The organism is Deltaproteobacteria bacterium (genome assembly GCA_016180845.1).
GTDB lineage: Bacteria > UBA10199 > UBA10199 > JACPAL01 > JACPAL01 > JACPAK01.
On sequence record JACPAK010000003.1, the window covers coordinates 229,893 to 275,185 of the forward strand.

Here is a 45,293-nt window from a genome sequence, read left to right on the forward strand (position 1 = left end):
ATACGCGGATATCGTTGCCGGCGCCGGCGACATTGACCCTGCCCCTCACTACGGAGATGTGGATGACGACAGGGCGGTAGATATCAACGACATCATCGCAACAAACTTCGCCGCGGCAACCGATACCACGAGAGACACAATCGTCCCTGAAGGGGGTTCGCGACATGGAGACCTCCCCTACTTCGATATCTACACCGATGGCGCGCTAAACTCCTACGACGGTCGTTACACCAGCCTGATGGCGAGTGAGGCGCTCCACGCAGTCACCGGATATGACGACGGCACGAATCCTCCACAACCGATCGTCCGCTATCCATACAATAGTGATAATACAAGGGCACTGTTTGTCGCTCAACTCTGGTCCAAGGTCTTTACCGGGAGTACCCAGCGGCATCCGGATCCTGCCAAGACAAAGGTCTTCTTTGAGATTGATCATCCTGCTGCAGCGAGCTGGACCTACCGTTCGGCGACAGGCACATCGCTCACTCCAAACTTTGAGGGAGGGGGAGCAAGGACAAGGATTCGAGCGGTTAATGGTAGCGCGGGAACTTGGGCGATCGATATTACCGGCATGACCGGAAGCGGTAGCAACATCCCGGTCGCGGTGATTGTAGAGACATACAGAGATTCGGCTCGCACCCAGCTGATCCGCAAGTCATCGTTCCTCGAAACCCCGTATGTTTCGGGAACAACCTTCCGCGGAATCACGAGCTTCAGTTACAGCCCAACCGGCGCTGGTGGGCCTGTCTCCTGTGATTCAGACTCTGAATGCACCGGCGGAGAGCGTTGCATCGGAGGTTATTGTGGTAGTGGACAGGATTGCGAGGACAATGGCGGTTGTCCGGCTGATGAGAGGTGTGACCTGTCGAGACATGGCGTCAGCATGGGTGGCACCTGTATCAGCGTCTGTGGTGATGTGACCTGCAGCGCTGCAGACACATGTGCCCGGACAGCGGATCATCAAGCCTCCTGCGTAATCAACGCGACCTGCAGTAGTGGAAGTTTATGCACCTCAGGGTTCAGGGCCGGCCGTTGTTGTGCGAGTTGCTCATCAAGCCCCCTCAGCAGCTGCTCCAGTCCCTCCTGCCCTGTCGGACACTCGTTCAACGCAACATTCAATCTCTGTGCAGAGCTCCGGTGTCAGTTCAACTCAGAATGTTCCGGAGAACAGATCTGTGCCTCTGGAACCTGCCAAGGAGGGGAAAGTTGCACCAGCACCGGAACCTGCAGTGCTGCCGGACAGATCTGTGGCCCGACCGGTGTCTGCACCGGTGGCGGAAGCTGTTTTGAACCGATTGATTGTGGCAATTTTTCGCAATGCAATACAACAACACAAGCCTGTGATTCCTGTGGTGAAAATCAATGTCGCCGCGCCGATGGCTTTTCAGCCTGTGGGACCGGAAGCAGCTGCATGCCTTGTGATCCCGCGACGCAAGACTGCGTCGGTGAATGTCCCGCCGGTCTTGTCTTCGATCCGAACAGCCGTTCCTGTGTCGAACTCACTGCATGCGCATCGGACAACCCGATCGATTGGGATCCGCGACCCGATGTCACATTTGACTTCGACGATCTGAGGCCGATGCTCGATGACGATATTTCACAATCCCATCTCTACTTTGTCTCTCGGGAAAACGGTACCGATGGGACCTCGGATACCCCTGCCACCTGGTCAATCAACCGACCGGGGAGGACAATTGCTGAGGCAATCGATGCGGTCAAGGCAAGACAACGCGAGATCTGTGGAACAAGCTCTGCAAGCACCTGTCGTACCACATTGCATTCAAGCTCACAAAATATGTTCCGGATCTTCGTGATGGATGGAAATTATGAAGAGAATGAGCTCAATCTCCCTTACCGCACCCACATCCTGGGCGGCTTTAAGATTATGACGGAAGACTCAGACGGTGATCCGATCGTCCCATGCCTGAGGAGAGAAATCACGCACGAGGTATTTGATCACAACGTCACTATTGGTGGTATGGAATTCCCTGTGAATCGTACCGAGTACCGATCTGTTATCAAGAGCACCGATCCGACAGAGGCTGTCTTTGATATCTCGGATAGCTCGGCTGGTCCTGCGCAACGGACCGGGACGGTCCCGGCTTATTCGAGTAGCCCATACGATATCGCCGTCATTAACTACGATAGACGCTCTTATATTGACGGTTTTGATATCCGTGTTGAACCGGAGGATGGCGCCGAACGAAGTTACGCGATCCAGATCGATACCTCCTCCCCAAATATCACGAATAACCGGATTATCGGTCAGGTCTCTCCGATCCATGTAATCCGTTTCGACTTCTTCTCTTGGGATTCCTGGATCTCACCGCTTTATGCCCAAGCTGGTCTTGGTGGCGTTGGCGGCGTTGGTGGGGGAGTTGACTTCACGGTCATCCCCGAACCGGAGTCTGTCATTGGAATCTATGTGAAAGGGACCTCGTCGCCTCTGATTGAGAATAATACGATCTATGGAAACTGGATTGAGGTTCAACCTGGCATGATGCAGACCGCCTTCCGACCAAATCACAGCGAGGCGATCCGAATCCATGCCAATACGAAGAATGAGGCGATCCCGATCATCCGACACAATACAATGATCGATGGAGGGGATGCCGATACCAGCTCGACCGCAATCAAGATCCGCTATTGTTCGACAGCCCGACAGAGCTTCCGGATCGAAGACAACTACCAACCGGCCGCTTCAGGGGCGGTGGTCCTGTTTGGAGGTGGTAGCTCTTTGGGAGGGATTTTTGGAGGGCGCGCTCCGGAGACCGCCGGAATCGATCTCGATTCACGACTCACGAACGCCACAAATCCGGAGGTCTGCTCTGCTTCTCTGAGCGGCAGCGGTGGCACCGCTGAATTCGTCATCGATCGTAACTGGATCCAAGGGAATGGGACCTCAACACAGACCTTCCGCGGAATTATCTGGTGGGGAACAAACCTGGCCAATCTCGACAGCGGCTCCTCGTCAGCACAATTAACCTGTGATGGGAAACAAAGAGGTTGGCCGATTTCCAACAACGTGATCCGTGGAAAGGATATGTACTACTGTGAGGGAATCAAATACGGTGGTGGAGAGCTCGATGTGATTCACAACACAATCGATGCACGCGACTGTGACTTTGATTTAAGTACCGCTATCTACGGGGCAATGCGAAGCAATAACAATGCCGGTAGTGGCGATATCCTGATGCCCTATCTCTCGGACAATATCCTGATGGGGAATGACTGCCCGATCGGACATGTCGATCGACAGGTCCCTGGCGCCAGTTATACAAACTACGACAATTACCTGACCTATAATATGACCTATCCGGTAAGTACCTCCATCGACTTAGGTCACTGCCTGATCTTGAGCACGCAATACGAATCACCCGGACCATCCGGTGACGGTGGAGGCAACTATTATTACTCCGGGCACAACGGCAATGATCCGATGGTTGATCCTGATGATTATATGGTCAATCCTGATTCGGGAGACTACCATCTCAAAGTTTATGACGGCGACTTGTATCAGGATGCGATTGACAACTCGACAACCCGAATCCACTGCTATTCCAATCTCCTCATCAACCCAACCGATGCTACGAGTGAAAACCTCGATCTGATCCTGGATCTTGACGATCAATCCCGAAATCCGACGCGAAACGACCGCGGCGCCTACAAATACATCGCCCCTTAAAGCAAATCACTGACGGTCGGGAGTTCCTTGGGATGGTAGATTGATTCGCGAAGCGCCACCTTCACCTCTTTTAAGAACTCCTCCGAATCCTCGACGTCGATAATTTTCTTTTGGGTTAGACGTTTGAGTTCGCGACGCATCTCGCTCGCATAAAGCAATTTGTCGGCGCCGGTTGGATCGACCTTCGTGCAGGGGGCATGCTCCGGATCCTTGAGAAAGGCATGAACCGATTCGAGGGCTAATTTTCGGTAATCTTCGATATCATCATCTCGCAGGCGAAAACGGGAAATCCCATGCACCTTTTCCATCATTGTCTTCCAATGACGAAACTTGTGGAGGGTCAGCACACTGTTAAAAATCCGCTTGTTTGTCCGAAAGGAAAAAAGGGTCCTCCTCAAAACCCTCTGAAAAAGTTCATCATTATAAGGAAACTTCATCCCTGCCAGTTTTTTCGCGAGATGCCATGAAGACTTCGGCCTCTTCGCATCAAAACGCATCTCCCAATAGACATGACCGATCGTGCGCGCCGGGTAGCTTAAGATCGTTTTGTACGGGACGAAGAAGTTATGGGAGATGATATCGACCGCAAGATGGGAGAGATACCCATAGGCGCATGCCCGTTGCCTGTCCTCCTGGGCCTCGTTCAGGATCAGAAACCCAACACGCCAGCTGTGACAATTATAGACATAGTCCACATAGTCCTTCCCCACAGTAATATCTGCAGCTAACGCGCCATAGAGGAAGTCATTCGGGAATTTTGTGAGAAGCATCTTGACCACCGGGGTAAAGGCGCTTACGTGTTGAAGGCAATTCGCGGCGTAGTCAATGTGGGTGATGGGACCCCAGGCAAATGCATTATCAGGGATGAGAAAAAAAACAGAAAAAGTAAGAAACAAAACCATAACTCCCCTCCAGAATGTTCTTTTGTATCACGAACCCCCTCTTAATGTAAGAGGGGGCTATCGGCAAGAAAAGAAGGTCCCGGAGGGGGCGTTATGAGTGAGATCCTGAGTCAGGTCAAGGCCCACCTCAGGGACGCTCTCGATAAAGGGATCGAGGAGTTGCCGATGCGGTCGGCACCAAAACTCCCAGCGGAAGATCAGCTCAAAAAAATCCGTGAAGAGATTGGCGATTGTACCCGTTGTAAACTTTGCAAAGGGCGAACTCATATTGTCTTCGGTACCGGGAATCCTCATGCCGAATTGATGTTCGTCGGAGAGGGACCAGGTCGGGACGAGGATTTACAAGGTGAACCATTTGTTGGTCGTGCCGGACAACTTCTCACGAAGATGATCGAGGCGATGGGATATAAGCGATCCGATGTCTATATTGCGAATGTCGTAAAATGCCGCCCCCCCGACAACCGGCTGCCCGAACTGGACGAGGTCGCCACCTGTTCTCCGTTTCTACTTCAACAGATTGAGGCGATTCAGCCCAAGATCATCGTGACCTTGGGAAATCTTGCAGCACAAACGTTATTAGGAACAAAGACAGGGATCACGCAATTACGAGGGAAGTTTTATGAGCTTGGCGGGATAGCGATTATGCCGACGTACCACCCTGCTTATCTCTTACGTAATCCCGCAATGAAAAAACCTTGTTGGCAGGATCTGCAGATGGTGATGTCCAAACTCCGTTAAAGACAACAACCTGATCCCGCCCATTCCATTTCGCCTGATACAGCGCCTTGTCGGCCGCTTCGAGGACCGCCTCCAAGGTCGTGGCATCCACAGGATAGGAAGCGATGCCCATACTCACCGTCAAATTTTGCTGGGGATCCGAGGCAAGTTTTCGTCTCAATTTTTCGGCAACAACCACCGCATCTTCTTTTTTGGTATTGGGAAGGACCACAACAAACTCCTCCCCCCCATAGCGGGCGATATAGTCCACCTGCCGGATACTGGTAAGTAAGAGTTTTGAGAACTCCCTGAGTCTCTTGTCCCCCTCCAGATGTCCGAAGGTGTCGTTGTATTTCTTGAAGTGATCAATGTCGATCATCAAGAGAGAAAGTGATTGCCCAAAACGCTCGGCCCTCTTGATCTCCAACGGAAGAATTTCTCTGAAATGCCGGCGATTATGAAGACCGGTCAGTTCGTCGCGCACCGCCAATTCACGTGTCTTCGAATAAAGACCAGCATTGATAAGCGCAATGGCGATCTGGACCGCGATCGTATTTAAAAACTGAATCTCCTGCGCGGCAAAGGCCCCAGTCCCTGATCGTGTAAAATTAAGAATCCCGACAATTTCGTTTTTGAAAAGAAGCGGAATCGAGAGGAACGACCCATCCTCGCTCTTCTCCCCCTTATAATAAAGGTAGCGTCCTTCAAGTCGCGTATCCGGGATATAATAAGGTTGGCGGCTCTGGAAAACGAGACCGGTCACCCCTTCTCCTGTCTTGAAACTCATCCCACGCACCTTCGAGCTGTCGGCAAAACCGCGTGCCACCTGAACCACAACCTCTTCCTCTCCCTCACGCAGCAAAAGGGCGAATTCATGAAAACCAAGCTTTTCACCCAAAAAGTGATCGAGGATATTATAGAGTTTGGGGAGTTCTAACGTGGAAACGATCAGTTGAGAGAACTCATTGATGAGGGCCAACTCCTTGATCCGGATCTCCAGCTCCTGATTAATTTTTTCCAGATCTGGGGAGCTCATAAAGTTGACGGATATTCTCTTAATTGACACATTTTGTCAAATAGGCAAAGTTGGTGCCAAACATGCCAAAAAATCTCTTCCTCGTTTTTTTTCTCATGATGAGCTGCGCCACGACTCCCCCTGCCTCTCAAACAAGTCCGACGATCCGTGTGGCGATTCAGAAAGAACCGCTCGTCATCAAGGAAATTCCTCTCGAGGCCTACCTCATGGGGGTCCTGGCCAAAGAGGTCCTTCCGGACTGGCCATTGGAAACACTCAAGGCACAGGCGGTTGCCAGTCGTACCTATACCCTTTATCGAAAAGAGCATCCTCGCTCACCCGAAGAAAATTTCGATATCGAAGTGACGGTACAAGACCAGGTCTTTGCCCTGCAGGAGGAATACCCTCCGCTCATCACCCAAGCTGTCCAGGAAACGGCGGGGCAAATCTTGCAGTATGACGGAAAGGTTTTTGCTGCCTTTTATCACAGCACCTGCGGTGGGATCAGTGAGCCCGCTGAATCAGTCTGGTCAGGAGAGGCCCCTTTTCCTGTCAATCAGATCCATCCCGATCCTTTTTGTGAAGATTCCCCTCACTCCCATTGGAGCTATGAACTGGATAAGGAGAATGAAGGGAGAATCGAGATACTCAAGAGGAATGAAACGGGACGCGTTGCGCTGCTTGACTTTCAGTCGCATGAGGTCTCGGGCAACAGCTTTCGAGAAATGATCGGGTATCAAAAAATTCGAAGCACCCTCTTCGAAGTGGAAGAAGAGAAAGACCGGATCTTGCTCTCGGGACGTGGCTCCGGACACGGGGTTGGTCTTTGTCAATGGGGGGCGAAGGGGATGGGGGATCTTGGCTACACGTATCAGGAGATTTTGGAATTTTATTATCCGGGAGCTACTTTAAAAAATCCCCCCCTCAATCCCCCTCTTTGACAAAGAGGGGGAAGGGGGAGATTTTAATTCATGCAAACCTCTCTGTTTCATTACGAATTCCCCAAAGAGTTGGTCGCCCAACACCCGCTGCCACGTCGTGACGAGTCACGCATGATGGTGGTCGATCGAAGAAGTGGCCAATGGGAACATAAAAATTTTTATGAGATCTCTTCTTATCTGAGGGAAGGAGATCTCCTTGTCCTCAATAATGCCGAGGCGGATCTCATTGAATTGAATGGTCGCAAGGTTCCTGCTCTGCCACCTTATATAAAGAGAAAGAAGCCGGAGGATTTCACCGAACAGGATTATCAGAGGTATCGAACCGTCTATGCAAAAATCCCGGGCTCCAAGGCAGCTCCAACCGCCGGGTTTCATTTCACGACGGAAATTCTTGATCAGTTAAAAACCAAAGGAGTTCAGACACAGACACTGACCCTCCATGTCAGTTATGACACCTACAAACCGATCCGGTCGGAACGGATCGAAGACCATCCGATGCATGGGGAGGAGTTTGTCATTCCTGAAGAGACAGCAGATGCCGTTAGACAGGCCAAAAAAGAGAAGCGAAGGGTCGTGGCGGTAGGGACAACCGTCGTACGTGCCTTGGAATCGTCAACATCCCCGACAACACTATTTATTCAACCCGGTTTCCAATTCCAGATCGTCGACGCCCTTCTGACGAACTTTCACCGCCCCCGCTCGACAGTCCTCGTGATGGTCTCGGCATTTGCGGATCGGGAATTGATCCTGTCCGCCTATGAAGAGGCAATCAGAGAGCGTTATCGGTTATTTTCGTATGGGGATTGTATGTTGATCATTTAAAAAACCACAGGATGTCGAGAAAGGCTCAGATGCAAGGCGTCCGACGAAATCGAACGAGGCGTACTTGAGTGGTACGTCGAGTGAAGATTGAGGAGGACAACGCAGCAGATGGGCTTTTATCGACATCCTTTAGCGGAACGACAACACACGCTCGATGACATCCCCCATCACCTGATTCGGTGTCGAGGCGCCAGAGGTGATTCCAATCTGGATCTTACCGGGAGGAAGCCAGTTTTCTTCGACAGAAGCCTCAAATTTTCCAACCGGCTTGTGACGAATTTCTGTTGCCGAGATCAGACAATCCTTGTCTTCAATATGATAGGTTTTCGCACGGGAGGCGGCGATTTTGGCCAATTGATTCGTATTGCTTGAGTTATACCCTCCGATCACGAGCATCAGATCGAGATCTTTCTGGATCAAATCCTTCATCGCATTCTGTCGGTCCTCAGTCGCACTGCAGATCGTATCAAAATTCCGAAAGTGCTGGCTCAGATGATCCTCTCCATACCTTACTGCGAGCGCCTGTTTGATCCTCTCGGAAATCGCCAACGATTCACTCATGAGCATCGTTGTCTGATTGGCAACACCAACTTTCTTGAGATCTACTTCTGGATTGAAACCGGGTGAAACCTGTTTCCTGAATTTGGCCAAAAATTCCTCGGGATCTCCACCTTGTTGGATATAATGGCAGAGAAACTCCGTCTCCTCCATATCTAGCACAATCAGATAGCGTCCTTGGGGATATGCCAAGACCCGAGAGCTCGTCGCCTGGGTCTCTTCATGATAATACTTCCCATGAATCACAGCGGTAAAACCTTCTGTCGCATAGCTTTCGACCCGCTTCCAGACATTCAAGACTGAACCACAAGTGGTATCTACGAGGACAGAACCTTTTTCCTGAAGTGTCTGAATCTGACTCGCCGTCGCCCCGAAGGCAGGGAGAACCACCACATCCTCTTTCTGAACCCGCGAATAATCCTCCAGGAATTGAATCCCCATTTCGCTCAGATTCTTGTTTACGCGGGGGTTATGGATAATCTGTGCCGTAAGAAAAATTCTCCGGTCGGGGAATCGCTTTCGGGTCTCATAGGCAAGATCAACCGCCCGATCCACGCCGTAGCAAAACCCGAAGGAACCAGCGAGATGAAACGTGACCCCCTTTGCCGAATAAACATTCCCCCCCTCAACAATCCTCGAGACAATATCACTGTGATAATCACGAATCAGATCCTTTTGGACCACCTGCTTGAGGCCAAAACTTTTTCGGATCAGTTGATGAGCTTCTTCCATAAACGCCGGGATAGACCTTAACCCGAAAAACGTCAACTTTTCGATGCCATCTGGGTTAAAGATCACCCTTTTTCTTGCCAATCAGATTAAAAAATGATAGCGATTCCAGTCAGTTGTCCAAAGTTGGGTTTTGGAACAATCTTTGCAGAATTAACCGTCACATCGGGTCCCTTTTAGGGGGGGCTATAAACAAAGGGAGGGGGATATATGAAAAACAAAATCGCCTTTAGAGGATTGATCGTCGGTCTGACCGCCAGCCTCTTCTTGTGGGGTGCCATCTCAGTCGGTGGATTGGGGGGTTGCGGCTCTTCAAAGAAAGCGAGCACGACAACGACCGATAGCGACGATGAAGATGGAAGCACCGACGCCGGCGAGGCCTCAGTCGGGGCACTTCGAACCACCCCGAGCGCCGACATCTCCAGTCTGGATAAAAGCTTGAGTTCTTCATCGGCTTCAGCTCTCACGGTCCAAGCGGCAACAGTTGTCGTCGATAACGGACTCCAGGCGTTTGAAAATGTTCGAGCTGAAGGAAAGGGATCCCGGGCCGGTTGTGAGTCGAATATGCACAAGCAGGAGATCTTCCGGATGGGTGTTCAGGTGGAACTCGAAAAATGTTACCCGATGGCGATGGAGGCGGGTGGTCTGATTGAAATCCCGGATGGTTCGGTAGTCCTTTATAGCATTAAACCTCCGGACCCAGATGAGATGGGGGATTTTGAAGAACAAGAAGCAGCAAAAAAAGAACCTGCTGCTCAGCCGCCTGCTGGTGGACAACCTCCTAGTGGCGGCGGACAGCCCCCGAGTGGTGAACAGCCTCCGAGTGGTGGGCAACCCCCCAGTGGTGGACAACCTCCAAGTGGCGGCCAACCCCCCAGTGGTGGACAACCTCCAACCCTCGCCAAACATGCCGAAGTTGATGATAAAGAGGCCTTCTGTGGTGATATCCCCGATGAATTTGAAGATCAGAAAAAGGCCTGTGAAGAAGGCGGAGGAGGCATGGCAGAAAGCATCAAGATGCGGATTGGGAAAAACCTGGGTGCCAATAAAGATGAATTACAGATCGATCTCTGTTTTGGCCCTGATGGATCCGAGGCTCTCGAATCCGAAGGGACTTATACCGCCAGCGACTCGGTTTACACGGCGAACATGGTTCGTATCGGAAAATTCCTCGGTACAGAGGAAAAAACGTCATTTGATTTAACAGTCGATCTTGGAACCGACGGGAAGGTGACTGACGGGGATGTGAGCTTAGGAACAGACGGTTCCGCTACCGCCACCGCCAAGATGGTCGGAAAATGGGGAAGTGGCCAGATGACCTTTACCGCGACACCGACAGAAAATACCTTGAAGGGTGGCTTCGGTGGTGGTTTTAAGGATCCGATCACAAAAATTCTGACTACTTTTGTCGGAAAGACCTACGCTGTCTTTAGCGCCACCGAGGGGTGTGCGAAATTCAGCTTCACCGGTTCCCCACCTCCAATGCGTTTGCAAGACATGGTCCCGTTCGATATTGACGCCAACCGACTGGGTGGCTTCTTGTCGACGATCAGCCTCGATATCTGTGGGGTCGGCGCCCTCACCACCTCAAACTACAAGACAGTCAACGTCTGCCCCAATCCGAATTTCGATCCGGCCGCCAGTGCAGACAATGACTGTCCGATGATCGCCGCTAAAGCGGATGGAACCTGTGAAGAGGTCACGCATATCGGCACGGAATGTTTTGCGATCTCGAATGGATCCTCCTCAGGAGATTTTGCGAAACAGGTCACGCAGACCTTCAAGCGGATCGCCGATTCGGCATCGACTTACTTCAGCGTGGTCAAGGATATTGACATGACCACTATCGCTGCCGACAAGCCGACTATAGAGTTCCCAAGGTCTTGGGACTGTACTGGCAGCTTTACAGCAATTGACTTCACTGATGACTCGAAGGTCGACTTCGAGGCGATGGGGAAGGCAATGGATAAGTGCTTTTCCCTGCAGGAGAAGGGGAATTCGAACCAAGGAATGGGTGGCTACAACTGTCATCAGGAAGAAAATATGAATGGTGTGAACGCAATCGCGGATGCCGGTCCTCGCGATATGGGTAAGTATGGTGGGGAATACCAGCGTGTTGCCGACGCTGGTACCTGTTCCACCACACAAGCCTCAAATCTGATCCGTATCGACCCTGTGGATGTGAAAACCAATAAATACTGCATCCCGACAGACACGAAGTGTGAGGAGTTTACGATTAGAACCCTGTCAGGGTTCGTAATAGCAGCCAAGGAAGATTCAAACACCGGTCTCGGGATCACGATGCCAGGTCATCTGCCAATCGCTGGAATCTCGTTTGGTGCAGAAGGATCTGGTAACGTTGCCCAGGCGGAATTCCGGTTTGGCAACAACTTCAACTCTCCAACATGTACGGCAATCCACAAGCTCAGTCAGCCAACCTTTGAAAAAGCGAAGGATGCCTTTGCCGATCCCACGAAGCCTCCTGATGAGGGTGGACCCCCGAAGGCCTGCACAGACAAATTCGGCACCAGTGTCACAAAGGATCAGTGTGACAGCTACTGCCTCCAGAAGGGTGTCGATTGCAAAGCATAAGGTAAGACTCGATTACGAAAAAAAGGCCCTGTCTCCGTCAAGGAGGCGGGGCCTTTTGCTTTAATAAAGTCTCCGCCTTCTCATGCTGGCCCGTTCGATCATAGAGATCTGCCAGCTTTTTCTTTAGATCATTGTTGTCAGGATATTTGACCAGGAGATTCTCATAAACCCTTATCAGGGGAAGATACTGCTTCTGCTTCAACCCCTCCTCCCCCTTTTCACGAAGAAAACGGGACGCCTGCTCTGTCTTGTCCGCCGCATCCTTCGCTGTAAAAGAGGGAAGCAGTCGAGAAGGTTTGCGTAAAAAAAAGAGGTAGCCTCCAGAGACCACCGCGAGTCCTATCAAAACAAGAATCAGTTTTTTCATGACTGTTTTATAACCCAATTCATGATTGCCTTGGCTAGTTTTTTTTTGCCGGTTACTTTTTTGATTTCAAATTGTTGACGGCGGGTGACGAGATAACCGGCATGCCTCTCATCCTCCCCCTCTGTCAAAAAATTCCCGACAACCATATCGGCTTTCGACTCCTTCATCAAGCGTCTGGCATGGGCAAGGAGCGTCACCGGTTCGGAAACCTCCAGCTTAAATCCGATTAAAAAGCTCTTGGGAGACCAAACCTTGATCTTCTGAATAATTTTGGGAGTCGGCTTGAGCTCGAGAGTCCATTTGCCCCCCCTCGAGCCCACCTTCCCCTTCCTGACTCGAGAGGCCTGGAAATCAAGAACTGCCATCGCATGAATGACAGCGTAATACCCGCCTCTAGATAATTCTCGTTTCAAGACACGCCCCAGGTCGTCATTTGTTTCAATGGGAATCAATCGTAGTCGAGGGTGAGACCTTGGCGTCTGACTTCCCCTGCCATAGACCATTGTCACCTTCATCCGGTTTCGCAACGCCTCTTCCACCAGAAGTGTCCCAAAACGCCCTGTCGATCGATTCGAAAGAAAGCGAACCGCATCGAGCGAGGCCCGGGTGGGGCCCGAGGTAATGAGGATTTTTTTGAAAGCGATAACCATGATGTTTCCCAACATTGACCTTTTTTGATCTTTGGTCAACCTGTCAACAAAATGACAGAAAACGGGTCCAATTCAACCCATGATTCAGATTGACAGAGACAGATTATGGTGTAGTTTCAGCCAGTTAATGAATTCTTAATTTGGAACTGCTCTTGCAGATTCCTCACTCATATAAGGAGATTCTATGACTATTAAAATGAGAGGATCGTTATTCGTTGGAAGTTATTTTGTCATGTTCCTTTTACTTGCTCTCAGCGCCTCAGGCGGCATCTGGGGCTGCGGAAGTACAGGAGCGACTCGAGGGACTACTGGAACCACTGATGGTGGAACCGGCGAAACAGAGGCGGGCGTCGCCAGTGTTTCTTCTCTTCAGACGATCCCCTCAGCAGACGTCAGTAGTCTCGATCCTAGTTTAAAATCAGCCTCCTCCAGCTCTGCTCTGAAAATGAAATCTACCGCTATCAGCGAGTCCGAAGGGTTTTCACGCCACGGGTGCGAGGCCGATATGCATAAGAGGGAGGCGATTCGCATCACAGGGGAGGCGGAGATATCCAAATGTTACATCAAGGCGATGGAAAAACTGGATCTGATCGAAATCGGAGATGAGGTCTACAACTATTACGTGATCAAGCCGGAGATGGAATTCGAGGATGCCCCTCCAAGTCTGAAGGCACAGGCCGATGGTGAAGATATCTGTGACACAATTTCGGATGATGACACGGAAAAGAAGAAGGCCTGTGAGTCTGGTGAAATCGACACAGGGGCCCCTGAAGAGATCAAGGCCCGGTGTGGGATTTTTTCCGGCGATCTCCGTTGCGACCTCTGCTTCAATGGAGCATTGGAAGAAGAGATGCACTATAAAGGCGATGGCGCGATTTACACCGGGGGTGTCAGACATCAATTTACTGATTTCGGCAGTGAGGTGGAAAAAGGCAAAATCGATGTGACAATTAACCTGGGGACCACTGGAAAGATCAAAGACGGTCTTTTTGATGCCGGAACCGATGGCAAGGCGGAAGTCACTGCCTGCATGGATGGCCGTTGGGGGACCGGTTGCATGAGCGTCGAGGCGAATGCCACTGAATTTGTCCTCGGCGGTGTCTTCAGCGGGAGTTATACAGACTTCGATGGTTTCACGACATCATTTGAAGGAAAGGCGAAGGCGATCCTGACCGCCACCGATGGCTGCGCAAAATTCCAATTCAAAGGCGCACCTCCCTCCTGGCCTGTGGCAAATATGATCCCACCGGGGATGGCCCAGAAGGATGTTGAAAATTTCCTGAAGAACTTTAACCTTGAATGCGCCAATTGTAATATCACGGCGACGAACTATAAAACGATCCGGCTCTGCCCGAATACAAAGTTCGACCCAGCTGATACCACCGATCGGGACGCCCCCATGGTCCTGGCAAACGCCGATGGAACTTGTGCAGAGGTAACCCATATCGATACGGGATGCTTCTTGATCTCAAACGCACTCAATGAGGGACAATCAGGAACAAAAATCACGCAAACCTTCCTGAAAGTCGCCTGCTCCAAAACGACTGTCGGATCGCGGTGTGCTGATTTTAACGTGAGCGCGCTGACCGCCGACGTCAGCGACCTCGGTTTCCAGAGGAACTGGGATTGCTCCGGTGACTTCAAAACGGTCGACTTCTCGAGTGTCACCAATGAAAAGTTGGAAGAGGCCTTCGGCGAATGTTTTGCGATTGAGGAGAAGCTGTTTGATAACGAAGGAATGGGCGGTAATAACTGCATGGAGGCCGAGCAGTTTGATGAAGTCGAAGAGTTTACCGATGATGGTGGTAAAAACTTCGGCAACTGTGGTGGAGAATATGTCAAGACCTCCGGCGGCTGCCCCGCCAGTGTCCCGGATAAATTATGGGTCGACCCTATCGATCCGACGAATGGGAAATACTGTGTGATGACCGCGGACAATACCTGTCTTGAATTCACGGTCAATGGAACCTCGACCGGTACTGTTTCGCTCTCGATGGGGAGTGGCACATCGATCACTTCAATTAATTACGACAGTGGTTTTACGACAGCAACCGTGGTCTTCTCCGCTACGTCAGGCGGTTCGACTACCACTTGCACCAACGTGCATTCAATCAACAAACCGACGTTCGAAAAACAGGATGCCTTCAACCCGGATGACGCCGATGGACCTCCGAAGGCCTGCACGGATCAATTCGGCCCTGATGTGTCGGAGCAGGAGTGTCGCGCCTTTTGCACTCAGGCAGATGACCCGTGTAGTGTAAGAGACTAGTTGATTAAACCTGCAAGCCTGAATAAAAGCCCTCTCTTAACCAGAGAGGGCTTTTTTATTGATGATTAGACCTCGAATAACCCAGATCGAGACACCTCACGGCTCTTTTTCCACACCGATCTTCATGCCTGTCGGAACTGTCGGCAGCGTGAAGGCAGTCTCGTCCGATGAACTTGAATTTTTAGGGGCTGAGATCATCCTGGGGAACACCTATCATCTGATGCTCCGGCCGGGTCATGAACTGATCCGTAATCTGGGTGGCCTCCACAAGTTCATCAGCTGGGAAAGACCAATTTTGACTGATTCCGGTGGTTATCAGGTCTTCAGCCTCTCCAAGATCCGAAAGCTCAAAGAGGACGGCGTCGAGTTTCAATCCCATATCGATGGAGAGAGACACTTCCTGACACCCGAGAAGGCGATCGAGATCCAGCGGGCGCTCGGTTCCGATATCATGATGGTCCTCGATGAGTGCCCCCCCTACCCTGTCTCGGAATCCGAGGCGAGGCGGTCGATGGAGGTAACGCTTAGTTGGGCAAAACGATCGGTTCTGCTGGGGTCGGCGGGTGACGACCCCCTACTTTTCGCCATCATCCAAGGCAGCACGTACAAAAGCTTGCGAAAGGAATGTCTCGAAAGACTGCTTGAAATAGGTAACTTCAATGGCTTCGCCATCGGCGGCCTCTCCGTCGGAGAACCAAAAGAATTGCTCTGTGAAATGGCGAAGGAGACCGCCGCCCTCATCCCGGAAGAGTATCCACGCTATGCGATGGGAATCGGACTCCCGGAAGACCTCGTAGAGATGATCGGTTACGGGATCGATATGTTTGACTGCGTTGTCCCGACACGAAACGGCAGAAACGGCCAGCTTTTCACCTCCAGCGGTGATGTTCAGATTCGACAGACACGGTACAAGGATGATCCACGACCGATCGATGAAAATTGTTCTTGCCCGGTTTGCAAGAGATATAGTAGGGCCTACCTCCGACATCTGCACCTTGCCAAAGAGATTCTCTCGGCAAGGTTGAACACGATTCATAACCTTTACTACTACTTGTCGCTGATCCGAGAAATTCGGGAGGCGATCCGAAAGGGAAACTATGAAGAATATCGGAGAAATTTTTATCACAAACGCTCTCGCGCAGGAGAGTAGTCCCGCTCAGAAGCCGCAATCACCCGGAGGGCCTTTTGGAATGTTCCTCCCGATGATCCTGGTCTTCGTCATCTTCTACTTCCTCATGATCCGACCACAGGCGAAGCAGAGGAAAAAACATCAGTCGATGATCCAGGGGCTCAAAAAAGGGGATGAGGTGGTCACCTCCGCAGGGATTCATGGTCGTGTTACAGCTGTAGCCGATAATATCGCGACAGTCGAGATTGCGGAAAATGTCAGGATTAAGGTTGATAAATTTCAGGTGTCCCAGGTCAAAAATCAGCCATCACCAACTGCCTAGAAGAGCAAAAAGATGCCACATAATTGGCGCTGGAAAGCCGGCACTACCCTCTTTCTGATCCTCCTATCACTCTATTTTCTGATCCCTACCCTCACACACCTTCATGAGAAAGAGGCGTGGTATACGGCTCTCTTCCCGAAGGAAGAGATTAAACTCGGATTGGATCTTCAAGGGGGGATCTATGTAGAGCTCGAAGTGGTCCTCGAAGATGCCGTGAAGAACCGTTCCGATCTGATTGCGAGCGAAATGGAACGCCTTCTTCGCCAGGAATCTTTCGCACCGGAAAAAACAGAACGGGTCCCGGAAACCTCCCAGATCCGGATCCTCCTTAAAAAAGAGGAGGACCAGCAGGCGATCTCGAAATGGATCGGAGAAAATTACCAGCAGGTCCTCCGAGAGATCGCCTCCACCGAACCAAAAAACATTCTCGTCGATTTCACCGAAGACTTCCTGCGCCAGACAAAAGAGCTGGCGGTCAAACAGGCCCTGGAGAATATCCGTCACCGGATCGATCGCTATGGGGTAACGGAACCTTCGATTACCCGTCTTGGCTCGAATCGGATATCGATCGAGCTCCCGGGGATGTCCGATCCGGAACGCGCGATGAATCTGATCAAAAAGTCGGGGAGACTTGAGTTCAAGATTGTCAATGAATCGGTCCCCGACGAAGAGGTCCGAAAAATGGTTGCCGAGGCACGAGAGTCCTTGAAGCTCGGTGACGACTACACAGAAGAGACCGTCCTGAAAATCAATGAGAGCCTGAAGGGGAAAATTTCTCACGAGGATGAGGTCCTCTTTGAGGTTCAATATGATGCGATTACCAAAAAAATCGTCGGGGGAATTCCGTATCTTTTAAAGAAAAAGGCAGAGGTGACAGGGGATATGTTGAAAAATGCCCAGGTCAATGTCCAAAACAATGAGCCTTATGTGAGTCTCTCCTTTAATGCGCTTGGGACCAAGCTCTTCGGAGAGCTGACGAAGGCCAACGTCGGCAAACGACTTGCCATCGTTCTCGACGGAAATGTCAGCAAGGCACCGGTGATCAAGAGCGAAATCCCATCGGGAGAGGCCCAAATCACCCTCGGAATGGCTAACTATCAATCGCTCATCCGAGAGGCTGAGGACCTGACGCTTGTCTTGAGGGAAGGGGCCCTCCCTGCCCGCATGAAGGAATTGACGAAGACAGTTGTCGGACCTTCTCTGGGGGCCGATTCGATCCGCATGGGTGTCCGAACCAGTCTCATCGCCGGTCTCCTTGTGGTGCTCTTTATGATAATCTACTATCGCCTTTCAGGCGTTCTGGCGGACATCTCCCTCCTGCTGAATATGCTGTTTATTTTGGGTATCCTGGCCATGTTTCAGGCAACGCTCACACTCCCCGGCATTGCGGGCATCGTACTGACGATCGGGATGGCGGTCGATGCAAACGTCCTGATCTTTGAGCGGATGAGGGAGGAAGTGCGAGGCGGGAAATCGGCCCGTTCGGCCCTGGAGTTGGGGTACTCCAATGCGATGAGCGCGATTCTGGATTCAAATATCACGACCTTCCTGGCAGGTGTCGTGCTCTACCAGTTCGGGACAGGACCGATTCGCGGCTTTGCCGTCACGCTCATGATCGGTATCGTGACAACTCTCTTCACAGCGATCGTCGTGACACGTCTCTTGCAGGATTGGGTTATCCTGGGACTGAAGAAAGAAAAGGTGAGTGTGTAAATATGTTGGGATTCAAGGAATTCAATTTCAGATTTATTCCGAGGATGTCGCTCTTTATCCTCCTCTCTGTCATTGCGGTGGGGGGCTCCCTCTATCTTGTCTTTGGGAGGGGTCTTAATTTTGGAACCGACTTCAAAGGGGGAACCCGGCTTCAGTATCGTTTCCAACAACCGGTCACCGAGGGAGATTTGAGAAAAATCCTGGAGGGTCTTGATCTCGGAGACTTTTCTGTCCAAAAGGTGGGGCGACCGGAGGAAAATCGTGTGGTCGTGAAGATCGAAGAGAAAGAAGATCTCGAACTCCTTTCCAAGAAAATCCAGGAAAATTTTCAATCCGGCCTCAACAACCCCGACTTCATCCTCGAACAGGAGGAATCGGTTGGGCCAAAGGCGGGGGCCGATCTCAGAAAGAAGGGAATCCTGGCTATTGTTGTCTCCTGGCTCCTGATGCTTATTTATATCGGCTATCGATTTGATTTCTCCTTCGCCCCGGGTGCGATCATTGCCCTCATTCATGACGTCCTGATCACTCTGGGAGGGTTTGCCTTAAGCGGCCGCGAGGTCAGTCTTACTGTCGTCGCAGCGCTCATGACGATTGTCGGTTATTCCGTGAATGATACAATCGTTGTCTACGACCGGATCCGGGAAAATGCCAAAAAGATGGAAAAAATGCCTCTTCGCGAAATGATCAATCGAAGCATCAATGAGACCCTCTCTCGAACCATCATCACCAATTTTACGGTCCTCCTCGTTGTCATCCTGATCTATATTTTTGGTGAAGGAGAGTTTCAAAATTTCGGATTCGCCATGGTCATCGGATCGATTTCCGGCACCTATTCAACAATCTTTATCGCCAGTCCCTGTTACATTTTTTTAAAAGAGTATGGCCCTCGCATCCAAAAATTTTTCAGAAAATCCTGACTGGGAAGTCCTTCCCCGAAATCTGGAAAAGGAAAACGAGCTCATAAAGGCGTTGTCTATTACACCTTTAACCGCCCATCTCCTGATACAAAGGGGGATTGATTCTCCAGATCTCGCTGACAAATTCCTGAATCCCGACTGGAAGGACCTCCCCGATCTTGACCAGATTCCTGATATGGACCGTGCCGTGGAAAGGTTGATCCAGGCCTTTCAGAAGAGGGAACGGATCCTGGTCTACGGAGATTACGATGTCGACGGGATCACCGCCACCGCGCAACTTCTTTCTTTCTTCGAAGAATTGGGACATCCGATCGAGTCTCATATCCCTCACCGTATCGACGAGGGGTATGGGCTTAATATCGATTCCTTGAAAAAAATCCTGGCCCAAAAACCGGTCTCCCTGCTCGTAACCGTCGATACCGGAACCAATGCCCATCAGGAAATCGCCTACCTGAAGGAAAGAAAAATCGATGTGATCGTCATTGACCATCATCAAACGCCGGAAACCCGCCCTCCTGTGATTGCCCTTCTGAATCCGAAACTCCCCGGTTCGCGATTTCAGGAGCCAGTCTGTTCTGCCGGACTCGTTTTTCTTCTTCTGCTTTCCTTGAGGGCCGAATTACGCCGACGCGGGTTTCAGGCCACACCAAACTTGAGACGTTATCTGGATCTTGCCTGTTTGGGAACTATTGCCGATATCGTCCCGCTCACAGGGGTGAATCGTCTGCTCGTCAAGGGAGGACTCAAGGAGATCGCAGAGACAAAAAGGCCCGGGCTCATTGCCCTGCTGGAAAAATCCCAAACCAAACCTCCTCTTCGTATCGGCTCCGTGAGCTTCCGCCTGATCCCGAGACTGAACGCCGCCGGAAGAATCGCCAATCCAAACCTCGCCCTCGAGCTGCTTTTGGAAAAAGGTTGGGAACGTGCTGAGCTTCTGGCCGATGAGCTCGAACAGTTGAACCGCCAGAGACAAAAGATTGAGGAGGATGTCTTGACCGAGGCGCTTCAGATGCTTGCCAACAACCCTTCGCCTAAAAATGGAATCGTTGTCGCCAAGTCAGGATGGCACCTTGGAGTTGTCGGGATCGTTGCGGCACGATTGGTTGAAAAATTTAATCGTCCCTCGATCGTCCTCTCTCTTGAAAATGGGTTGGGAAGAGGCTCGGCCCGTACTGTGCCGGGATTTTCTGTTTATAATGCCTTGCAACAGATCAAGGATCTGATGGTCCGTTTCGGTGGTCACCATCAAGCGGCAGGAATCACGCTGAAGGAAGAGAACTTGAAAACCTTTTCAGAGCGTTTTGATCAGGTCACCGGATCCCTCCTCAACTCCTCCCCTCCCCGCTTGAGTATTGACGCCCTTATCTCCCTTCAGGAGATCAATTTTTCCCTCGTCCATGAACTCTCCCTTCTTGAACCTTACGGCCCCGGAAATCATGAACCGCTTTTTGCGACCCATCCGGTATCCTTCTCCGCCTGTCGGATTGTCGGAGAAAACCATTTGAAGGGGAAACTGGTTCAAAACGAGGCTGAACGAGAAACAATCGGTTTTGATTTTGGACACTACCTCAAGCAGGCCTCATCGGGCCTTCTGCATCGTATTGCCTTCGGCATCCAGACAAATCATTGGAATGGAATTGATTCGATCCAACTGGTGTTGAAAGAGATCAATTTAATATAAATCCCCCCTCAAATCAGAGTCACTTAACTCCTCAACCCCCCTTTGTTAAAGTGGGGTTCCTTTCCTGCCCATCGTAGATATGAGGGCCGCCCCACTTTGAAAAAGGGGGGCAGATGAAATCCAGGTGACCATGGTGGGGGGATTTATCTGTGGGATTTATTTTTTAACCTATTGATTTTAATATATATTTAATATTTTATAACGCATCGCATAAAATAATATTGACAATTTAACGCGACGTGTTAAAAGAGAATCAGAATCGAAAAATAAAAAAGGAGACCCAAAATGGCCAAGCTCAAAAACAAACAAACACAGAAGGCGCAGGGGTTAATCGATCTCCTCCTCCGTCTGGAGGTAGAGGCTGAAAAACTGGTCCGCCGACTGGTTGAAAAGACAGAGCAGTCGTCTCGTGAACTCAAAGGACAGATCTCTGAAATCGTCGAAGAGATTCGAGACAAAGGAATCTACTCAGTTGCCTCTGAGAAAGGCGAAGACTTACGAAAGGTTGCCGATCAGGTCATCCTCCGAGCAAAAGAGCTGCAGTTTGGCAGCTTCAATCGGGACCAACTGATCCGAGAGGCGAAAAGGAACCTTGAGGATGTCGTTGGCAAGATTCAATCACAAGTTTTCTCTGTTTTAAGTATTCCGTCCCAGAATGATGTGGTCAGGCTTTCACGCCGGATCACCACTCTGGAGAAACGGATGAGTAAGATCAAGCGGAAAGCCGCTTAGGATCACCCACATAACCCGCAACCTTGCCCGATTGACCGCTTGGGGAAATCGGGCGGGGTTGTTTCTCCCCCCTCCCCCCTTGCAATGCCAAATTGAATTCTGCTAGTGAATCCACCAATGGAGAAATCAATCTTAATCCTCTCCGGCGGCTTGGATTCAACCGTCTCCTCATTCATTGCAAAAGAGAAAACAACACCGATTCTGGCGCTGACATTTGATTATGGTCAAAGGGCGGCCAAACGCGAGATCGGGGCTGCTTCAAAAGTTGCACAAAAACTAGGCGTAGAGCACCGGATCATGTCACTTGGGTGGTTAGCCGAAATCACGAAAACCTCCCTCGTGAATCGAAGAGAAAAGATCCCAATATTGAATGAAAAAGAGCTCGACGATGTTGACCGTACCCTTCAGACCGCCAAGGCGGTCTGGGTTCCGAATCGCAACGGTGTTTTTTTAAACATTGCCGCCGCCTTTGCCGAGGCCCTGGAGGCCTCTCTTCTCGTCACAGGATTCAACGCCGAAGAGGGGATCACCTTCCCTGACAACAGCGCCCCCTTCAGTCGCGCCGCCGATGATTTCTTCTGGTTCTCGACACTCAACAAGGTGAAGGTCACCAGTTTCACGCAAGGCATGACAAAGGTCGAGATTGCAAAAAAAGGGAAAGAGCTCGGGATCAATTTTAACGAAATTTGGTTTTGTTACGAGGGCGGGGAAAAGCGGTGTGGTGTTTGCGAGTCCTGTCAGAGATCGCTGAGGGCGTTCCGAGAGTTATGAAAATCTACTGGGTTGACCAATCCATCAACTACGACGGCAGCCAACTCACCCCTCATTGGATCTTTAAAAACTTCAATCTCGTCGGGAATGCGATGGTCGCCTTTGTCGGTGGCTGTCGTGTTTCGCCAGAACATATGGTCGACCTCGCCGACCTAAAAGAGGGTAAGACCATTTACAGTGAGAAGATGCTCCATTTCATCGCTGAGTTTTTTGATAAAAACCTCTCTGAAACGATTCTCCTCCAGAGGCTTTTTGTCAGCTTGGTCCAGCAGGAGATCGTTTATCGAGCGAAAACGACAACGCTCATCCGGGCAGGAAATGATCTCTTCGATGGAGAAGCCAAACTTTCTGTTTCGATTGCCACTGCCTCTCCGGTCTCAACCCTGATGCACTACGGAATCAATATCTCCTCGCAAAATACACCGGTCAAAACAAAGGGGCTTGCCGATTACGCCATTGATCCAAAGACATTTGCCATCTCCCTGCTCGAAACGATGAAAAACGAAATGGAAACTGTCGCTACCGCACGCTCCAAGGTGAGGGCTGTTCATGGAAGCTAACATCATAGAAATCTTCTCCTCATTTCAGGGCGAAGGCACTCATGCCGGAGAGCAGCATCTCTTTGTCCGATTCCAGGACTGTGAACTCTGCTGTAAATGGTGCGATACGCCAGCCACATTCGTCGAAAATCGGTTTTGTCGTGTCGAATTTCCCCCTTTTTCAAAAAAAATTAAACTTTACCCGAATCCGGTTTCCGTCTCAGCATTGAATGAAATCCTGACCGACTTTAGTGAGGAGACGATTGCGATCACAGGGGGAGAACCACTCCAAAAGGTGAGCTTTCTCAAAGAATGGCTCCCGACCCTCGAAGGGAAAAGGGTCCTCCTCGAAACAGCGGGGGTTCATGGACCGGAGTTGAGCGAACTACTCCCCTGGGTTTCGATCGTCAGCATGGATATCAAGCTCTCCTCCTCAACAGGGATGCACCCCTGGTGGCGAGAACACGAGGACTTCCTGAGACGGGCCCTTAAGAAGGAAGTCTATATAAAGGTGGTGGTGACTCAGGAAACGGAAGATCGCCATGTCGAACGGGCAGCAGCACTCGTCGCCTCGATAAATCCGAAGATCCCGTTCATCCTGCAACCGGCCTCGATCACGGCAAAATTCAGGGCAGTCCCATCAGCAGAACAAATTTCTCGCTGGCTCAAGATAGTCCGGGCTCAATGTCCGGCGGCGAGGATCCTACCGCAAATCCATAAGCAGTTGGGGGTGAATTAGATGCGAACCCGTGAAGAGTACGAAAAATACGAAAAAGAATTTCTGGCCCCCTATGCGATGAAAAGCGCCGGATCGCAGGGGCGTGACTATCCAGAAGAAGAGCATCCCTTCCGGACCTGTTTTCAGAGGGACAGGGACCGGATCATCCACTCCAATGCCTTCCGCCGGCTTGAATATAAAACCCAAGTCTTCGTTTACCACGAAGGGGATCATTATCGAACCCGCCTCACCCACTCCCTCGAGGGGGCACAGATCGCCCGGACGATTGCGAGGGCCTTGAAACTGAATGAGGATCTCTCCGAGGCGATCATCTTGGCCCACGATCTCGGTCACACCCCTTTTGGGCACTCCGGCGAGGCAGCGCTGAATCAGCTCATGAAGGAACATGGAGGTTATGAACATAACCGACAAAGTCTCCGTATCGTCACGTTACTCGAGCGGCGTTACCCTGAATTTCCGGGACTCAATCTGACCTACGAGGTCCGGGAAGGGATCGCGAAACATATGACCACCTATGACCAACCCAATCCTCAGGCGAACTTTAAAAAGAAGGGAAACCCGAGCCTCGAGGCCCAAATCGTGAACCTCGCCGATGAGATCGCCTATACAAACCATGATCTGGATGATGGGCTCCGGTCCGGCCTTATCGATCTGGAGGCACTTCAGTATATCGAACTCTGGCGCGAAAACCACTCCTCACAGGCCTCCGCCTTCGATGCGAAAATCGAAAATCGCCAGGTGGTTCGACGGATCATCAACGCCTTTGTGACCGATCTGATCCAACAGGTAGAATCGAACCTCCAGGACTCGAGAATCAAAAACTTGGAAGATGTCCGGGGTACGAAGACAAAACTCGTCGGTTACAGCGAGGATTTTGATAAAAAGAATCGCGAGCTCAAAAAATTCTTAAGGGAAAAGATGTATCGGCATTGGAAGGTTGAACGGATGGCCGATAAGGCCCAAAGGATCATTGAAAATCTCTTCAAAACCTATCTCAAAAATTCCAGCATCCTTCCCCCTGAGGTTCAGGCTCGTTTTCATGAGGAGCCGAGGGAACGGGTCATCTGCGATTATATCGCCGGGATGACGGACCGGTTTGCCTTAGAGGAATACAAGAAACTCTTCGATCCAACCGAAAAAGTGTAGCAACCATTTAATCTCTTATACGAGGAGTGTGTCAGGAGGGGGGAGATGCGCTTCAGTACGGGGGTTGTGATTGGCGTATCGGTGGCTGCTGGTTTTCTAAGCCCATTTCTTTTATTTCGAAAAAAACAAGGCGACCCTACTTCTAGGACACAAAGAGAGAGAGAAGAAACACCTCTGGCCCTCCTTGATCGTTATCGAGACAGACCTACTTCGCCCGAGGCACTACCACCAGAAGCCCTGTCACCAGAAGAAGCGGTTTCCCAATTAGAGCGCCTTCGGGATGGTCATCCCTCTCCCAGTTCTCCTAGAGATCATTCCAAATATAGAATTCCCCCTTTGCTCGATCCCAAGTTCCAAGAGGCACGAAAGCGCTTTCAGGATGAAATGGACAGGCTTGCGGAAGAGGCGAGAAGGGAAAGAATAGAGTTTTTGACCCCTGTCGTCGAAATGGGGTTTGCATTGGCAACACTCTCTTTTCAGCAAGGGATGTCAGAGTCGGCTCAAAGAGACTTCGGAATCTATTTAAGGGATCATCGTCCTGGATTCACGGGATCGAGTCTTAGGAATAATGCGCGTGGAACGTTTCACTTTAATCCGGAAACACTCGAAGGGTATGTCGAGGAAGAGGATGGGTCTACCTATCCTATCCCGGTGGATCCAGAAAGATTGGACGAACGTGTTAGAGAACTTACAGAGATCTACCATGCCTGGCAGACACGAGAGTCAAGATAGAGCTCTGATAGTTACTGATAAATCCACCGATAAGCAGCCCAATTCGTATAGATCTTCTTCACATAATCCCGCGTCTCCTGATACGGGATCTCTTCGATAAACTCTTCCTCGGAGAGCGCTGACTTATCACGCTGCCAATTTTCGACCACCGCTTCTCCCGCATTATAGGCTGCTGCGATCAGGTACCACTTTTGGTCAAACTGGCGAGAGAGTTTGTCTATATAGAGAACCGCGAGCTCAATATTTGTCATCGGCTCAAAGAGCCACTCACGCTCAAAAAAAGACCACTTGGCCTCTTCGGCCAACCTTTCCCCCGTGAGCGGCATCACCTGCAGCAGCCCAATCGCGCCGACGGGTGAGACAACCGATTCCCGATACTGACTCTCCTGTCTCATCATGGCATAGAGGAGATAAGGATTTGTCTCTCCTCTCAAGGCGGCCTGAGACAAAAGGAAATCGGCGTAAGGGAGCCGATACACGAGATGCTCCGTCCGAGGAATACGAAGTTTGATAACGAAGTTGTCCTTCTCTTTTTTGATTTTTCTCAGATCACCCGGAAGGGGATATCGTTTCTCCGCCCTGAGCTTACGAATCTCCACCTCGGCATCCTTCTCCAGCTGAAGTGACTTGAGCTCTTCAATTCTCTTCAGATCCTCTGAAGGTTCCAGAAGAAGTTTCTCCTGATACCAACGAAGAGAAAAGGTCCTCGGCCACCATCCTTTCAGAACACCTCCGGAAGGAGAACCGTGGAGTCGTGAGACGGCCCGGATTCCGTAATAGGTCGCCGGGTAGCGATCCAGCAAAGAGCGATAGGTCTCTTTCGCCTCCTTCTTTCTTTTGAGCCTCTCCAGACTCCTCCCCTTCCAATAAAGACTAAAGGCACTTTCCTCTTCCGCCAGGGATTGATCGAAGGCCTCTACGGCATTCGACCATCCCCCGAGTCGGTAGTGATCCCACCCTATCTTCTCAAACCATTGACGCCGTTTTCTTGGCGAATCGGCCTCCTCCAACAAAGACTGCATGAGCAAAATCGCCTCACGATACTGGCCGGACGCCTGGTACAAATAGGCGATATTATGAAGGGCGGTCCGCGACACCGCCTTTTGGGGATAGAGCTCACGAATCCTGAAATTTGTCTTCAGCGCCATCTCATAGTCTTGAGACCGTGTGGCTGATTGGGAGAGCCGGATAAGATCATCAAGACTCCCCGGTGCCCCCTCCATCGCCAATTGCGCATAAAGCTCCTTCGCCGATCGATACTGTCGCCGACTAAAAAAACATTCGGCCTGATCTCTTAAGTGAGGAAAATCTTCGCAAAGGATCGGTTTGGGTTTCTCTGCGATCTCCTCGAGAGGGGGGCAATGGTTCCCCTGAAATCTGGCGACCCCCGACCATCGACTCTTCGGGTATTCGGAAATAAGCTCCCTGAAAACCTCATGGGCCTCCTCACACCGCTCCGCTTTCAGATAGGCCTTGCCAAGATAATAGAGGATGTAATCCCTCATCCCGACATCGAGATTTTTTATTTGTTCAAAAGACAGAATCGCCTGATCGGCATTATTTTCATTCAGCGCCTCATAGCCTTTTAAAAAATTTTTCTTGAGCGCCGGGTGGTGCGTCTTTGAGGCACAGGCAGACAACAAGCCAACCAAAATGATTAAAAGAGATTTCTTGAACACGCTAGAAACTAACAATTTTAGGTGTGATAAAGATCATAAGCTCGGTATCAGTTTTTGTTTTGGACTTATTTTGAAACAAATATCCAATAACGGGAATCCTGTTAAACCCAGGGACCCCCCTCTTTTGGATCGAGGAACGAACCCGATACAATCCGCCGATGATAGCGGTGGAACCATCCTCCAGCAAGACAGTGGTTGAGGCGGTACTGTCGACAACCGCTGGAATCCCATCAACCGTGCGGGAAAAATCGGCCTCGCTCTGTGTCGCATCGATCTTTAACTTCACGGTATTGTCGACAGTGATCTGGGGGGTCACGGTCAACTCAATCCCGGTATCGATCTCCTGAAGACCCGATGTGTCTCCCCCAGCAGACCCCGCCGTTGTCCCCAGACTGATCGTTGAGGTCGATTTGACGTAGATCTTTGTCCCGCTCCGGATCTTGGCCGGCATATTATTTAATGTGGAGACCGTCGGCTTGGAGAGGATGCTGATATCCCCTTTTTGCTCTGCAGCGGTCAACTGCCCTTCAATATCAAACCACCCTCCGATCTTCCCGACGAGAAACGTGACTCCGCTCGTCGCCCCCTCGGCCCCCAAATTGACATTAAAAGGCTTGTCGGTATCCTTGCTTGTCGCGACATCTTGAGTCCCGGAAACTGTTGTGTTCCCTTTCGTCCCTGCCACCCCCCACCGGACCCCCAAGGAGCGTGAAAAATCCCGAGTCGCATCGATAATCCTCGCCTCGATCCTGACCTGACGATCTTTCCGATCAATTTCTCTCAAGAGTGAGTGGATGCTGGCAATGATCGGATCCCGATCTTTTACGGTCAGCGTGTTGGTTCGGGCATCCGCAATCACCTGCCCACGATCAGAAAGAAGAGGCCTGACCGAAGCGACAAGATCGGTTGCAGTCGCATAACGGAGGGAAAAGGTCGTTGTCATGAGGTCGGTCCCCCCCGCAAAATCCTCAGGTTTCCCGATACGAATAATGTCCGACTCCACCGCATACTCATATCCATTGACACGAAGGATCGATCGTATCGCCTGCATGAGCTTGATCTGATAGAGAGAAACCGTCACCTCCCCGGAAAGGTTTTCAGGGGCGATAATATTCAACCTGTCTGCCATCGCGAGAAGCCGAATCGCATCCTTGAGTCCCGCATTTCGGAACTCCACTTGGTATCCAGCCCCCTTCTTCCTGTCTGGGGGAGGAGGAACATAATTTTGGAGAAGGAGGGGATAGACAACATCCCTTTGGACAAGCGAGATACGATCCCTTTCAATCTTTTTGACCTCATATTTTCCCAGTAAATCCCCTTCCTGAACCACCTTTCCGGAAAGAAGTGCCATTTTTATATCGTCACCCCAAACAATCCCCTCCACGAGCAGTGTCCCAAGATCAACCTCCTCTTCCCCCTTCACACCCGGCGCAAAGGGACTGCGAGGAAAAGGGACGAGGGCGCGCGGACCTTTTTCAAACTCTTCACGAGCCAGATCTGAAAAAGATGTCGCCCCCAAAGAGAGGGGCAAGAGAATAAAAAGAAACCCTAGAATCAATGTACGCTTCATGGCGTCTTCCTCTGTCCTCCCATCCTGAAAAATCGGCCGGCGATCTCCGCATGAACCTTCGTCGTGTCTCCTTCGGAAACATTCATAATAATATCCCGGACCTGAAATAACGCCGGGAAATTCTCCAAACGCTCCAGATACCTCACCAGATCATTAAAACTCCCTTTGGCCTCCATCAAGAAATCTGTTCGAATATAACCCCCCTCAGAGATATCTGGCTGGAAAGAGAAAGCCTCAACCCGGACCCCTTTCAAAAAAGAAAAATCAGTAATCCTGGGAAGAAGCTCCGGGAGCTCTCGTGACAAAGCCTCCATCTCACCATCCAGGATTTTTAGCTTTATATCTTTTGCCCCGTTTTGGGAAGAAGAACGACGCACAACTGGTGTTTTTTCCATGAATTTGGCCAATGCGCTTCGCTCCACCTCGAGGGCATGAAGGCGTTGTCGGCTGGTCTTGATTTCACGATATTTGGGGAGAAATCCGACTTCAAGAACCAGAAAAATGAAAAAAACAGCGATGAGTAAAAAAAGAATCTGTTCCCGCTGGCTCGCCGTCTGATTCCAATCCACTTTTTCCATAAAGAAACCTCTTCAAAATTAGGAGGACTCTACCGGCTTCAAATGAGAGCTAATCCCCAGATCGATCGTGAATGTAAAAACACGCGCTGTCCCGCGTTTTTCCTGTTTTGAATCTGTCAAGATCGGTTTGACAAAATACGGGGTCAAATCGAGCTCCTTCAAAAAAAGAGAGACGTCTCGCGCCTCTTTCGCCTCGCCGGAAAGGAGCAAGCCGCGTCCGCTAGAAAGATCCGCCTTCTCGTATGATTTGAGACTCACAAGCCAAACACCTGTCGGCATGACCTTAACCATGCGTTGTAAAACCTGAGACCACTGTGGCAGACGGCTGAAGAATTGCCGAACAAGCTCCTTGCCGCTCAGATCCTTTGTCGCTGTCGATTCGGTAAAGAGCTTCTCCTGCTTGATCTTGAGCTGGTTCACCTCTTCGGTCAGTTTCAAAACTTTTTTCTCGAAATACCCGGCCTGAACCCAGACGAGGCCATAACTCAAAACAAAAAAACCGACGAGCATCACCACGACGGTCGCCATCTTCCGATAGGTCAAAACAAAAGTCGCCTTTTCAAAAAAGTTAACGTGTTGAATCATTTGAACTCAGGGGGATATCCCGCTCTCCCCCCGAACCCCCCATCTGATAACCGCTGTTTCATCGTTCGCTCCGTTTGGCCGGACGAAGTGAATCCGATCCGGCCAATACTCGCTCTCTATCAGTAAAACAACCACTTCAAATAGAATCCTATCTATATCTATACAAGGCCAAGCCGATCGCTCCGAAATACAAACAATGCTCTTTCCCTGCCGGCACATTCCACCCTTGAAAAGGATCGGAAAAATCGACTCGGATCCCGACATTCTTCGTCAAAAATTCTGCCAGGGACGGAAAACGCGCCCCTCCACCACAGAGGAAGATTGTCTCAATCCGCCCCTTTTGTTGAAAAAGCAGTGCAAATCCATCCAAAGATCGCTGCACCTCAATCGCAATCCGCGAGTAAAAAAGGGAGAGAACCGACTGAAGCCGTTCCTCAAGCGCGCTCCCGCCATTGTGCACAAGTTTCTCCTTAAGCTCCTTTGCCTCCGCCTCGGGGACAGACAGCTCACGCATGATAAACCGCATCAACTCCTCACCGGAAATCTCGACCAGCGGTCTTGAAAACAAAAGTTTCCTGTCGGCCACAGCGATAAAGGAGGCGTGCCCCTCCCCCAGATCAAGCAAACCATAGACAGCCCCTTCCGCCCAAGGAAGTATCCTGTCCAAGCAAGACAAAAAAGCGACCGGAGTCGGCTCGATCAACCGCGGCTTGAGCGAAAGTTGAGAAAGAAGTTCGATCCTCTTTTCAACAGCCTCCCGATGGATGGCATAAATAATTAATGCCAGACGTTCGCCCCCTGCGGCCTTGTATTCCTGAAGAAGGGTATGCCGGATCAGATACTTGTCGATCGGATCCTCCGTCACATCGCGAAGTTGCCACTTCAAGGCCTCGTTTAAATCAGAGGTTGGCATTTTGGGGAGATCCAGAGACCGGATCTTGAGGGAAGGATCATCAATATTACAGGCTACCGGCAGATGGGCGATCCCTTCTTGCTTCAGGAAGGCCTGAAAGGCATGGAGTGAAGCAGGTTCGCTACTTTCAACAGGATGAGGATAGAAAGAAAAACGGACCCGTGACTCTCCCTGATCTTTAAATTTCTCGAGAACAACGATCTTGACCCCTGCCCGCCCGAAATCAAGACCCAGGATCGGTTTTCGATCAATGAAGTCTTGAACTTTTTTCTGAATCAGAGAAACAAAAGGGTTCATAAGTTATCCTGATGAGGCCTCCAAGGTTTTGATCCGATTTTGAACCTCCATAAAAAATTGGGGATCGAGGTCTTTTGCCAGCTCAAGAAATTTTTGATAACTGCGACGCGCCTCCTCATTTTTCCCTTGGGCCTCGGCGATCAGGCCGATATGAAAATGGGCCTCGGCAGAGTCAGGCTTCAGCTCCAAAAGACGCTGAAACTGGTTTCTCGCCTCATCAAACTTTTTGTCCGCGAGATAGAGCGCCCCCAGATTATTCATCGCCTCTGGATAGTCGGCGCGAAGGGCCAGCGCTTTTTTGTATTGCTCATAAGCCCCCTCCTTGTTCCCAAGTTTTTTCAGAGCAAGCCCCAGGTTATTGTAGGATTCAGGATCCAACGGTTCGAGAATAACCAGTTTTTCGAGAATCCCTCTCGCCTTGGCCCATTGGCCTGTCTTGAGATACCCTTCAGCCTCCTCGTGAAGGGCAGGAACACCGGGCCCGCCAGCAATCCCCAGTGGCGTCGGAGGTGAAAGAGCAGATCTCGCAGAGATTCCCCCTTGAGGCTTCAAGAACTGAAAATAAACAGCAACAAGAAGCCCCATCAGGGCTATCGCGAGAAGGAGATAGAGCCGAATATCGGTCTTCTTCGGAGGGTCAACAACACCATCCACGAATATTTCAGAAGGAGTAGCACTCGCCTTTGTTTTTTCCGCTTTTTTCAGCGCTTCATGGAGGAGAGACATAGGAGTCCTTTCTTACGCATCCACGATTTATCTCCCAAATCTTTGAAAGCAATATCAACGACTCTTTTCGTAATCACATGGGTCTCATGCGTATAAGCAGCCAAAAGCGTCAGGTCACAAAGCGCATTGATCAATCGAGGAATCCCACCGGTGTAATGATGAATCTTCTCGAAGGCATCGGGTTGAAAAACGAGACAACATTTTGGTGCCGCCGCCTTCAACCGATAAAGAATATAATTTTTTGTCTGTTGGACATCGAGGGGAGTCAAGGCATAACGTAGCTGTATCCTCTGCCGAAGTTGTCGCAACTCCTGCTGGCCCATCTTCGTCTCCAGCTCTGGCTGGCCAACAAGAATCAATTGAAGAAGTTTGTGGCTTTCGGTCTCCAGATTGGAGAGGAGTCTGACCATCTCGAGTGCCTCGAGTGAGAGATCTTGGGCCTCATCAATAATCACAACGACTGTCCTCTGCTCCCTGTCACATCGAAGCAAAAAACTATTGAGCAGAGAAATCTGCTCCTGGATGGAACTCCCCTCCTTGATCTCGAGACCGAAATCCCGATTGATCGCCTGCAAGAGGTCGAGCGTCGAGAGAAGAGGGTTTAAAACAAGCGAGGTTTCCACGGAACCATTGAGTCGATTTAGAAATTCGCGAATCGAGGTGGTCTTTCCTGTCCCGACCTCTCCTGTCAGGATCACAAATCCGCGTCTCTTCTGAACCCCGTACACGAGCGTCTGAATCGCCTCCTCATGCTGCGGAGAAAGGTAAAGAAAACGGGTGTCGGGAGTGATATCAAAAGGCGGCTCTGAAAATGAAAAAAAATCGAGGTACACGTCTCCCCCTTGAAGTTGCCGGAATTATAGTACTTTTTGGCTATTTCGGCAAAGGAATTAACAGCTCGAATGAGGACAGGCAGCCAGCGTAAAATGGACCTCCTGGGAGCTTCCATCCCCAAAAAAGAGCTTGAGTCGAAAGGAGTCTTTCTGCCTCATATCAGGTCTCCCAACCCCCTCTACCTTCCGATAGCGGATCTCCTTCAGTTTGTACCGTTGATTACGTCGCATGCGACCGTCGATGAGATCGACAAGCTCTCCGGACTGGATCACCGGGGGCGCATCATAAAGTCGACTATCACTAATGGAACTCAAGCGAACTTTCTCATAACTTTCTCCCCCATCGGACTCCCACGAAAGGACCATCTTGTCTAAAACAACCTCTTCCCCGCATCGCTTCGTGAGCCAAATCCGCGCAAGCTCGGAACCCCGATCATGGGTATGGGACTCTGAGGTATCGATCAGTAAGCAATCCGCCTGTGTCGGGAGAGAGACACTATGAAGGACTTGTGAAGGCCCGGAACGGCTCGTAACCATGACGCTGGATCCGTCTCTTTCAACATGAAAGCTGCCACGTCCCAATATGGTCTCTGCCACTTCAGGGCTTCGTCCTTCATAAAAACGCTGGAGCGCATATTCGATCCCCGCCAGATTGGTAAATGTCGCCTGATCCTGAGAGATGAGATCGGTTCGAACCGTCTGGTTCGTCGAGACAAGACTGACCAGTGTCCAACCCATAATCGAAAGGAGGGAGAGGAGAAAAACAATCGCGAGCAGGGATCCTCCCCTCTCCTCACTTTTAATCAGGAGTAAAGGTATAACTTTCGGCACTTCCATCCCCCATCATGAAATTGATCGTGAAGGTTTTCCCCTCCATATTGTTCGTAAACCTCATTTCATTCACATTATTCATATTGTTTCCCGTCATGATGTAATCGGCGAGTTCCGTGGTCTGTCCCGAAAGGACCGGGGGCTCATCATAGACGGTTTGGCTTTCGATCCGAATCTTTCTGAGTCCCTCAGAACCAGGATTTGTCCAGGAGGCAACAATCTTGTCGATCACAGCCTGTTCCAGACAGATTTTTTCGAATTGAATATGTTGAAGATTTTGCCCATCATTATTCAGATCAACATCCGTAAGATCGAACTCCGTGCAATCCGCCTGAGAGGGACTCGTCACACTGTGAACGACCTGGGAGGTATTGTAAACTCCGGTCACCGTAACGACACGCCCCTCGCGGGCAATCGTGAAAGTGCCCCCTCCAAAGCCCATACCGGGAGAGACGACCACCGGACTGACACCTTCATAAATTTTACGCATCGCATATTCCAAACCTGCCTGAGTCACATAAAAGGCGCGGTCATAAAGGAGTTGATCGGCATGAATCGACTGCGTGGTCATCACGAGGGAAGCGATCGCAAATCCAAAAAGAGACAGGAGCACGATCAATCCGGCTGCGAAAAGTGACGAGAACCCTCTTTTATCTGAAATTCTCATAGATATAATTCCTTGGGAATATATCCGTTCTCAAATCGAGTGTCCCGGAGCCACGTTCTGTCTGCAACGTCATATCGATGTGGATCCTGCGAACCTGAGGGGCCGCGGAGGTTTCATTGCCGTTACTCTGGTAATAGGTCATTCGCAAATTCTGAATCCCCGAGGCGAGGATATCGTTCCCCTGACGAAGATCGGTTCCGTCGAGACGAAACTCCACGGGGCTCAACGTTTCATCCAGGAAAACAACACGATCCGGAGAGGCGACCTGAACCTCCTTGAGAAGCTCTAGCTCCTTCTGAACCCGCGTCATCGCGAGACGGGCCTGCTGGACAACATCAGTTCTGTCGGTCACAAACCGGAAGGCATCGACACCACGTCCCATGAGGACACCAGAAACAACGACGATAATTCCCAAAAGGGTCATCGCCAGAATGAGCTCGATTAACGTAAAACCTTTTGAATTTATTCGTTCCATTTTGTCAGGAGGGTTTCAAGCATTACGACCCTCCCCCCCTCCCAGGAAACGGTGACCGCGACTCTCTTGTAGCCACTTCCGTTACGATCCAGATTGAAGTTGTCCGACTCGACCTCTCGAATGGAAATTGTTCTTGAAAAGGGGGCGAAGGAACCGCTGAAGCTTTCGATCATCGGGTAATTCGCCGTCGTCACGTAATCATAACCATTCATCTTCTTATCGAAGAGAATCCGCTCGATCCTCTCTCGCGCAAGCTCTGTCGCCTGAAGCGTCCGATCGGTGTCAACAGACGTACTGACCGTCCCCTGAAAAAGATTCATGATCCCGAAGAGGCCGATACCGATGATCAAAATTGCCAAAACAGTTTCGATAAAAGTAAATCCTGTTTCACGTCTCATGGAATAGTCACCCTGCCTGTGTTGGCACCGATCTGAATCATTTTTGTTGCCACCCCATTCTGGATGACGACATTCCCCCCGGCACCGATCGTCGGCTGACCGATTAAATCAAATTCAACCTGATAATCATTCGTGACAAATGTCTGGTAAAATCGATCCAGGTCTTCGGAAAAACTGGTCCTTGTCAGTGGATCGGTAATCGGAGTCGCCGGTGAACCTTGATAGAGGATGTAGGATCCCCCCGCTGTAAAAAGAATCCCGTGGGGAACCCCACGGGACATCGCAAGAGATTGCGCATAGAGGATATCGGAACGAATCTTCCTCGCTGCGGCATCAAGCCCGGCAGGCGACAGGTTAAGACGCGGAACGGCGGTGATCACAAGAACCGCAAGGATCGCAATAACAAAAATCACCTCGAGAAGGGTAAATCCTCTCCCCACTCACACCGCCTCCTTTATGAACACGCTTTACTGAAACGTGCCGGTTGCTGGATTGTAGGTGTAGTTTGTGGTCGCTGCCCCATCATTATGGGTGTAGACCAAACCTGCCTTGGTCCAGCTGCCGTCAGTGAGCGCCTGATCGAGCACAGTCCCGAAACAGGTGGCACAGGCCCCATCCGCCTGGGCATCGAGCGTCGTCGGATAATTTCCCGGTCCCCCTGTCACGAGATCATTGGCACGCCATAGGGCAACACCGGATCGAACACTCGCCACCACCCCATCTCGAGAGGCCTGACGTGCCTGCGTCCCCATGTTAAAAAATCTGGGGAGCGCTACCACTGCCAGGATCCCAAGCAGGGTAATCACGAGGATCAGTTCGATCATGGTGAAACCCTTTTCTCCTCGCCTCATACGTCCCTCCTTTCAAACAATTTATCTTATTAATTGACCATAATATATGCCTTTTTCTAATGTTTGAAAACTAATATTTTAAAGATGATAATATCAGTGGGTTCCAGTTGCGAATGTCGTCATATTCCAGATCGGCAGGAAGATCGCGAGGGCAAAAAGCCCAACCATTCCAAATATTAAGAAAAGGAGAATCGGCTCCAGCAGGGTCGAAAGATTTTTGATGGTATGTCCCACCTCCATATCATAATGGGAACCGACACTATCCATCATCTCATCCAGGGCCCCTGATTTTTCACCCGCCGCTACTGCTTCCTCGATGACAGGGGTGAAAAAACGACACTGCTGCATCCCCTCCGAAAGACTCCTCCCCCGCGTCACCTCGAGCCGGAGTTGATCGACATCACGTTGAAAGGCGCCATTTTCAATCGTTCCTCCTGTAATCTCCAAGGCACGTGTAATCGGCAGACCACTCTTATAAAGGGAGGAGAGGATGTGACAAAACCGCGCATTGGCCACCCGAAGATTGAGTGGTCCAAAAACAGGAAGCTTGAAGGCCAACTCCCCCAGCCTCATCTTCCCGCGCAAGGTCGCCTTGTATCTCCTGTACAGAAAAAGAAAAAGGAGACCTGCCGCCAGAAGGAGAAACCACCAATGGACAAAGAAATAACTCATCTTCATCAGAATGACAGTTGGCAGAGGGAGGGCCGCCTTATAATTAGCATAAAAGGCAGCGAATTTCGGAACGACAACAATCATCAACACCGTGATTGCCAACATAAGCGTGGCAATCACAATCTTCGGATAAAGGGTCGCCGACTTCACGGCGCTCCGGATACCGATCTCTTTTTCCAGGAGATCTCCCAGATGTTTTAAGGTCTCATCCAGGATCCCGGCCTCCTCACCTGCAGCCAGCATATTGACATACAGTTCACGAAAGACTTCCGGAAATTTAGAAAAGGCCTGAGCCAAGGTCGAGCCACTCGCCACTGCAGATCGAATTCCCTGGAGCACCTCGACCATTTTCTTGTTACGCGACTGTCGCAAGAGGGCTGAAAAAATCGAGTCCATTCCCAACCCCGCCTTGAAAAGGGTCTGAAACTGGCGCGTGAAGACAAGCAGCTCTTCCGATCGAATCCGTCTTGAAAAAATCCGTGAAAGAGAGGGGAGACGGAAACCTTTGACGACCTTCCTCACACGAAGCGGAATCAACCCCTGGTTGGAAAGATGGCTCATGAGGGCATCTTCTGCATTCGCCTCAAGCTCACCGGTAATCAGCATCCCTGCAGGATCTCGAGCCCGGTAGGAAAAAAGAGGCATAAGAAAATCAGTCCTCCTGCTGCGTGACTCTTAAAACCTCCTCGATCGTTGTCATACCCGCTTCCACTTTATCAAACCCGTCTTCCAGCATTGTCTTCACCCCGATTTTCCGGAACGATTCTTCGATCTTTGACTCATTCATCCCCTCATCGATCATGACCCTCACCGCCCCCCGAATAGGGGCGAGCTCAAAGATCCCGATCCGACCCGAAAAACCTGAGAGACGGCATTTGGTACAGCCACGCCCGCGATAAAACTTTTTCACGACCCCAATAATCGGCTCAACGCTGGCCAACTGAGGAGGAGCACACTCCTCGCGACATTGTGGACAGATGCGACGGACAAGCCTCTGGGCCATAACCCCCACAAGGGCAGAGGAAAGTAAAAAAGGCTCGACACCCAAGTCGAGAAGTCGACTCACAGCACCCGCCGTGGTGTTGGTATGAAGTGTCGACAAGACCATATGACCGGTGTTCGCCGCCCTCACGGCAATTTCTGCCGTTTCACGATCCCGAATCTCACCGAGCATGATGATGTCAGGATCTTGCCTCAAGATCGCACGAAGGGCCGAGGCAAAGGTAATCCCCGCCTTGGGATTAATCTGGGCCTGGCTGACACCGGCAATCTCTCTCTCCACAGGGTCTTCAATCGAAACAATATTTTTTTCCGGAGAATTCAGACGTTCTAGAGCGGCATAGAGCGTCGTTGATTTCCCGGAGCCGGTCGGACCGGTCACCAGAAAGATCCCATGAGGAACCCCACAAAGTTCCGAAAAAATTTTCCGTTCACTTTCGGAAAAGCCAAGATCTTCGATCGATAAACCACCTCCTGTTGAAAGAATCCGAAGGACCGCCTTTTCTCCGTGAAGGGTCGGGTAGGTCGAAACCCGGACATCGACCGGTTTGCCACCGATTTTTAATCGCAATCTGCCGTCCTGCGGCTGTCTTCGTTCGGCAATGTCCATGCCGGAAATAATTTTAATACGCGAAATAATCGGAAGATGCATTTCGCTCGCAAGAATCTGTCTTTCTTCCAGGAGCCCATCAACCCGATATCGGACATGAACCCCTGTCCGTCTCGGTTCAATATGGATATCCGATGCCCCTTCCTGGGAGGCCCTGACAATAATCTCATTGGTCAATTGGACCACCTTGGGACCTGTGGCAATCTCCTCAAGCCTTCTTCCTTCATGCATCGATGTCATTTGTTCATCAGAGCTGACAGACTCCACAAGCTCCAAAGAAACCTCGGACAGGGATCGCTTCAAACTATACGTTTTTTGAATCGCCTCATCGATTTCATAGGAGGAGGCAAGGACCGCACGAATCTTGCAACCTAATGTCTGACGCAGATCCTCAACGGCATGGAGATTCAAGGGATCCGACATCGCCACAACAACTTCCTTGTCTTCCTTTCTTAAGGGGATCAATCGATGCCGTCTCGCCACCGAAAGCGGGACCTTGTGCACCAGATCCCGATCGATCACATATTTTTTGAGGGACACATAGGGGATTGAAAGGTACTGGGCCAAAAAGTTTAAAAAGTCAGGCTCACTGACAAATCCTTTTCGAATAAGGATATCCGAAATATCTTCTCCCATAGTCTCATGACTGACTCGGGCCACGGCAAGCTGATCGGGACTGATCAACCCCTCCTTCACCATCTCCGTCGTGAGACGCTCCATAAGCTGGGGGTTCAATGTCATCGTCATGCCGCCATTATAGCCGATTTCATCCCTGTCATCAATTTTTGATTTTAAATGTAATTAATTGTGATAGCATCTATTAGTAATAGATGATTAATAATCTTATCAAAATGATAATAGAAAAGGGGGCTTCGGACCTCCATCTTGTTGCTGGCGCCCCCCCACAGGCCAGAATCGATGGGAAAATCAGCCCCTTACCAGCCCCTCCCCTCACGCCTGAATCGGTCAAGGAGCTCTGTTTTAGTGTCCTCTCCCCGGAGCAAAAGGCAACATTCGAAGTACGACATGAATGCGATCTGGCAATCGAATTTGAGGGGCTCGGCCGATTTCGCGTCAACATCTATATGCAGAAGGGCTCAGTCGCTGGCGCCTTCCGGCCGATCCCAACAAATATCCCAACGGCAGATTCCCTCGGAATCCCCCCAGTGGTTCAAAAATTGTATGACCTGCCAAGGGGGCTTGTCCTTGTAACCGGCCCAACAGGATCCGGAAAGTCGACAACGCTTGCCTCACTGATTCACAAAATCAACCTGGAACGAGAGGTCCATATCATTACGATCGAGGACCCGATCGAGTTCGTCCATTTCCACAAAAAATCAGTCATCAGTCAGCGAGAGATCGGAAAGGATTCGGCGACGTTTCAGGATGCCTTGAAATATGTCTTGAGACAAGATCCCGACGTGATCCTGATCGGAGAGATGCGGGACCTCGAAACAATCTCCGCTGCGATTACCAGCTCAGAAACAGGACATCTCGTCTTCGCGACCCTTCATACCAATTCGACTGTCCAGACAATCAATCGGATTATCGATGTCTTCCCCCCTCATCAACAGGCACAGATTCGAACCCAACTCTCCTTTGTCCTCGAAGGGGTCATCTGCCAACAACTGATCCCAAAAGTCGATGGCGGTCGCGCCCTCGCCATGGAAATCATGATTCCGAACATGGCGATCCGCAATTTGATCCGTGAAAACAAGCTGCACCAAATTCCTGCACAAATGCAGGTCGGGCAAGAGGGGACAGAGATGCAGACCCTCAATCAGTCGCTCGCTGAACTGGTTCAGAAGAAGATCGTCACTTTCGAGGTGGCCCTCGCCCATGCCTCGGATATCGAAGAGTTTAAAAAACTCGCGAAACCGTCTCGCCCCACAAAGATATCCGCAGTCCCATCACGCTAGAAGATTTTTCATTGCTCGAATCTGACACTCTTGATATCCTCACTGGCAATGCCCAACCTCCGCGAGCTTTTGCAAGTCATGACTGAAAAGCATGCCTCCGATCTCCATGTCGCCGCCGGTTCCCCTCCTCAATTCCGTATTGATGGTGAGCTTGTTGTGATCGGAGCCGAACCGCTAACCGACAGCCAGGCCAAGGAGCTTTGTTACGAATTCCTTCCACCCGATCAAATCAAGCTCTTTGAAAAAGAACAGGAGCTCGATCTTTCGTTCTCCGTCGGAGGGATTTCCCGTTTCAGGGCAAACCTCTACCGCCAGAAAGATTCCGTTGCTGGTTCTTTTCGCGCGATTCCGTTTGGGATCCCACCACCCGATCGACTCGGCGTCCCCCCTTCTGTCGTTGCCCTGACCCGCAAACCATATGGGCTCGTTTTGGTAACTGGGCCGACCGGCTCCGGAAAGTCGACAACACTCGCATCGCTGCTGGATCAGATCAATGCAACCCGTCAGGTTCATATCATGACGATTGAAGAGCCGATTGAGTTTACCCATGAACCCAAAAAGGCCTTCATCTCCCAACGTGAGGTCGGAAGAGATACCGGGGGATTTACCCGGGCCCTCAAACATATTCTGAGACAAGATCCGAATGTCATCATGATCGGTGAGCTGTGGGATCTGGAGACAATGGAAGCTGCCTTGACGATTGCCGAAACGGGGCATCTTGTTTTTGCCACTCTTCACACAAACGGCGCCGTTCCGACGATCAACCGGATCATCGATGCCTTTCCTCCTCATCAGCAAGCCCAGGTCAGAACACAACTCTCGTTTGTGCTGCAGGGAGTTGTCTCTCAGCAACTCCTTCCAAAAATTGGTGGTGGACGTGCCTTGGCCACAGAACTTCTGATTCCCAACATGGCGATCTATAATCTGATCCGTGAAAACAAGGTCCATCAGATCTCTTCGCTGATGCAAACCGGTCAGCAAGAGAGCGGAATGATCACGATGAATCAGGCAATGGCCTCTCTCGTCCAGAAAAAATTGGTCGCCTATGAGATCGCCCTTGCGAGGTCAACCGATCCGGCCGAGTTTCAGAGGATTTGTCCGAAAGTCTAAAACGAAGTCCCAACCTCCAGGATCACAACACCATTCTTCGCATCAGCGCCGGTCAGCGCATCGGAGAGACCGGCGATCCGGTCTCCATTCGTCACGATAATGCCGTAACCCAAACGTCCCGTAATTGGAAGGTAATAGCCGATCACAAATTCCCCACGAAGCTCGGCACCAACACCCAGAAGCGGTCGATCATAGACAGGATTGTTGCGGCGGTAGGCATCTCCAAGGTCGGCGAATAGGGCGAAGTGCGCCGCATTTCCATGCAGCGGAAGCGTCCCTAATCCTCGTTCCACGTAGAACAATGGAAGTCTGTATTCCAGAGAGGCAACCCAGGCTCGATCCCTCGAAAAGGTATAGAACGGAAGTCCGCGCAGTGAAAAGACCCGGCTGGAGGAACCGGTGAATGGACTTTCGCCCAAAGAACCCCCCAGACCAAAATTTCCCTGGATCAGTTGATCGCCAAAGGCGATCCCCCCTGCCCCTCGAATCGCAATGACATGATGCCTCCCCAAGTGGAAAAATTTTCGGGCGTCTGTCCAAGCTACTTGCTGTTCCAAACGTTCCGAGGCACCGAGCAATGTGTCGGTCACCTGCCCATTGAGTGAAAATGTGTGCCCTCTCTCCGGACTAATCGCGGCGGTCGATTTCTCAAGGTTTGAGTAGCGGTATTGAGAATGGATTCCGGAATAGTTCCCAAGCGTCAAAAGAGTGATCCCTGCAGGAAGCCCTGACTCCACCGAACGATCCTCAAAAAAATAATTGATCGAGGCGGTATGCCTTCCCATGGGGAACGAAAAACCACCATGCGCCCTCCATCTTTCCTCAAAAAAATCGGTTCCTGTCCTGAAGAGATCCCCAAAATTGACACTATAAAAAGAAGAGCCAACGAAAAAATTCGGCCAGAAGCGGCTGTAAACATAACCAAAATCATACCCGACAAATTGATTGTCACTCCGATAGGTCACATCCCCGAACCACGAATGGCGCATGAGGGGATCATTGTTGCTGATTATCGCCGAGAGAAAGAGGGCGTTGTCGATCAGCGCGGCGCCGGGGAGGAGGTAACGGGGAATCAGCAGTTTGGGAAAGGGGGTGTACGAGGAAATAGTGCCGGCAGCAGGGCTGGAGAGCGAGTCGGGTTTGCCGGGAGCGGTCGGGGACCCCATGAGGCCCAGCGGGGCATGAAAACGCGCGGCTTCTATGCGCGAAGGTTCATGACCTGCTGGGCCCATGAGGGTGAGCGCGGAGGCACTAGCCGACGAAGCGAAACAGCCCTGCTGCCGGCACTGCCGAATCTCAAACCCCCTCCCATTATAATAGCTAAAGGCAAGCTCGCCGGTCGCGGAGACGGTCGGATCGAAGGCGCCCGTGAGGAGGTTAGTTATCTTCTCCTGTCGACCGGTCTGAAGATTATAGCGATGAATGTTGTAGATCCCCTCTCTGTCCGAAGAATAGTAGAGATACCGCCCTCGTCTGCCCCATTCGGGTCTGTCTTCCACCCCCCTGTCGTTCGTTATCTTCTTCCTCTTCTTCCCCGTCTCCGCATCAACGAGCCAGAGGTCGCGTTGTCCTTTCTCATGGATGGAGACAGCGATCCATTTTCCATCGGGAGACCAGCGGGGATGATTGAACTCCGTTCCGACCGGAACCTCTGCCTCCCCCCACTCCTCCAGATTTTTTTCTTCGAGATCATAAACGACGAGCCTCGAGCGCCCCATTTGATTCTGGACACAAACCACCCTCTTTCCATCCGGTGAATAATCAGGATCCCTGAGCCGGAGCCCTTTTGTGAGTTTTTTTGATTTCCTCGATTCGATATCGATCTCATGGAGATCCGAATAATTATAATAACGTTTATGACGGCCGATACTCGAATAAAGAATCTTGGATCCATCGGGAGAAAAGGAGAGCTGCTGGATATCCTTCTTTTTCAGAAGAACCTTTTCCTTCCCATTTTGCAGATCACGAAGCCTCAATTCCGTCCGATGATGGATCGAGGTCGTCAGATAGACGAGCGAATCCCCAGAAGGTGAAAAGCGAGGCAGATTGAAAGATTCGCCTCTTTCAGGTTCAAGCCAGGGTTCCCCTTCACGCATGCCTCTCTTGCCGACTGACTCCTTCACCTTTGTATAACGAACCAACAATTCGCCCTTCCAATCCTCCCAGAGATCATAGAAACTTTTCCCAAAAGACTTTTTCGCCTTGTTGTTCAGCGAAAAAAACCAGAGCGAGGCGCCGTAGCGGTGGCTGAAGTCAATGATCTTCTCTTCACCATACGTCTCTGAAAGATATTTCCAAAAGGCGACGCCGTAGAGATATTGAGCACGCCAGGCGGGCCAGGAGTATTGAACCCCCGCCATCTGATCGAGCTTCAGGAACTGATCGTTCAGGATATCGGTCCGAAGCAACATCTCCGTATAAGAAGATCGACCCCGTCCTCGCGTCGTCTCCGCCGTCTCCATATAAGTCGCGATCCCCTCCGGGACCCAACCGGGCGAGAGCCCATTCGGGGCCATGAGCTTACCGACGATCAGCTTCAGCGCCTTCGCCGGATACCGCGTGTCACTGATATGGATAATGTGGGTATACTCATGGAGGAAGACCTCTCGAAGCCATTCGTCATAATCGGCGAGATTGCTATCCGGTGTCGGGGCCACGGCGCGGAGCAGGATCATATTGTACGGGATCACCATCGCGAAGGCGTTTGCGGCATCCTCCTGATCGACGACGACGACCTCTGTCCGTCCGACCGGATAGGCATCAAATTTTTTGGAGAGGATCTGGTACGCCTCTTCCGTAACCTCCACGAGCCGTTCGACCACCTCCTCTTCTCCTTCATAGAAATGGATCGCGAAGTGGGCAGTCTTGAGAGTCTTCCATTTGAGCTTCGGATCAAAGGGGCTCGCGTTCAGAAACGATGGGACCAAAAGAAGGAATAGCAGGAGAAAGGACCTCAAAGACATTAAGGATCCAAGTTTACCGAAGAACTGGGAAGGATCAATTTATTTCTACTGACTACAGGTGGCATTCGCAAATACCGCGGTACAGGTAGCACCCTCGGTGTTACTCCCCACCACCGTCATACAGTTGGCCGCCTCTCCCCCTGAAAGAACCGTCAGCGTCTCCGTCACTGAGGTACAAGAGAGCGGTGAGATCGCTCCAGACAGGGTTTGAGAGTAGGTCACATTACAATTCCCCATGACTCCACCAATGTCATTATAGGTAGTGGTCATCGTAATCGACCAGGTGTTACCACTCTTGGTCCCCGCCATTGATTGAGTATTATCGCTACTCGATACAGTATCAAAGCTGTCATCCATGGTGCCGGTCGTAACAGGAAGACTCGCACCAAAGGTCGTCGAGGTCTGTGCAGGATTCGACGCAACCGTCATCGTCCCCGTCCCACCGGCGTCACCAACAGCAAAGAGGGGACAATTCTCTGACGTCACACTACCCCTCGTCACCGTAATAGTACTCGGGGCTGCCGGGAGACCATTCGCGATACAGAACCCACCGGTGCAGATCGCTAAACCGCAGTTAGCACTAACAGAACAGACATGACCCACCTGCCCCGTTCCGTTTGGCATACAACGCCGATCTATAGAGGTGCCACCGCAATAGCCAGAAGTACATTCAGTGCTGGCGGTACAGATCTCGGCATCTGCCCTCTTGGTTGTTGTGGTTGTCGTCGTCCCGCCACTTCCTGTCGAATAACAGGCAAGCCTTGTCGCATCCGTCGTCGCAGTACTGAGACAGGTGTCGACCGTGCTCGTCCCGGTTGCCGTGATCGTGCCCAGATTACTCGTAAAGGTGGCATCGGCCTTCGTCGGATCGTAGACCGCCCCTTGAGACCCGATGTTCGCATTAAACAAGGTATTTGTCCGACTGATCGCCTCAGCACTCCCGGCC

41 protein-coding genes (1 of these 41 only partly in view) are annotated in these 45,293 nt (G+C 50.9%); 19 read left to right on the top strand and 22 right to left on the bottom strand.

What is annotated here, in order from left to right:
• Positions 1-3,685, top strand: the 3' end of a protein-coding gene (locus HYT76_06790) for a hypothetical protein (GenBank protein ID MBI2083261.1). Its footprint begins 25,133 nt before the window's first position; 3,685 of the gene's 28,818 nt are visible here — the last part of the coding sequence; its start codon lies beyond the left edge, outside the window; its stop codon occupies positions 3,683-3,685.
• Here the strand turns inward: HYT76_06790 and HYT76_06795 are convergent.
• A complete protein-coding gene (locus HYT76_06795) occupies positions 3,682-4,587 on the bottom strand; it encodes a zinc dependent phospholipase C family protein (protein ID MBI2083262.1) in 906 nt (301 codons plus the stop codon). The two genes, HYT76_06790 and HYT76_06795, sit on opposite strands and share 4 nt — an antisense overlap.
• A gap of 93 nt (positions 4,588-4,680) precedes the next feature.
• On the opposite strand from HYT76_06795, the gene HYT76_06800 reads away from it, so the two are divergent.
• Positions 4,681-5,325, top strand: a complete 645-nt coding sequence (locus HYT76_06800; GenBank protein ID MBI2083263.1) for a uracil-DNA glycosylase — start codon at positions 4,681-4,683, stop codon at positions 5,323-5,325.
• On the opposite strand, the gene HYT76_06805 is transcribed toward HYT76_06800, so the two are convergent.
• A complete protein-coding gene (locus HYT76_06805) occupies positions 5,228-6,340 on the bottom strand; it encodes a sensor domain-containing diguanylate cyclase (protein MBI2083264.1) in 1,113 nt (370 codons plus the stop codon). The two genes, HYT76_06800 and HYT76_06805, sit on opposite strands and share 98 nt — an antisense overlap.
• Before the next feature lie 62 nt (positions 6,341-6,402).
• Between HYT76_06805 and HYT76_06810 the strand changes: the two genes are divergently transcribed.
• The gene (locus HYT76_06810) at positions 6,403-7,260 is read left to right on the top strand and encodes a SpoIID/LytB domain-containing protein (protein MBI2083265.1); all 858 of its coding nucleotides are present in this window, start codon (positions 6,403-6,405) and stop codon (positions 7,258-7,260) included.
• 30 nt (positions 7,261-7,290) lie between these two features.
• Positions 7,291-8,082, top strand: a complete 792-nt coding sequence (locus tag HYT76_06815; protein MBI2083266.1) for an S-adenosylmethionine:tRNA ribosyltransferase-isomerase — start codon at positions 7,291-7,293, stop codon at positions 8,080-8,082.
• Between the two features lie 129 nt (positions 8,083-8,211).
• Here the strand turns inward: HYT76_06815 and HYT76_06820 are convergent, their stop codons facing one another.
• Positions 8,212-9,372, bottom strand: a complete 1,161-nt coding sequence (locus tag HYT76_06820) for a 4-hydroxy-3-methylbut-2-enyl diphosphate reductase (GenBank protein MBI2083267.1) — start codon at positions 9,370-9,372, stop codon at positions 8,212-8,214.
• A gap of 207 nt (positions 9,373-9,579) precedes the next feature.
• On the opposite strand from HYT76_06820, the gene HYT76_06825 reads away from it, so the two are divergent.
• Positions 9,580-11,961: a hypothetical protein gene (locus tag HYT76_06825; protein MBI2083268.1), complete on the top strand. Its 2,382-nt coding sequence runs from the start codon at positions 9,580-9,582 to the stop codon at positions 11,959-11,961.
• Between the two features lie 37 nt (positions 11,962-11,998).
• Here HYT76_06825 and HYT76_06830 read toward each other — a convergent pair whose 3' ends face one another.
• Together HYT76_06830 and HYT76_06835 are read right to left on the bottom strand one after the other, a co-directional pair.
• Complete coding sequence (locus HYT76_06830) at positions 11,999-12,328, bottom strand: tetratricopeptide repeat protein (GenBank protein MBI2083269.1); 330 nt, start codon at positions 12,326-12,328, stop codon at positions 11,999-12,001.
• Positions 12,325-12,978 (bottom strand): hypothetical protein, encoded by a 654-nt coding sequence (locus tag HYT76_06835; protein ID MBI2083270.1) that lies wholly within the window; start codon positions 12,976-12,978, stop codon positions 12,325-12,327. The genes HYT76_06830 and HYT76_06835 overlap by 4 nt, the downstream gene beginning before the upstream one ends.
• A 184-nt stretch (positions 12,979-13,162) precedes the next feature.
• On the opposite strand from HYT76_06835, the gene HYT76_06840 reads away from it, so the two are divergent.
• The 12 genes from HYT76_06840 to HYT76_06895 all read left to right on the top strand — a co-directional run bounded on the left by HYT76_06840 (position 13,163) and on the right by HYT76_06895 (position 25,671).
• Positions 13,163-15,247, top strand: a complete 2,085-nt coding sequence (locus HYT76_06840) for a hypothetical protein (protein ID MBI2083271.1) — start codon at positions 13,163-13,165, stop codon at positions 15,245-15,247.
• 61 nt (positions 15,248-15,308) lie between these two features.
• The gene (tgt, locus tag HYT76_06845) at positions 15,309-16,397 is read left to right on the top strand and encodes a tRNA guanosine(34) transglycosylase Tgt (GenBank protein MBI2083272.1); all 1,089 of its coding nucleotides are present in this window, start codon (positions 15,309-15,311) and stop codon (positions 16,395-16,397) included.
• Entirely contained in the window at positions 16,345-16,698 is a 354-nt protein-coding gene (gene yajC, locus HYT76_06850) for a preprotein translocase subunit YajC (protein MBI2083273.1), read from the top strand. The genes tgt and yajC overlap by 53 nt, the downstream gene beginning before the upstream one ends.
• A gap of 12 nt (positions 16,699-16,710) precedes the next feature.
• The gene (secD, locus tag HYT76_06855) at positions 16,711-18,411 is read left to right on the top strand and encodes a protein translocase subunit SecD (protein MBI2083274.1); all 1,701 of its coding nucleotides are present in this window, start codon (positions 16,711-16,713) and stop codon (positions 18,409-18,411) included.
• A gap of 2 nt (positions 18,412-18,413) precedes the next feature.
• Positions 18,414-19,331, top strand: a complete 918-nt coding sequence (gene secF / locus HYT76_06860; protein MBI2083275.1) for a protein translocase subunit SecF — start codon at positions 18,414-18,416, stop codon at positions 19,329-19,331.
• Positions 19,294-21,012: a single-stranded-DNA-specific exonuclease RecJ gene (recJ, locus tag HYT76_06865; GenBank protein MBI2083276.1), complete on the top strand. Its 1,719-nt coding sequence runs from the start codon at positions 19,294-19,296 to the stop codon at positions 21,010-21,012. Before secF ends, recJ begins: the two co-directional genes overlap by 38 nt.
• Positions 21,013-21,297: 285 nt before the next feature.
• Positions 21,298-21,744 carry a hypothetical protein gene (locus HYT76_06870; protein ID MBI2083277.1) on the top strand — a complete coding sequence of 149 codons (447 nt, stop codon included), beginning with the start codon at positions 21,298-21,300 and terminating at the stop codon, positions 21,742-21,744.
• A gap of 117 nt (positions 21,745-21,861) precedes the next feature.
• Positions 21,862-22,515, top strand: a complete 654-nt coding sequence (gene queC / locus HYT76_06875) for a 7-cyano-7-deazaguanine synthase QueC (protein MBI2083278.1) — start codon at positions 21,862-21,864, stop codon at positions 22,513-22,515.
• Positions 22,512-23,075 carry a DUF366 family protein gene (locus tag HYT76_06880; protein MBI2083279.1) on the top strand — a complete coding sequence of 188 codons (564 nt, stop codon included), beginning with the start codon at positions 22,512-22,514 and terminating at the stop codon, positions 23,073-23,075. The genes queC and HYT76_06880 overlap by 4 nt, the downstream gene beginning before the upstream one ends.
• Entirely contained in the window at positions 23,065-23,793 is a 729-nt protein-coding gene (locus HYT76_06885) for a 7-carboxy-7-deazaguanine synthase QueE (protein MBI2083280.1), read from the top strand. Before HYT76_06880 ends, HYT76_06885 begins: the two co-directional genes overlap by 11 nt.
• Complete coding sequence (locus HYT76_06890) at positions 23,794-24,939, top strand: deoxyguanosinetriphosphate triphosphohydrolase (protein MBI2083281.1); 1,146 nt, start codon at positions 23,794-23,796, stop codon at positions 24,937-24,939.
• A 45-nt stretch (positions 24,940-24,984) separates the two neighbouring features.
• Entirely contained in the window at positions 24,985-25,671 is a 687-nt protein-coding gene (locus HYT76_06895; protein ID MBI2083282.1) for a hypothetical protein, read from the top strand.
• 11 nt (positions 25,672-25,682) lie between these two features.
• On the opposite strand, the gene HYT76_06900 is transcribed toward HYT76_06895, so the two are convergent.
• From HYT76_06900 to HYT76_06970, 15 genes are all read right to left on the bottom strand, one after another.
• Positions 25,683-27,350, bottom strand: a complete 1,668-nt coding sequence (locus tag HYT76_06900) for a transglycosylase SLT domain-containing protein (protein MBI2083283.1) — start codon at positions 27,348-27,350, stop codon at positions 25,683-25,685.
• Position 27,351: 1 nt separating this feature from the next.
• Complete coding sequence (locus HYT76_06905; protein ID MBI2083284.1) at positions 27,352-28,920, bottom strand: hypothetical protein; 1,569 nt, start codon at positions 28,918-28,920, stop codon at positions 27,352-27,354.
• Positions 28,917-29,498, bottom strand: a complete 582-nt coding sequence (gene pilO / locus HYT76_06910) for a type 4a pilus biogenesis protein PilO (GenBank protein ID MBI2083285.1) — start codon at positions 29,496-29,498, stop codon at positions 28,917-28,919. The genes HYT76_06905 and pilO overlap by 4 nt, the downstream gene beginning before the upstream one ends.
• Before the next feature lie 18 nt (positions 29,499-29,516).
• The gene (locus HYT76_06915) at positions 29,517-30,083 is read right to left on the bottom strand and encodes a PilN domain-containing protein (protein ID MBI2083286.1); all 567 of its coding nucleotides are present in this window, start codon (positions 30,081-30,083) and stop codon (positions 29,517-29,519) included.
• Between the two features lie 148 nt (positions 30,084-30,231).
• Entirely contained in the window at positions 30,232-31,293 is a 1,062-nt protein-coding gene (gene pilM / locus HYT76_06920; GenBank protein ID MBI2083287.1) for a pilus assembly protein PilM, read from the bottom strand.
• 3 nt (positions 31,294-31,296) lie between these two features.
• Positions 31,297-32,019 (bottom strand): tetratricopeptide repeat protein, encoded by a 723-nt coding sequence (locus HYT76_06925; GenBank protein MBI2083288.1) that lies wholly within the window; start codon positions 32,017-32,019, stop codon positions 31,297-31,299.
• Complete coding sequence (locus tag HYT76_06930; GenBank protein ID MBI2083289.1) at positions 31,995-32,852, bottom strand: AAA family ATPase; 858 nt, start codon at positions 32,850-32,852, stop codon at positions 31,995-31,997. The genes HYT76_06925 and HYT76_06930 overlap by 25 nt, the downstream gene beginning before the upstream one ends.
• A 57-nt stretch (positions 32,853-32,909) precedes the next feature.
• Positions 32,910-33,683, bottom strand: coding sequence for a hypothetical protein (locus tag HYT76_06935; protein ID MBI2083290.1), 774 nt, complete (start codon positions 33,681-33,683; stop codon positions 32,910-32,912).
• Positions 33,652-34,350, bottom strand: a complete 699-nt coding sequence (locus HYT76_06940; GenBank protein MBI2083291.1) for a hypothetical protein — start codon at positions 34,348-34,350, stop codon at positions 33,652-33,654. Before HYT76_06940 ends, HYT76_06935 begins: the two co-directional genes overlap by 32 nt.
• Entirely contained in the window at positions 34,334-34,825 is a 492-nt protein-coding gene (locus HYT76_06945) for a prepilin-type N-terminal cleavage/methylation domain-containing protein (GenBank protein MBI2083292.1), read from the bottom strand. The genes HYT76_06940 and HYT76_06945 overlap by 17 nt, the downstream gene beginning before the upstream one ends.
• Positions 34,813-35,223: a prepilin-type N-terminal cleavage/methylation domain-containing protein gene (locus tag HYT76_06950; GenBank protein MBI2083293.1), complete on the bottom strand. Its 411-nt coding sequence runs from the start codon at positions 35,221-35,223 to the stop codon at positions 34,813-34,815. Before HYT76_06950 ends, HYT76_06945 begins: the two co-directional genes overlap by 13 nt.
• Positions 35,220-35,663, bottom strand: a complete 444-nt coding sequence (locus HYT76_06955) for a prepilin-type N-terminal cleavage/methylation domain-containing protein (GenBank protein ID MBI2083294.1) — start codon at positions 35,661-35,663, stop codon at positions 35,220-35,222. The genes HYT76_06950 and HYT76_06955 overlap by 4 nt, the downstream gene beginning before the upstream one ends.
• 27 nt (positions 35,664-35,690) lie before the next feature.
• Complete coding sequence (locus tag HYT76_06960; GenBank protein ID MBI2083295.1) at positions 35,691-36,074, bottom strand: type II secretion system protein; 384 nt, start codon at positions 36,072-36,074, stop codon at positions 35,691-35,693.
• Positions 36,075-36,167: 93 nt separating this feature from the next.
• Complete coding sequence (locus tag HYT76_06965) at positions 36,168-37,391, bottom strand: type II secretion system F family protein (protein MBI2083296.1); 1,224 nt, start codon at positions 37,389-37,391, stop codon at positions 36,168-36,170.
• 7 nt (positions 37,392-37,398) lie between these two features.
• Complete coding sequence (locus HYT76_06970; GenBank protein MBI2083297.1) at positions 37,399-39,102, bottom strand: type II/IV secretion system protein; 1,704 nt, start codon at positions 39,100-39,102, stop codon at positions 37,399-37,401.
• Positions 39,103-39,185: 83 nt separating this feature from the next.
• Here HYT76_06970 and HYT76_06975 point away from each other — a divergent pair, with 83 nt between their 5' ends.
• Together HYT76_06975 and HYT76_06980 are read left to right on the top strand one after the other, a co-directional pair.
• Positions 39,186-40,274 (top strand): type IV pilus twitching motility protein PilT, encoded by a 1,089-nt coding sequence (locus HYT76_06975; protein ID MBI2083298.1) that lies wholly within the window; start codon positions 39,186-39,188, stop codon positions 40,272-40,274.
• Positions 40,275-40,322: 48 nt separating this feature from the next.
• Positions 40,323-41,384 (top strand): type IV pilus twitching motility protein PilT, encoded by a 1,062-nt coding sequence (locus tag HYT76_06980; GenBank protein ID MBI2083299.1) that lies wholly within the window; start codon positions 40,323-40,325, stop codon positions 41,382-41,384.
• On the opposite strand, the gene HYT76_06985 is transcribed toward HYT76_06980, so the two are convergent.
• Positions 41,381-44,347, bottom strand: a complete 2,967-nt coding sequence (locus HYT76_06985) for a PD40 domain-containing protein (protein ID MBI2083300.1) — start codon at positions 44,345-44,347, stop codon at positions 41,381-41,383. The genes HYT76_06980 and HYT76_06985 overlap by 4 nt on opposite strands.
• A gap of 45 nt (positions 44,348-44,392) precedes the next feature.
• The coding region (locus HYT76_06990) for a hypothetical protein (protein ID MBI2083301.1) at positions 44,393-45,293 on the bottom strand (901 nt) is incomplete at its 5' end.

Excerpts from the sequence above, each read along its gene's own strand:
- HYT76_06970 (MBI2083297.1), bottom strand. The coding sequence starts at position 39,102 with ATGACGATGACATTGAACCCCCAGCTTATGGAGCGTCTCACGACGGAG.
- HYT76_06840 (MBI2083271.1), top strand. The coding sequence starts at position 13,163 with ATGACTATTAAAATGAGAGGATCGTTATTCGTTGGAAGTTATTTTGTC.
- HYT76_06975 (MBI2083298.1), top strand. The coding sequence starts at position 39,186 with ATGATTAATAATCTTATCAAAATGATAATAGAAAAGGGGGCTTCGGAC.
- pilM (MBI2083287.1), bottom strand. The coding sequence starts at position 31,293 with ATGAACCCTTTTGTTTCTCTGATTCAGAAAAAAGTTCAAGACTTCATT.
- HYT76_06810 (MBI2083265.1), top strand. The coding sequence starts at position 6,403 with ATGCCAAAAAATCTCTTCCTCGTTTTTTTTCTCATGATGAGCTGCGCC.
- HYT76_06800 (MBI2083263.1), top strand. The coding sequence starts at position 4,681 with ATGAGTGAGATCCTGAGTCAGGTCAAGGCCCACCTCAGGGACGCTCTC.
- HYT76_06905 (MBI2083284.1), bottom strand. The coding sequence starts at position 28,920 with ATGAAGCGTACATTGATTCTAGGGTTTCTTTTTATTCTCTTGCCCCTC.
- queC (MBI2083278.1), top strand. The coding sequence starts at position 21,862 with ATGGAGAAATCAATCTTAATCCTCTCCGGCGGCTTGGATTCAACCGTC.
- HYT76_06880 (MBI2083279.1), top strand. The coding sequence starts at position 22,512 with ATGAAAATCTACTGGGTTGACCAATCCATCAACTACGACGGCAGCCAA.
- HYT76_06945 (MBI2083292.1), bottom strand. The coding sequence starts at position 34,825 with ATGGAACGAATAAATTCAAAAGGTTTTACGTTAATCGAGCTCATTCTG.
- HYT76_06915 (MBI2083286.1), bottom strand. The coding sequence starts at position 30,083 with ATGATTCAACACGTTAACTTTTTTGAAAAGGCGACTTTTGTTTTGACC.
- secF (MBI2083275.1), top strand. The coding sequence starts at position 18,414 with ATGTTGGGATTCAAGGAATTCAATTTCAGATTTATTCCGAGGATGTCG.
- HYT76_06980 (MBI2083299.1), top strand. The coding sequence starts at position 40,323 with ATGCCCAACCTCCGCGAGCTTTTGCAAGTCATGACTGAAAAGCATGCC.
- HYT76_06985 (MBI2083300.1), bottom strand. The coding sequence starts at position 44,347 with ATGTCTTTGAGGTCCTTTCTCCTGCTATTCCTTCTTTTGGTCCCATCG.
- HYT76_06805 (MBI2083264.1), bottom strand. The coding sequence starts at position 6,340 with ATGAGCTCCCCAGATCTGGAAAAAATTAATCAGGAGCTGGAGATCCGG.
- HYT76_06835 (MBI2083270.1), bottom strand. The coding sequence starts at position 12,978 with ATGGTTATCGCTTTCAAAAAAATCCTCATTACCTCGGGCCCCACCCGG.
- recJ (MBI2083276.1), top strand. The coding sequence starts at position 19,294 with ATGGCCCTCGCATCCAAAAATTTTTCAGAAAATCCTGACTGGGAAGTC.
- HYT76_06830 (MBI2083269.1), bottom strand. The coding sequence starts at position 12,328 with ATGAAAAAACTGATTCTTGTTTTGATAGGACTCGCGGTGGTCTCTGGA.
- HYT76_06925 (MBI2083288.1), bottom strand. The coding sequence starts at position 32,019 with ATGTCTCTCCTCCATGAAGCGCTGAAAAAAGCGGAAAAAACAAAGGCG.
- HYT76_06885 (MBI2083280.1), top strand. The coding sequence starts at position 23,065 with ATGGAAGCTAACATCATAGAAATCTTCTCCTCATTTCAGGGCGAAGGC.
- HYT76_06825 (MBI2083268.1), top strand. The coding sequence starts at position 9,580 with ATGAAAAACAAAATCGCCTTTAGAGGATTGATCGTCGGTCTGACCGCC.
- tgt (MBI2083272.1), top strand. The coding sequence starts at position 15,309 with ATGATTAGACCTCGAATAACCCAGATCGAGACACCTCACGGCTCTTTT.
- HYT76_06950 (MBI2083293.1), bottom strand. The coding sequence starts at position 35,223 with ATGAGACGTGAAACAGGATTTACTTTTATCGAAACTGTTTTGGCAATT.
- HYT76_06870 (MBI2083277.1), top strand. The coding sequence starts at position 21,298 with ATGGCCAAGCTCAAAAACAAACAAACACAGAAGGCGCAGGGGTTAATC.
- HYT76_06820 (MBI2083267.1), bottom strand. The coding sequence starts at position 9,372 with ATGGAAGAAGCTCATCAACTGATCCGAAAAAGTTTTGGCCTCAAGCAG.
- HYT76_06815 (MBI2083266.1), top strand. The coding sequence starts at position 7,291 with ATGCAAACCTCTCTGTTTCATTACGAATTCCCCAAAGAGTTGGTCGCC.
- secD (MBI2083274.1), top strand. The coding sequence starts at position 16,711 with ATGCCACATAATTGGCGCTGGAAAGCCGGCACTACCCTCTTTCTGATC.
- HYT76_06960 (MBI2083295.1), bottom strand. The coding sequence starts at position 36,074 with ATGAGGCGAGGAGAAAAGGGTTTCACCATGATCGAACTGATCCTCGTG.
- pilO (MBI2083285.1), bottom strand. The coding sequence starts at position 29,498 with ATGGAAAAAGTGGATTGGAATCAGACGGCGAGCCAGCGGGAACAGATT.
- HYT76_06890 (MBI2083281.1), top strand. The coding sequence starts at position 23,794 with ATGCGAACCCGTGAAGAGTACGAAAAATACGAAAAAGAATTTCTGGCC.
- HYT76_06940 (MBI2083291.1), bottom strand. The coding sequence starts at position 34,350 with ATGAGAATTTCAGATAAAAGAGGGTTCTCGTCACTTTTCGCAGCCGGA.
- HYT76_06965 (MBI2083296.1), bottom strand. The coding sequence starts at position 37,391 with ATGCCTCTTTTTTCCTACCGGGCTCGAGATCCTGCAGGGATGCTGATT.
- HYT76_06795 (MBI2083262.1), bottom strand. The coding sequence starts at position 4,587 with ATGGTTTTGTTTCTTACTTTTTCTGTTTTTTTTCTCATCCCTGATAAT.
- HYT76_06895 (MBI2083282.1), top strand. The coding sequence starts at position 24,985 with ATGCGCTTCAGTACGGGGGTTGTGATTGGCGTATCGGTGGCTGCTGGT.
- yajC (MBI2083273.1), top strand. The coding sequence starts at position 16,345 with ATGAAGAATATCGGAGAAATTTTTATCACAAACGCTCTCGCGCAGGAG.